Raw genomic sequence first — 57,671 nt, 5'->3', positions numbered from 1 at the left:
CGGCTTCGTACCGGGACCCGCGGGCCCGCCGCCGGCCGGCTGGCAGCAGCCCGGCCCGCCGCCCATGCCCCCGGTCGGCGGCCCGCCCATGCCGCCGGTCGCCGGCCCGCCCATGCCGCCCGGCGCCCCGCAGCCCCCGCAGGGCGGTTTCGGCCCGCCGCAGTACTGACACCAGGAGCGGATACGGGAACGGCGGTCGCCGGCCAACGGGCCGACGGCCGCCGTTCCCGTATCCGCGCACCGGCGGCACCGCCTGACGGCGACTTCGAAGACCGCGACCGGCGACGGACGGCCGGGCCCGCGGCCCGTACCGCGGATGCGGTATGGCCCCGGCGGGGGCTACTGCGCGGGGAGGGCGCCCGGTTCCGCCCCCGGGACGGGCCGCCCGCCCGGACCGCTCCCTAGGATTCAGCCATGGATCTCCGACTGCGCGGGCGCCGGCTCTACGCCGCCGTGGGCGCGCTGGCCCTCCTCATAGGAGGCGGCTCCTGGGCGGCCGCCGCCTCGGACAACCCGCCCACCGTGCACCGCGAGGACCACGTCCTGACGATGCCCGAGACGCCCGGCGCCACCCGGACGGTGCGGATCGACACCTCCTTCTTCACCGCGAGCGGCGGCACCGGCGGCCGCCGGCCCGCGGTCCTCCTGGGCCACGGCTTCGGCGGCAGCAAGGCCGACGTCCGCACCGAGGCCGAGCAACTGGCCCAGGACGGCTACGCGGTGCTGACCTGGTCGGCGCGCGGCTTCGGCAGGTCCACCGGCAAGATCGGGCTGAACGACCCGGACGCCGAGGTCGCCGACGTCAGCCGGCTGATCGACTGGCTCGCCAAACGCCCCGAGGTGCGGCTCGACAAGCCCGGCGACCCGCGGGTGGGCATCGCCGGCACCTCGTACGGCGGCGCCCTGGCCCTGCTGGCCGCCGGCCACGATCCGCGGGTGGACGCCATCGCCCCGCAGATCACCTACTGGAACCTCGCCGACGCGCTCTTCCCCAACGGGGTGTTCAAGAAGCTGTGGGCCGGAATCTTCTTCACCACCGGCACGGCCGGTTCCCCCTCCGGCACCACCGGTTCCCCCACCGGAGCCTCGGGCACCGCCTCCGCCGCGCCCACCGCGTCCGCCCCCGCCACCCCTCCCGACTCGTCAGGCTCATCTGACTCTTCCGACCCGTCCGTCTCTGCCGGCGGCTGCGGACGGTTCCAGCCCGTGCTCTGCGCGATGTACGAGCGGATCGCGGTCAGCGGAAAACCGGACGCCGCGGCCCGCCGGCTCCTGGAGGCCCGCAGCCCCTCCGCCGTCGCCGACCGCATCAAGGTGCCCGCCCTCCTCATGCAGGGCCAGACCGACTCGCTGTTCTCCCTCGACCAGGCCGACGCCATGGCCCGGGCCCTCCGCCACAACGGCGCACCCGTCGCCGTCGACTGGATCGCCGGCGGACACGACGGCGGCGACCGGGAGACCTCCCGGCTCACCGCACGCACCACCGCCTGGTTCGACCGCTACCTCAAGGGCGACCGACACGCCGCCACCGGGCCCGCGTTCCGGGTCAGCCGCACCGGGGGAGTGGACTCCACCGCCGGCACCGTACGGCTCCGCGGCGCGAGCGCCGACCGCTACCCGGGCCTGGACCACGACCCGCGCCCCATCCCGCTGACCGGCCGGGAACAGCGCTTCGCCAACCCCGCCGGCGCCGCCCCGCCCGCGATCTCCGCCGTCCCCGGCGCGGGTGCCCTCGGCAACCTCTCCGCCCTCGGCGCCGGCGGCCTCTCCCTCGACTTCCCCGGCCAGTACGCGCACTTCGACTCCGCGCCGCTGAGCGCCCCCGTCCACCTCACCGGCAGCCCCACCACCACCGTGCGGATCCGGTCCAGCTCCGCGGACGCGGTGTTCTTCGCCAAGCTCTACGACGTCGCCCCGGACGGCCGCCGCCAACTGCTGCCGTCCCAACTGGTCACGCCGTACCGCGTCGAAGGGGCCGGGGACGGCCGCACCGTGCGGCTCCGACTGCCCACCGTCGACCACGACTTCGCCGCCGGCCACCGGCTGCGCCTGGTGCTCGCCGCCACCGACCTGGCCTACGCCACCCCGGCCGCGCCCGCCACCTACACCGTCTCCCTGGCCGGCGGCACGCCCGCGCACGCCCCGGCGACCACCGGCAACCTCGACGTGCCCACCGCGCCCGAGGTGCGCAGCGCGGCCGCCCCGCTGCCCGCCTGGACCTGGGCGCTGCCCGCGGCCGCCGCGGTGCTGGCCGCGCTGCTGCTGCTCACCGCCCGCCGCAGGACCGCGGCGCCCGCGCCCGACCCGGCCCTGGCCGGCGTCCCGCTCCAGATCACCGACCTGACCAAGCGCTACGCCAAGTCCACCGACCGGTACGCGGTCCGCGATCTGACCTTCCGCGTCGAACGCGGCCAGGTGCTGGGCCTGCTCGGTCCCAACGGTGCCGGCAAGACCACCACCCTGCGGATGCTGATGGGCCTGATCCGCCCGGACGGCGGGGAGGTCCGGGTGTTCGGCCAGGCCATCAGGCCGGGCGCGCCGGTGCTGTCGCGGGTCGGCGCGTTCGTCGAGGGCGCCGGCTTCCTGCCGCACCTGTCCGGCCGGGCCAACCTCGACCTGTACTGGCAGGCGACCGGCCGCCCCGCCGCCGACGCGCACGCCGAGGAGGCGCTGGAGATCGCCGGGCTGGGCGACGCCCTGGAGCGCGCGGTCCGCACCTACTCGCAGGGCATGCGGCAGCGCCTCGCCCTCGCCCAGGCCATGCTCGGCCTGCCGGACCTGCTGATCCTCGACGAGCCGACCAACGGCCTGGACCCGCCGCAGATCCGCGAGATGCGCGAGGTGATGATCCGCTACGCCGCGGCCGGACGCACCGTCATCGTCTCCAGCCACCTGCTGTCCGAGGTCGAGCAGAGCTGCACCCACCTGGTCGTCATGGACCGCGGCCGGCTCGTCCAGGCCGGCCCGGTCGGCGACATCGTGGGCTCCGGCGACACCGTGCTGATCGACGTCGGCGACGCCGCACCGCTCTCCGACGCGCTGGTGGACAAGGTCGGCGCGCTCCCCGGCGTGGCCTCCGCGGCCCGCGCCGACGAGGGCCTGCTGGTCCGGCTCGCCGCCCCCGACGGCACCCCGCGGCTGCTGGCCGAACTGCTCCGGCTGGAAGTCCCGGTGCACCGCGTCGGCCCGCACCGCCGCCTGGAGGACGCCTTCCTCACCCTGATCGGAGAAGACGGACGATGACCGCCACCACCCCGGCGGCGGCGCCCGGATACCGCGCCCGGCGCACCCTGCCGTTGCGCGTCGAGGCCCGCCGCCAACTCCGGCGCCGCCGCACCCTGGTGATCGCCGCGATCCTGACGCTGCTGCCGTTCGTCCTCGTCGCGGCGTTCGCGATCGGCGGCGACCCCGGCACCCGCAACACCGGCCGGATCAGCCTGATGGCCACCGCCACCGCCTCCGGCGGCAACTTCGCCGCCACCGCACTGTTCGTCTCCGCCGGCTTCCTGCTGGTCGTGCCGGTCGCGCTGTTCTGCGGGGACACCGTCGCCTCCGAGGCCAGCTGGTCCTCGCTGCGCTACCTGCTCGCCGCGCCGGTGCCCCGGGCCCGGCTGCTGCTGAGCAAACTCACCGTGGGACTGGTGTTCAGCGCCGCCGCGATGCTGCTGCTGCCGCTGGTCGCCCTGGCGGTGGGCACCGCCGCGTACGGCTGGGGTCCGCTCCAGCTGCCCACCGGCGGCGCGCTCGCCCCGGGCGACGCGGTGCTGCGGCTGGCCGTGGTGACCGGCTACGTCTTCGTCAGCCAGCTGGTCACCGCGGCGCTGGCGTTCTGGCTGTCCACGGTGACCGACGCGCCGCTGGGCGCGGTCGGCGGCGCCGTCGGGCTGACCATCGTCGGCAACGTCCTCGACCAGGTCACCGCGCTCGGCGACTGGCGCGCCGTGCTGCCCGCCCACTGGCAGTACGCGTGGGCGGACGCGCTCCAGCCCCAGATGGAGTGGTCCGGGATGCTCCAGGGCGCCTCGGTCTCGGTGTCCTACGCGCTGGTGCTCACCGCCCTGGCCTTCCGCGGCTTCGCCCGCAAGGACGTGGTGTCGTAACCGGGCCGGGCACGGGGGACGCACCGCCCGCCGCGAACAACTGTCCCCTTTGGGGACGGCGGCACCCGCCACGCCTTCACCGCCTACGTCGGCCTGGACTCCCACCCGATCACCCTCCAGGACGTCGACTGCGCACCGTGACCCCTCGGCACACGACGAGGGCGGCCGCCACGGACCGGTGTCCGTCGCGACCGCCCTCCGGTCCGCCCCGCGCTCAGCCGGTCGGACCCTGCATGTGGGCGCTGACCCACTGCATCGTGCCCATGCCCAGGCCCTGGACGTAGGTGGCGCCGCTGTGCGTGCCGTCCGGCACGACCTGCAGCCGCGTCTTCACCGGCCCGTGGCCGTACTGCGCGATGAACTTCCGCACCTTCGGGAGGACGGTGTTCTCCTTGGAGCCGTCCTGGAAGGCCAGGTAGACGTCCGGTCCGCCGCGGGCGATCAGCTGGTGCGCCAGCACCTCGGGGTTGTTCGCCCGCATCGCCGAGAGGTGGCCCCGCCACAGCGGCGAGTCCGGCACGATGTCCGGCCCGTTGGGGATCGCCACCTTGAAGTCCTTCGGGTTCTGCAGCACGTTCTTCAGTGCCGAGAAGCCGCCCGACGAGGAGCCCATGATGCACCACGCGTTGCGGGTCTTCAGGGTGCGGAAGTTCTCCCTGACCAGGTCGGGGACATCCTTGCTCAGCCACGTGCCGATCTTCGGCTGGCCGGGGATGTCACTGCCGTCGTAGTACTGCTTGTCGTTGGGGTTGAGCACCGGCATCACGACGATGAAGGGCAGGCTCTTGCCCTCCTTCGACCACGTGGCGAGGCTCTCCTCCAGCTTGAGGTCGGAACCGATCCAGTAGTTGACCGGGTAGCCGTAGGCGCCGGGCAGCGCCTCCATGACCGGGAAGCCCTTGTTCGCGTTCTTCTTCTCGTAGTACTCCGGCGGAGCCCACACCCACACCTTCCCGGTGAAGCCGGACTTCTTCCCGTGGTAGGTGGTCAGGGCTATGGGGGTGTCCCCGCCGGCCCCGCCGACCTTGCTGGTCTCCTGGAAGCTGATCGGGTGGGTGGGCATCTGCACCAGCGAGTTCTTGCCGGCCGGCGCGGTCTGCATGGCGGCACCCGTCCGGGGGCCACTGAACCGTACGGGGGTGGCCTCGGAGTCGCTCGTGCCGCAGCCTGCCGTGGCACCGAGGACAGTCAGGGCGATCAACGCGATCACCGGTTTGACAAGGGATTTGCGCACGGGACCTTCTCCTTGGCGAACGGGCCGGGAGTTGTCCCGACCGGCCAGCAAGAGGGGAGGGGGCGGGGACAGGTTTCCCTCCCGCGGTGTCTGCTTGCTCGCATCGCTCCGGGCCGAAAGTCCTTACCCCGCTCTGACCTGTGGTGTTTACGCTCAACGGAGGTCTGGTTTACCGTGATTTTCCAGGTGGGGGCGCGCCGCCGGCGCCAGATGGCACCCCGCGCGCCCCTCTTTCCGCCCCCGGCCGCCCGCTCTCCCGGACCCCGAGCGCGCCCCTTCCGCACCCCCGCGGAGGCATCCGGGTAGCCCTCCCGCACCCGCCGCCCGACACCCCGTCACCCCAGCTCCCGGCCCGTATCCTCTCGCTATGACCTGGTCGCGAGCGCTCAAGGAAGCCGCCCGCTCGGGGCTGACCATCGAACGGGCCAAACTCACCCCGCTGATCGCGATCCGCGGCACCGCCGGCGTGGCCGTCGTCATCGGCCTGTGCCTGTGGCAGGGCAGCCCCGCCCTCGCCGTCTCCTCCGCCTTCGGCGCCTTCTCCTCCGGCATCGCCACCTTCCAGCGCAGCATGCGGCCCCGCCCGGTCCTGGCCCTGGCCGTCGCCGGTGCCCTGGCGGTCTCCACCTTCCTCGGCTACCTGGCCGCCGCCCACGTCGTCGCCTTCGTCCTGCTGCTCACCGGCTGGACCTTCCTGGCGGGCCTGGCCTGGGCGATCGGCCCGGTCTCCGGCCTCATCGGCACCCAGACCGTGGCGATCATGCTGATCACCGTCACGCTCCCGACGTCCGTCCTGGGCGCCCTGCAGCACGCCGCACTGATCGCCTTCGGCGGCCTCGTCCAGGCCACCCTCATCGTCCTGTTCCCGGTACGCCCCTGGGGCATCCAGCGCGACACCCTGGCCGACGCCCTGGCCGCCGAGGCCGACTACGCCCGACGCCTACGGCACGACCCGGTCGCCCCCTTCGACCCCGCGCCCCTGATGGACGCCCGGCTCGCCTCCGCCGTCACCCCCCGCCAGGCCAAGCGCCGCCCCGTACAGCTGCACGGCCCCCGCGGCCTCGCCGAACGCGTCCGCCCGGTCCTCGCCTCACTCGCCGACCCGGTCGTCGGCGCCTCCCTGGAAGGGCCCGAACGCGACCGCGCCCGCGAACTGCTGGGCGCCGCCGCCACCGTCCTGGACGCCGTCGCGCACGCCGTACGGCACGGCAAACCGGTCCGGCTGCCACCGGAGGCGATGGCCGCCCTCGAAGTCCCGGCCACCGGCCCGATGCTCAGCGGCCCCGCCCGCCGCGCCGCCTACCGCCTGATCTCCCTCCTCGCCGACGCCGTCGAACTCACCGACGAACCCGTCGAGGCCACCCGCCCCACCACCACGGCCGAACGCGGCCACCTGCTGCGCCCCAGCGTCCCCAGGCTCGTCCCGGTCGCCCTCCGCGCCCTGCGCCGCGAGGCCCGCTGGTCCTCCCACATCTTCCGGCACGCCCTCCGCGTCGCCGCGGTCGCCGCCGCCGGCTACCTGCTCGCCACCACCCTCCACTTCGGCCACGGCTACTGGGCGCCGCTCGCCTCCGTGATGGTGATGCGCCCCGACTTCGCCCAGACCTACTCCCGCGGCGTCGCCCGCTTCGCCGGCACCCTCGTCGGCGTCACCATCGCCGGCGCCCTGATGGCCCTGGCCCATCCCGGCGTGTACATCAGCGCCGTCCTCGCCCTGGTCTGCGTCTTCCTGATGTACCTGCTGATGCGCACCGGCTTCTCGGTCACCTCGGCCTGCATCGCCGGCTACGTCGTCTTCCTGCTCGGCATCGTCGGCGCAGGCTGGGAGCAGACCGTCCAGGAACGCGTCGTGCTCACCCTCGTCGGCGGCATCCTGGCGATGCTGTCCTACGCGCTGTTCCCCGCCTGGGAGACGCCCCGCCTCCGCGACCGCCTCGCCGACTGGCTCACCGCCAACGGCCGCTACGCACTCGCCGTCCTCGACGGCCACGCCCGGCCCGCCGAACGCCGCCCCCGGCAGGTCCGCGAGGCCCTGCTGGACGCCCGCGCGGCCCGCGCCGCCTGGGAGGTGAGCGAGGCCCGCGCCGAGAAGGAGCCGGTCCGCCACCGCGGCCTCTCGCTGCACGCGGCCCGCACCGCCAGCGCCACGCTCGCCACGATGAGCCGGGTCACGATGATCCTGGAGGCCCACCTGCCCGACAAGGACGCCGAACCCTCGCCCGGCGCCGCCGTGTTCGCCACCGCCCTCCACCCCGCCCTGGACCGCGCCGCCCGGGCCGTCCGCGACGGCACCCCCCTGGACTGGAGCGGACCGCACGCCGTCTGGGAACGGTGGAACGCCGAGGGCGAGCACACGGGAGTCGCCGTCCGCGCCTCCGAACTCCTCCTGGACGCCCTCGACGACCTCGCCGAGGCGCTGCCCCCCGACCCCTGACCTTGCCGCCTCTTTACCCCGCGAACCACCCCCGCAGGAACCATTCCGCACCCCCAGTAGTCTAGATAATTGCCCGCAATTACCGTCATTGGTCGGCCAATGACGCTCTCTGCGGCGCAATGTCCTCCCGAGAGAGAGCAAACGAACTCCCCATGGCGTCCAGCACTTCGTCCGGTACGTACGACATAGGCATCGACCTCGGCACGGCCAACACCCTCGTCTACGCCCGCGGCAAAGGCGTGGTGCTGAACGAGCCGTCCGTGGTCGCCGTCAACGCCGCCGGCGACGTCGTCGCCGTCGGCTCGGAGGCCAAACGCACCATCGGCCGCACGCCCTCCGGGATCACCGCGATGCGCCCCCTCCGGGAAGGCGTCATCGCCGACTTCGACGCCGCCGAGCAAATGCTGCGGGCCCTGATGAAGAAGGCCCTGCCCAGCCGCCGCTTCTCCCGCCCCCGGGTCGTCATCTGCGTCCCCTCCGGCATCACCGGGGTCGAACGACGCGCCGTCATCGACTCCGCGCGGGGCGCCGGCGCCCGCGAAGTGCACCTGATCGAAGAGCCGATGGCCGCCGCGATCGGCGCGGGCCTCCCGGTGGCCGAACCGGTCGGCTGCATGGTCGTCGACATCGGCGGCGGCACCACCGAGGTCGCCGTCGTCTCCATGGGCGGCCTGGTCACCGCCCACTCCGTACGGGTCGCCGGGGACGCGATGGACGCCGCCATCTCCACGTACATCAAGAAGGAACACGGCCTGGCCATCGGCGAACGCACCGCGGAAGAAATCAAGATAGCCATCGGCTCCGCCGGCTGGACCCCCGAGGACACCACCGCCCTCACCGCGGCAACCGCCGCAACCGGAGCCGACGTCGACGCCGACTCCGAGGCCCTCCCGTCCCCCGAGCCGTCGCCCTCCCCCTACTCCTTCACCGTCCGCGGACGCGACCACCTCAGCGGCCTCCCCCGCCTCCAGGAGATCACCGCCGAAGAAATCCGCACCGCCCTCGCCGAACCGGTCGAGGCCATCGTCCGCGCCGTCCACCGCACCCTCGACGAATGCCCCCCGGAGCTCTCCGGCGACATCATCGAACGCGGCATCGCCCTCACCGGCGGCGGCGCGCTGCTCCGCGGCCTGGACCGCCGCCTCCGTCAGGAGATGGGCGTCCCCGTCACGGTCGCCGACGCCCCCCTGGACTGCGTCGTCAACGGCACCGCCAAATGCGTCGACGAATTCGCCACCCTGCACGGCCTCCTGACGGGCGCGAAGGAGCAGCCCCGCAGGGCGGTCCGACTGGGCCTGTAGCGGCGGCACCCGTAGGACCTCCCCTGCCTCGCGGCCCGTCCGCCCCGAGGCAGGGGACCGGGGCGGTCACGGCCGTCCGCCCGGCGGGGGACACCCACCCGCCACCGGGGCCCGGGGGAAGACGAACACCACCAGGGCCCGAGGGAAGACGAACACCACCGGGACGCGACCACCTCACCGCCGTGCGACGTACGCCTCCAGCCCGTCCAGGATCCGCTCCAGCCCGAACTCCCAAGCCTGATCCCGGGACGCGCCCGCCGCGGTGTCCGCCACCGCCGCCGCGACCGCCGGAAACCGCTCGGACCGCCCCACGAGCAGCTCGTTGAGCGCGGCGCTCATCGCCGCCTCCGGCTCCTTCGCCCGGGCGCTGCCCACGCCCATGGACACCGACACCTGCGCGATGGCCCGGATGTGCCCGCTCACCACCATCACGGCGTCCAGCTGCTCGCCGCCCGTCAGCCCGGTGTCCGCGAGCGCCGCCAGCGCCCGCTCCGTCCAGCCGAGTTCATGGGGGCCCATCACCCGCGGCCCGACGATGGCGCTCAACAGCCACGGGTGCCGGTCGAAGACCGCCGCGAGCTCCTCCGCCCACCCCCGCAACGCGCCACGCCAGTCGCCGGCCGTGGCGCCCGCCGGCTCCGGCGGCTCCCCCATCGCCATGTCGATCATCAGCGCGACCAGCTCCGACTTGCCGGGCACGTACCGGTACAGGGACATCTTCGTGAAGTCCAGCTCGGCCGCGACCCGCTGCATGGAGACCGCGCCCAGCCCACCGATGTCGGCCAGCCCGATGGCCGTCTGCGTGATCCGTTCCAGGCTCAGCGCCGGCTTGGGGCCGCGGCTCGGCCGCCCGCGCCCGCCCCACAGCAGCTCGACACTGCCCGCCTGATCCCCGAACACACTGATTTTCTCGTCTCCAGCCACCCCCGCATCCTAAAACTGCGTCCACCGGTATACATATCTGCGTCCACTGGATACAGTTACTCCATCACCACGCCGTACCGCACCACACCAGACCGACACAGGGGGAGCGTCCAATGGCGCACGATGCAAAGACGACGACGCCGGCCGCGCCGACGACCACCGCAACGACCGCCACGACCGGCGTGACCGCCACGACCGGCGTGACCGCCACGACCGGCGTGACCGGCGCGACTGCCGCGCCGCCCAGGCCCACCCGGCCCCGCACGGTCCTGATCTCCGGCGCCAGCATCGCCGGCCCGGCCCTCGCCTACTGGCTCGCGCGCTACGGCTTCCACCCCACCGTCGTCGAGGTGGCGCCGACCCTCCGCGGCGGCGGCTTCGCGGTCGACTTCCGCGGTGCGGCGCACCTGACGGTGCTCCAGCGGATGGACGTCCTCGGCAGGATCAGACAGCGCCGCACCGCCGGCAGCCCGATGGCCTTCATCGACGCCCGAGGGGAGCAAGTAGCCTCCATGCCCCCCGAGTTCGCAGGCGGCGACATCGAGATCCTCCGCTCGGAACTCTCCCGAGTCCTCTACAACCACACCCACCCCACCTCCCAAGCCCCTTCCTCCCCTCCCCCCTCCTCTTCCTCCCCTCCCTCCACCGAATACCTCTTCGGCGACTCCCTCACCTCCCTCACCGAATCCGCCGACGGAGTCCACGTCACCTTCGAGCGCGCCGCACCCCGCACCTTCGACCTGGTCATCGGCGCCGACGGCCTGCACTCCACCGTGCGCCGCCTCGCCTTCGGCCCCGAAGAGCAGTTCGTCAGCCACCTCGGCTACTACGTCGCCGGCTGGGACCTCCCGCCAACGGCCGCCCCGGACCTCGCGGCCCGCGCCGTCGGCTACAACGAGCCAGGCAGGTTGGCGACGGTCGGCCGCGTCCCCCGCCGGGCCGACGCCCCCAGCTACAGAGGCGAGACCTTCTGCGTCTTCGCGTCCGAGCGACTGGGCCACGACCGCCGTGACCCGCAGGCCCAGCGAAAGGCCCTCACCCAGGCGTACGAGGGCGCCGGCTGGCGCACCACGGAACTGATCGGGACTGTCTGGGACGCCGACGACCTCTACTTCGACTCCATCAGCCGCGTCGACGTACCGACATGGTCGACGGGCCGGATAGCCCTCCTCGGCGACGCCGCCTACGGCGCCACCGTCGGCGGCATGGGCACGGGCTCTGCGGTCGTCGGCGCCTACGTCCTCGCCGGTGAACTGGCCACCGCGGCCGGCGACCACCGCCAGGCCTTCGCCCGCTACGAAGAGAAACTGCGCCCGTACGTCACCCGCTGCCAGGAAGGCGGCCGCGCCGCCGGAGAATTCCTGGCCCCCCTCACCCAAGAGGCGATAACCGCCCGCAACGCCGCCCTCAACGACCCGGCCACCCTCACCGCCATGCTCCAAGAAGGCCACGAAATCTCGGCCGACATATCCCTCGACGACTACCCGTCCCTGATCGCCACCACCACCCCGGAACAGCCCCACCACTAACCGAACCGCTCCGGACGCCGGGAAGCTTCACCACGCGGCCCGTCCCCGCGCTCCGACCAGCAAAAAGACCCTCCCAAGGGGAGGGTCTGGTCTGGCGCCCCCGGCAGGACTCGAACCTGCGGCCAAGTGCTTAGAAGGCACCTGCTCTATCCACTGAGCTACGGGGGCCGGGTGGTGGGCGTGGATCACGAACCGCGGACCAGGATAGAGGTCCGGGTGGCTCGTCCCGGTTGCTTCACCTCCGTGGCACGTTGTGGAGGTTCGGTGAAGCGATCCCGATAATCGCAGGCAGGTACGAATCCTGCACGGCTTTTGCCGTCTCGCGCGGCGGGTGTTGTGCACTCGTTATGCCTGCGTCTGAAGTGTTAAGAAAATCCCATATGCCACCTATCGCGTTCCGTGGAGATTCTTGCGGCGCACACAAGGGGTTATACGCTTCAAAAACCTAACAAAATTGGGCATTCTGCACATGTGGCGACCTTGGACGTAGGACCCCGGCTGATCGACGCACTGTCCGTTCTGCGTGACCGTGTCGACGCCGCACGATTTCCCCTGCCGCTCGGGGGCGCCGCCCGCGCCCGGCTCAACCGGGCCGAGCTGCTCTCCCAGCTGGACGACTATGTGATGCCCCGCCTGCGCGCCCCTAAGGCACCCCTGCTCGCGGTCGTCGGAGGTTCCACGGGGGCGGGCAAGTCCACTCTCGTCAATTCGCTGGTGGGGCGGCGCGTCTCGGAGGCCGGGGTGCTGCGGCCCACGACGCGTACGCCGGTGCTGGTCTGCCACCCCGACGACCACCGCTGGTTCGCCGGACAGCGGGTGCTGCCGGGGCTCACCCGGGTGTGGGTGCCGGAGCAGGACGGCGGCGAGGGAGGCGAACGCAACGAGGGAGAGGAGAAAGGGCACGGCCGGGCGGCCGGTGAGCCGGAGGCGCCGACGGTGCGGATCGAGACGGACGCCGCGCTGCCCAGCGGGCTGGCGCTGCTGGACGCCCCGGACATCGACTCGCTGGTGGCCGGCAACCGCGAACTGGCCGCCGAGTTGATCTGCGCGGCCGACGTCTGGGTGCTGGTCACCACGGCGGCCCGGTACGCCGACGCGGTGCCCTGGCATCTGCTGCGCACCGCCAAGGAGTACGACGTCACGCTGGTCACCGTGCTGGACCGGGTGCCGCACCAGATCGCCGCCGAGATCTCCGCGCGGTACGCGGAGCTCCTGCTGCGGGCCGGGCTCGGACACGTTCCCCGGTTCACCATTCCCGAGCTGCCCGAGTCCGCGGGCGGGGGCCGCGGACTGCTGCCCGCGACGGCGGTCGCCGGTCTGCGGGAGTGGCTGGAACGGCACGCCCAGGACCCCGTCGCCCGTAGTGCCGCTGCGGACCGGACCGCTTCGGGGGTGATCGCCTCGCTGCGCAGCCGGCTGCCCGCGCTGGCCGGGGCCGCCGCCGCACAGCACGCCGCGGCGCTACGGCTGGCCGGCCGGGTCGAGGAGGCGTACGAGGCGGCCGCCGAGCGGGTACGGCGCGAGGTCGCGGCAGGTGAGGTGCTGGCCGGCGACGCCCGCGCCCACTGGCACGCGCACGGGCTCGGCGGTCGCGCCGACGAACTGCTGGACGCGCTGGCCCAAGGGCTCACCGCACTGCTGGTCTGCGCCGTCGAGGAGGCCGACGAGCGGGCCGCGGGCGCCTGGCGGCGGGACCCCGCGGCGGCCGAGGCGGCGCTGACCGCCATGGACGGGGCCGCGGGAGCCGCCGGGCGGATCGGCGTGATCGTCCGGCGATGGCGGCGCTGCCTGGAGGAACTGGCCGAGGAGGAGACCCGGGAGGCACGCGGCGGCCAGGCCGCTGAACGGGGCGACCCGGTCGACGCCGAGGAACCGGCGGCCTTGCTGGCGACCGCGCTGCTGGGCGGCCGCCGGGCCCGTACGGCGGGGGAGAACCTCGCCGACCTGCTGGGCGCACAGAGCGCGCTGCGGCTGTGTGACCAGGGCGCCCGACTGCTGACCACGTACCTGGCGCGCGCCCTCGACGGTGAACGGGAGCGCCGCCTGGCCCCCCTGGACCGTCTGACGGTGCCGCCCGACCAGCAGGCCGCACTGATCGCGGCGGTGTCCGTGGTGCAGCGCGAGCGGCACCGGACGCGCTCGGTGGCGGAGCGGGAGGCGGAGCGGGAACGCGGACGCCCGGTGGCGGACCGGTACGGGAGAGAGACGGTGACGCGGTGACGGAGTCCGGGGAGCGTCCGGCGGAGACCGGTGCCGGCCAGGACGGCGGTCCGGTGGCGTGGAGTGACGGGACGGGGGACGGCGGGGCGTGGGACGACGGGGTGATCGCTCGGCGGGCGAGGGAGCGGGAGTCGAGGCATGGCGGGCGGCCCGAGGGATCTGGCGCCGGGTCGGATGGTCCGCCGGCGTCCGAGGTGGACGGGGTTGCTGGGATGAATCAGGCAGATGGGGCTTGCGGTGTGGGTGAGGCGTCCCGTGGGCGGCGCCAGAGCGGGGGGCGGGGCACGGGAGCGGGTGCGGTTGCCGGGGAGGGGCCGGGCGGTGGGCGCGGGCACGCGGCCGGGGCCGGCGTCGGGGGCGGTGAGGAGGTCGGGGACTGCGGGCCCGGCTACAAGTGGGTGCCCGGCGGCGCGCGGCGGGCCGCCGAGCAGGGCCTGCGGCCCCGGCTGGAGGCGCTGCGGGAGCTGATCGCGCTGTCCCGGAGCCGGCTGGACGGGAAGGTGCTGGAGGAGGCCGGACGGGTGCTGGAGGCGGCCGACGAGCGTTACCGGCTGTCCGGCGAGCACACCGTCGTCGCCCTCGCGGGAGCCACCGGGAGCGGGAAGTCCTCGCTTTTCAACGCCTTGGCAGGGGCGCCGCGTTCGGAGGTAGCGGCGCGCCGGCCGACGACCGGCGAGCCGGTGGCCTGCGTCTGGTCGGGCGGCCGGCCGGGCGCGGAGGGGCTGCTGCGCCGGCTCGGCGTGCCGGTGCACCGCCGGTACACCCCTGCGCAGGGCAGTCCCGAACTGGCGGGGCTGGTCCTGCTCGACCTTCCCGACCACGACTCCTCGGCCACCGCCAACCGCGAACAGGTCGACCGGATGCTGCAGTTGGTGGACGCGGTGGTCTGGGTGGTGGACCCGGAGAAGTACGCGGACGCGGTGCTCCACGAGCGGTATCTGCGGCCGCTGGCGGGCTACGCCGAGGTCACCTTCGTGGTGCTCAACCAGGTGGACCGGCTGCCCGGCGACGCCGCCGACCAGGTGGTGGACGATCTGCGCCGGCTGCTGGACGAGGACGGGCTGGCGCTGGGCGAGCACGGGGAACCGGGCGCGGCGGTCCTGGCGCTCTCCGCCGCGACCGGCGAGGGCGTGGCGGAACTGCGGGAGGCGCTGGGCCAGTTCGTCGCGGAACGGGGCGCGGCGGACCGCAGGCTGACGGCGGATGTGGACACCGCGGCGGAACGACTGCGGACGGCGTACGTCGCGGAGAGCCGGGTGGGGCTGACCGAGGGGGCCCGGGAGGAGTTCGACGACCGGCTCGCCGAGGCGGTGGGGGCGGTGGCCACCGGGCGGGCGGCGGAACGGGACTGGCTGCGGTATGCGGAACGGGCGTGTGGTTCGCCGTGGTCGCGGCTGCGGGCCCGCCGGAAGGACCGGAGAACGCGACGGCGGGGCATGGCGGCGGCCGGCGGTGGCGGCAAGGGCGCGGGTGCGGTCCGGATCGGCGCACCGCGTACCGGGACGGGACCCACGGGGACGGGGCCCACGGGGATGGAACGCACCGGTGCGGGCGGGCTCGGTTCCGGGGGCGAGGAGGCCGGGCGGGTTGCCTCCGCGGCCGCTGGGGCCGGCGCCGCGCGGGGCGAGGACGGGCGGGCGGCGGCGCGGCCGGTGGTGGAGCAGGCGGTCCGGGCCGTGGCGGGCGAGGCCGCGCTGGGGCTGCCGGTGCCCTGGGCGCAGGCGGTACGGGAGGCCGCGGCGCGGGGGGCCGCGGGCTTGCCGGAGGCGCTGGACGCGGTGGCGGCCGAGGCCGAGGAGGAGTTGCGGCAGGGGCCGGACGTGAAGCCGCGGTGGTGGACGGTGGCGGCCTCGTTGCAGGGGATGCTGTTCGTGCTGCAAGTGGTCGGTGTGCTGTGGCTGTTGGGTGCCGGGACGGGTGTGGTGGCGGCGTCGGAGTGGCTGTCCGGGCTGCTGCCCGCGGTCGTGGGGTCGGTGGGCGGACCGTCACTGACCTGGCTGTGCGGGGTGGCGGCCCGTGGACCGGCCCGACGGTACGGGCAGGAGGCCGAGCGGCGGCTGCGGGGCGCGGCGGCCGGGTGCGGCCGGGCGCGGGTGCTGGAGCCGGTGGCCGCCGAACTGCTGCGGTACCGCGAGGTGCGGGAGCGGTACGCGGTGGCGTCGGGCGTATGAGGTGACCGGCGCCCTGCGGAGGGGCGGCAGGCGGGGCGCCGCCGCCGTCCCCGCCGGGTGACGGAGTTGTCCACAGGCCCCTTTGTCCACAGGCCGCCACGGCCCGTGCCGAATCCGTGCAGCATGGATTCGGCGCAGCGCACGCGGGACGTCACACCACGGAAGAAGAGAAGAAGAGACGCACTGAACGGCAGGCGCGTACGGCAGGCGCGTACGGAAGGCGCGTACGGAAGAGGCGTACTGAAGAGGCGTACTGAAGAGGCGTCATAGAGAGGGGACGGGGGGTCTTTCATGAACGACACGATGGTGACGCTGGTGGGGAACGTGGCCACGGCGGTGGAGTATCGGGAGACCGCGGCGGGGGTGCCGGTGGCGCGGTTCCGGATGGCGGCGACTTCGCGGCGGTGGGACAAGGCCCGGGAATGTTGGGCCGACGGGGAGACGAGTTTCTATACCGTCCGGTCCTGGCGGGCGCTGGCCGACAATGTCGCCGCGTCGGTGGCGGTTGGTGAACCGGTCGTCGTGCAGGGGCGGTTGAGGGTCCGAGAGGGCGAACAGCCGCCGGAGAAAGGGGGGCAGCGCTGGTTCGCGGCAGAGGTCGACGCCCTGGCGATCGGGCACGATCTCGCACGCGGGACGTCCGCATTCCGTCGGGTGGCAAGAGCGCGGAAAGCGGCGGACGGAACGCAACGGGACGTGGAGAGCGTCCCGTTGGAGAAAGTTGAATCGAGTACGACTGTGGTAATGGAAGGGCCGGTGAACCGCCGGACGGTTGCCCCGGTGGGGCGTGCGGGCCCGCCCGGCAATTCACCCCAGAAGGCATCTGTACCCTGAAAAGGTACGGAGATTTGTCGATAATGTCAGCCCAGGGTGCGTGTATTCGGTAACGATTGCGATTCGGATCGCTTATAGGACGCTATTACCGGGGACCCTGATGCGCCCGCTCCATAAGATCCGACGAGTACTCACGGGGGCTGACCAGGCTGACCAGTTCGGCCGCTGAGTTCTTGGGATCTTTCCGGTGAGGCGACCTCTCCAGCCGACCGCCTTGCCCAGAGGGGAAATCATGCTTTCGATGAAGGGGCGGGGCGCAGCCCGCCTTGCCGCCGCGGTCGTGGCCTCCGGCCTGATCGCGGCGGGCACGATAGCCACCGCGGGGACCGCCGTGGCGGACGACCCGGCCACGTCGCACGGGGGCGCCACCGCGACGCTCGGCGGCCTGAAGACCTTCGATCAGGCCGTGGTGCACGGAGACGGAGGGGACCAGCGCGTCGGCGCCGGCCTCTTCGAGATGTCGGTCGACAACGGCGGCACGCTGCAGACGTACTGCATCGACATCCACAACCCGACGCAGCAGCAGGCCCGTTACCAGGAAGTGCCCTGGAGCGCCTCGTCGCTGCACAACAACGCGGACGCCGGCAAGATCCGCTGGATCCTGCAGAACTCCTACCCGCAGGTGAACGACCTGGCGGCGCTCTCTGCCAAGGCCGGCGCCGGGCAGCTGTCCGAGAAGACCGCCGCGGCCGGCACCCAGGTCGCGATCTGGCGCTTCTCCGACCACGTCAAGGTGGACGCGGTCGACCCGGCCGCCGAGAAGCTCGCCGACTTCCTGGAGAAGAACGCGCAGAGCGTTTCCGAGCCCAAGGCGTCGCTGACCCTGGACCCGCCGGCGGTCTCGGGCAAGTCCGGCAGCAAGATCGGCCCGGTCACCGTGCACACCAACGCCGACAGCGTCACCATCTCCCCGGCGGCGGGCGTGCCCGCCGGCGTGAAGATCGTGGGCAAGGACGGCAAGCCGGTCACCAGCGCCGCCGACGGCACCCAGCTGTTCTTCGACGTCCCCAAGGGGACCGCCGACGGCAACACCTCGCTGACCGCGCAGGCCGCGACCAAGGTCCCGGTCGGCCGGGCCTTCACCGGCATCGGTGAGCACGCCAAGAGCCAGACCCAGATCCTGGCCGGCTCCAGCGAGTCCACGGTCTCCGCGGCCGCCACGGTCTCCTGGAAGAAGCAGGGCGCGATCCCCGCGATCACCGCCGAGAAGAACTGCTCCAAGGGCGGCGTGGACGTCACCGCGACCAACAAGGGCGACGAGGCGTTCCGCTTCCAGCTGTCCGGCAAGGACTACGAGGTCGCGCCGGGCACGGCCAAGACCGTGACCGTTCCGGTCGGCGAGGACCAGCCGTACCAGATCACGATCACCGGCGCGGGCGGCTTCAAGAAGACCTTCTCCGGCGTCCTGGACTGCAAGACCGCCGGTCAGCCCTCCTCGCACCCCAGCCCGGCCTCGGCCGGCGGCACCACGGGCGGCAGCACCACCGGCGGTCACGGCACCGACCTGGCCGAGACCGGTTCCAGCAGCGCCACCCCGGTGATCGCGGGCGTCGCGGTCGCCCTCGTCGTGGTCGGCGGTGGCGCGGTGTTCTTCCTGCGTAAGAAGAAGACCGGACAGTCCGCGTAAGCGAGACGGACGGTCGTCACCGTCGCAGTAGACCTCGTGACCATCGGTGAGCGAGCCGTCGGCGCACCGTGAACCGGTGGTCACCGGGCGCGTACCACGAAGGCCCCGGAGCGGAGTGTCCGCTCCGGGGCCTTTGTCGTCCATCCCTCGGCACCCGTTTCCGTCCGGGGATGGACGTACGGCAAGATGGGGTGTATCTGCCCTCGCGCGGCCACGCCGCACCACGGCCCACGCGGCGGAGCCACCCAGACCACCTGATAGATCCAAACTGCCGGACGGTTTCTCTTGGCTGAGTACATCTACACGATGCGCAAGGCGCGCAAGGCGCACGGCGACAAGGTCATCCTCGATGACGTGACGCAGTCCTTCCTGCCGGGCGCGAAGATCGGTGTCGTGGGGCCCAACGGCGCCGGTAAGTCCACGTTGCTGAAGATCATGGCCGGTCTTGAGCAGCCGTCGAACGGCGACGCCTTCCTCTCGCCTGGCTACACCGTCGGCATGCTCATGCAGGAGCCGCCGCTCGACGAGTCCAAGACGGTCCTGGAGAACGTCCAGGACGGCGCCCGCGAGACCATGGACAAGCTCAAGCGCTTCAACGAGGTCGCCGAGCTGATGGCGACCGACTACTCCGACGCGCTGATGGAGGAGATGGGCAAGCTCCAGGAGGACCTGGACCACGCGAACGCCTGGGACCTCGACACCCAGCTGGAGCAGGCCATGGACGCGCTGGGCTGCCCGCCCGGCGACTGGCCGGTCATCAACCTCTCCGGTGGTGAGCGCCGCCGCGTCGCGCTGTGCAAGCTGCTGCTGGAAGCCCCCGACCTGCTGCTCCTCGACGAGCCCACCAACCACCTCGACGCCGAGTCGGTGCAGTGGCTGGAGCAGCACCTGGCGAAGTACCCCGGCACCATCGTCGCCGTCACCCACGACCGGTACTTCCTCGACAACGTCGCCGGCTGGATCTGCGAGGTCGACCGCGGCCGCCTCCACGGCTACGAGGGCAACTACTCCAAGTACCTGGAGACCAAGCAGACCCGTCTGAAGGTCGAGGGTCAGAAGGACGCCAAGCGCGCCAAGCGCCTGAAGGAAGAGCTGGAGTGGGTCCGCTCCAACGCCAAGGGGCGGCAGGCCAAGTCCAAGGCCCGTCTGGCGCGTTACGAGGAGATGGCCGCCGAGGCCGACCGGATGCGGAAGCTGGACTTCGAGGAGATCCAGATCCCGCCGGGCCCGCGTCTGGGCAGCGTCGTCGTCGAGGTCGACAAGCTCAACAAGGCGTTCGGTGAGAAGGTCCTCATCGACGACCTCAGCTTCACCCTGCCGCGCAACGGCATCGTCGGCATCATCGGCCCGAACGGCGCCGGCAAGACCACGCTGTTCAAGATGATCCAGGGCCTGGAGACCCCGGACTCCGGCGACATCAAGGTCGGCGAGACCGTCAAGATCTCCTACGTCGACCAGAGCCGCGAGAACATCGACCCCAAGAAGACCCTGTGGGCCGTGGTCTCCGACGAGCTCGACTACATCAACGTCGGCCACGTCGAGATGCCCTCGCGGGCCTACGTCTCCGCGTTCGGCTTCAAGGGCCCGGACCAGCAGAAGCCGGCCGGGGTGCTCTCCGGCGGTGAGCGCAACCGCCTCAACCTGGCGCTCACCCTCAAGCAGGGCGGCAACCTGCTGCTCCTCGACGAGCCGACCAACGACCTCGACGTCGAGACGCTGTCCTCCCTGGAGAACGCGCTGCTGGAGTTCCCCGGCTGCGCCGTGGTCGTCTCCCACGACCGCTGGTTCCTGGACCGCGTCGCCACGCACATCCTGGCGTACGAGGGCAACTCCAAGTGGTTCTGGTTCGAGGGCAACTTCGAGTCGTACGAGAAGAACAAGATCGAGCGGCTCGGCGCCGACGCGGCTCGTCCGCACCGTGCGACGTACAAGAAGCTGACTCGGGGCTGACCGCCGTGCGACACCTCTACTCCTGCCCCCTGCGCTGGTCGGACATGGACGCGTTCGGCCACGTCAACAACGCGGTGTTCGTCCGCTACCTCGAAGAGGCGCGGATCGACTTCATGCGCCGGCTGGCGCCGGGGGACGGCAGTCCGTCGTTCACGGGCGGTTCGGTCGTCGCCCGGCACGAGATCGACTACCTGCGGCAGCTGGTGCACCGGCCCGAGCCGGTGACCGTCGAACTGTGGGTGCAGAAGATCAGTGCCGCGTCGATGACGGTGGGGTACGAGGTCAAGGACGAGGACACGGTCTACCTGCGGGCCGCGACCGTGGTCGTGCCGTTCGACTTCGCCGCGGGGCGGCCGCGCCGCCTCACGGCGGAGGAGAAGGCGATCCTCAAGGAGTACCTGGACGACGCCGCGCATCAGGAAGGGGCCGTCGCCCTATGACGGTGCTGCGGTTGGCCGACGCCGGGGAGGCGGCGGATCTCGCCGCCTTCCTCGCCCGGCTGATCCACTACGACCGCGGTGCGGCGGTGCGGCTCCAGGCCGGGAGCGGTGTGCTGGCCGTCTTCGGCCGCCCGCCGTCCTTCGAGGTGCTGGCGATCCGTACGGCGCGGCTGGCGGCCGACGGCGATGCCCATGGTCCCGGCCTGGACGCGACCGTTTCCGCCGGGGAACTCCTCGAAGGCATTTCGGAGGCGGCGGGCAGCGTCACCGTGCCCGCCCCGGTCACCGGCCCGCCGTGGGCCGGGGTGCTGCCGCCGCGGGGCGGCTGGACGCGGGTGCCCGGGCTGCCGTCCCCGGAGGCGCTGCTGCGCGCGGTGTCCGCCGCGGTCGCCGAATTCCGCGCCCGGGACGAGGCGCTGCCGCCGCAGCGGCGCAACCGGGACGAGCGGGACCGGATCGGACGGGAGATCTGGTCGCGGACGCTGGGCGATACGGAGCTGCCGTTGCGGGCGGTGCATGCCGCGCAGGCGCTCGGGTTCCTGCGCGGGGCGCGGGCCGGGGCGATGGCGGCCTCCGGGAGCGCGGGTGCGCCCTCCCGGGCGGGCGTCGCCTCCCGGGCGGGCGGCGCGGTGTCCGGTACGGCCGGCACCGCCGGTGCGGCGGGTGCGGAGACTTCGGTGCGGGCGCCGGCACCGGCGCTGTTGGCTGCCGGGGGGTGGCTGCGGCTGAGCACGCCGTACGGGTCGATTGCCGTGCGGGCGGGTGGGCCGGCGGGGTTGGCCGGGCTGTCGGGGCTCACGGTTACGCCCGTTTGACGGGTTCCTGGCGGGCCCGGGTTTTCGAGGGCTGCTCAGGGGGTGGTGGCTGGGGCCCCGTCTGCCTGGGGGCCTCGCCTGGCGGGCTCGTTGTCGTTCTGCGGGTTCGTCCTCAAACGCCGGACAGGTGGAGACCTCAGGTGCCGGACCGGCCGGCGGTCCGTTCTCAGGCGTCGGTCGGGCCGGAGGTCTGTTCTCGAACGCCGGGTGGGCCGGAGGCGGGTGGGGGCGGTGGGGCGTCCGGCCAGATGCCGATGTGGTCGGGTTCCCGTTGGAGGAGGACGCGGTCCCGCATGCCCAGGGGCGTGGTGTAGTCGGCGGGGAGTTGGAGGCGGCCGGCGCGGTCGAGGGTGGCGTACTCGCGGGCCACGACGGATTCCTGGCCGGTCGTGGCGTCGACTTCCGTGCGGCGGAGGACTTCTGAGGAGGTGCGGCCGTCGCGGATGGCGACCGTGCGGCGGACTTCGTCGGCCACCTTCTGGTCGTGGGTGACGATCACGATCGTGGTGCCCAGCTCCTCGTTGGCGGTGCGGAACGCGGCGAAGACCTGCTCGGCGGTGTGCGAGTCCAGTTCGCCGGTCGGCTCGTCGGCGAGCAGGACGGCCGGGGTGTTGGCCAACGCCACGGCGATGGCGGTGCGTTGGGCCTCGCCGCCGGAGAGCTGGTGGGGGCGCCGGTCGCGGCAGTGGGTGAGGGAGAGCAGGGACAGCAGTTCCTGGGCCGCCTTGGTGCGTTCGGCGCGGCGGCGGCCGCCGCGCAGCTGCATGGGCAGGGCGACGTTCTGCAGGGCGGTGAGGTAGGGGAGCAGGTTGCGGGTGGTCTGTTGCCAGACGAAGCCGACGACGTTGCGGCGGTAGTCCAGGCGGGTGCGGGCGTCCATCGTGAGGAGGTCGCGGCCGGCGACGCGGGCCGCGCCGGCGGTCGGGATGTCGAGCCCGGCCAGGATGTTCATCAAGGTGGACTTGCCGCTTCCGGACGCGCCCACCAGAGCCAGCAACTCGCCCTCGGTGACGAGGAGATCGAGTCCCTGGAGGGCCTGCACCTCCACGCCGTCGGTGGTGAAGACGCGGACCAGGCGGTCGCAGGCGATCAGCGCGTCGTGCCCGTAGGCGGGGCGGGCGCGGCGGGCGGCGGCGCGGCGCTCCAGGTCGGTGAGGGAGGGCGGCGGGGGCGGTGACGGCGGTGGTGACGGCGGCGGGGTGTCGTCGGGGTGGGTCGTCATGGGGGTGGCTCCGGTGGTCGTGGGGTCGCCCGTTGCCGTAATGGCTGAACGGTTGTGGCAGCTGCGGCAGTTGGGGTGGGTGGGGGATGGCGGGCGTCGTGGCCTGTCGGTGTCAGTTCGGGGCTTCCTTTCGTGTCGGGGCTTCCTTTCGTCGTTCGGTGTGCTGCGTTCGGCGTTGGCCGATGAGGGACTGGAGGAGGGCCGTGGCGAGGGAGAGGAGGAGGACGGCGGTGGCGGGGAGGAGGAGGGACGCGGGGTCGGGGTGGAGGGGGACGGGCGCGGTTCCCGTGGGGCCGGAGGTGGTGGGGAGGGCGAGCGGGGTGAGGTCGGTGCCGGGGCCGAGCAGGCGGAGGGTGGCGGCGCCGGTGAGGGTGCCGCCGAGGGCGGCGAGCAGGGCCTGGGGCAGGGCTTCGAGGACGAGGAGGCGGCGGCCCTGGGCCGCCGGCAGGCCGATGGCGCGGAGGCCGGTGAGGAGCCGGGCGCGTTCCGGGGCGGTCTGGAGGAGGGAGAGGAGCAGGGCCAGCAGGGCGAAGCCGGCACCGGCGGCGACCGCGGCGGTGTAGAGGCGTTCGGCGCCTTGCTGGAGGGGGGAGTCGGCGTACTGCGCGCGGGTGGTGGAGCGCAGGGCGAGGCGGGTGGGGAGGGCGGCGGGGGTGTGGGTCCGGATGGTGCCGCGGAGCGCGGTGGGGTCGAGAGAGCGGCCGGCCAGGAGGACGACGGAGGGGCCGGTGGCGGGGTCGGCGTAGGTGTCGGGGTGGAGCCGGGCCACGCCGCGGGCGTCGACCACGACGAAGTCGCCGCCGGGCTGGGCGGGGGTGTCGCGGCGTACCAGGGCGGGGCGGACGACGAGCTGGCCGAACTCCGGTTGCAGCACCATCGGTGCGTCCCCGAAACGGGTGCGGACCCCGGCGGAGACCAGGGCGGGCAGGGGGTGGTCGCCGCCGGGGTCGGCCAGCTCGGTGGCGTCGAAGGCGCCCAGGCCGGTGGCGCGGGCGAGCCGGGCGTAGGCGTCGGCGTCGGCGATGACGAGGTAGAGGGGCGGGCCGTTGTCGTCGGCGGGCTGGGTGCTCAGGCGCAGCGGGACCGCGTCCTGGACGCCGGGGACGGCGGTGAGGGACGACAGCAGGGCCCGGGGGAGCGGTTTGTCGGCGGTGAGGCGGGCGTCCGCGCCGACCGCGGCCAGCGCGGCCCGGTCGCGTGCGTCGGCGACCCCGGCGAGCACCGAGCCGCCGAACGATGCGGTGGTCAGCGCCACGAGGAGGGCGAGCAGCGGCAGTCCGGCGGCCGGGGCGCGGCCGGCCCGGGCCAGGGCCAGGAAGCCGGACAGTCCCCGGGTGCGGGCGGCGGGCCGGGCCGCGAGCCGCAGCGGCAGCGGGTACAGCCGCATCAGGAGCAGCGCGGCGATCACCGCGACCAGTACGGGGGCCGCGCTGACCAGGACGTCCACGCCCCCGGAGCCGGTACCGCGGCGGCGCAGGGCCAGCACCGCGGCCACCGCCAGGACCAGCACGGTGAGTTCGACGACCGTGCGGCGCCGGGAGGGGCGGCCGCCCACCAGGTCCGCGCGGACGTCGGGGCGCGTCCTTCGGTGTGCGGCGGCGGCCCGCAGGGGCAGCGCGAGGGTGCCGAGCAGTCCGACCGCGGCCGCGGCGAGCAGCGGGGTCAGCAGCCGTTCGCCGGGGACGAGGACGACGGCCAGGGCGTAGCCGGCGCCGGCCGCGGGCAGCGCCACCGTCGCGGTCTCCGCCGCCAACCGCCCGACCAGCCCGGGCAGTGACGCGCCCCGGGCCCGCAGCAGCGCCAGTTCCCGGTGGCGGCGGGCGGCCGCCAGCCCCCCGGTCATGAGGACGACGACGCCGGCGACGGTGCCGATGCCGCACGCCGCCACCGCGACGACTGGTGCGACCGCGTCCCGGGTCCGCGCGAAGCCGTCCAGCAGGCCGTCCACCGCGCTGTCCGCCAGCCCGCCGGGGCCCACCACCCCGCGCAGCCGCGCCAGGCCCGGGCCGCGCTGGAGGGACCGCACCCGGTCCTGGAGCAGCGGGGCGTCCCCGGCGGTCAGCGCGCCGGTGTCCAGCGGGTAGCGCCAGAACCGCTCCGGCTGCCCCTTGGTGGACAGCAGCGCCGGCCCGTCCTCGGGGGCGAGCAGCAGTCCGGCCTGCCACAGTTTCTGCGGCGGGGTGCCCTCGGCTACCAGGGCGGGGGTCGTCACCAACGGGTCCACCGCCCAGTACGGGCCCTCCGGGGCGTGCGGGGTGAGCAGCCCGGAGATCCGCAGGGCCAGCCCGCCGACATGGAGCGGGCTGCCGGGGCGCAGGTGGAGGGCGCGGGCGGTGGCGACGGTGATCGCGGCTTCCCGGGTGGGCGACCCGGGCGCGGCGGGGCGCGGGAGGCGGCCCTGGGCGACGGCGGTGTGCCGGGCCAGGCCGGAGACCGCGTACAGCGAGAAACGGGGATCGACGCCGTCGGGGCGGGCCAGCCCGGGGTCGTGGGAGGGCAGTGGGGCGGTGGTGCGCACGCCGTGCGCGGCGTCGGCGGGGGAGATCCGCAGCGGGGCGGTGAACTGGCTCCGCAGCGCCGCGTCCTGGCGGTCCAGTACGGCGGGGGTGTGGCTGTGCGGGGTGGTGTCGGTGCGGCCCGCGGTGATCTGCACCGTCCGCTGGTCGGGCGGGACGTCGCTCAGCGCGGCCCGGACGCCGCGGGTCTCGTAGGCGTCCACCCCGCGCGGGAACGCCGCCGCGAGGAACGCGGTGATCAGCATCAGCGCGCCCAGGGCCAGCGCGGCCGTCGGGGCCTCCCCCGCCCGGACGATGTGCAGCGCGGCGGGGAGAGCGGCGCGCAGCCGGACCAGCGGGCCGCCGGAGAGCGTGGTTCCCTTCGGCATCGTCATCCCACCTTGGTCGGCTCGGTCATCTCAGCGCTCCCCTTGGGCGCGCAGGGCCCGTACCGGGTCGCCGCGGCGCAGCCCGACGGCCGCCACGACCAGCAGCGGGACCGCCGCCACCGCCGCGAGCAGCCCGCCGACCTGGCCGGTCGGCAGCTCCACCAGCACCGGCGGCACCGGGCGGCCCGCCTCCTGCGTCAGGACCACCAGCGGGACGACCGCCCGGGTCAGCACCGCCCCCAGGGCCGTGCCGACGGCCAGCGCCAGCGCGATCAGGACGCCCTGTTCGGCGGCGATCATCCGGGCCAGCTGGGGGCGGGGCGCGCCGAGGGCCCGCAGTACGGCGAACTCCCGGGCCCGTCCGCGGACCGAACCGGCCGCGCCGACCGCGAAACCGGTCGCCGCCAGGGCCACCGCGACCGCCGCGGCGGCGGCCAGCGCGGTCTGCGGGCCGCGGCCCAACGGGTCGTCGTGCAGCTCCCGGGCGATCTCGTCGCGGACCAGCACCTGGCCGGGGTCGAGGTCGGGGCGGGCCCGCAGCGCGGATGCCACCGCCGCGGTGGTGCCGGGTCGGGTGCGCAGCCACCACTCGGCGGCTTCCAGCGGGGTGGCGCCGAGGTCGGACAGGGCCTCGTTGACCGCGCCGAAGTCGACCAGCAGCCCGCCGGAGCCGGTCGGTTCGTCCGCCGGGCCGGGCAGCGCGCGGACCGCCTTCGCGATCCTGGCCTTCAGCGCCTGCCCGTTGACGGTGAGGTCGACGACCGCGCCGATCCGGGAGCCGCTGGCTCGCAGGAACGCGTCGGTGGCGACGGCCGCCAGCGGTGGGCGGGCGGGGTGTGCGGCGGTGATCCGCACGGTGGTGACCGCGGCGGTCCACTCGTCCTGCCGGGCGCCGGTGTCGTAGGTCTGCGTCAGCAGCCCGCCGCCGGGGATCGCGGTCGGGAACGCCCGGGGGCCGCCGGGGCGGCCGGTGGAACTGCTCTGGTCGGCGATCCGCCCGGTCCAGGCCGCGCCGCGCGGGGCGGTGAGGCGGTGGGCGGCGCCGTCGCCGGTGACCGCCCGCGCGGCGTCCAGGGTCAGCCGTTGGCGGTGCGGGACCGGCGGCTGGTCCAGGTCGAGGACGAGGCCGGACAGCCGCAGCGGACCGGCCGGCCGGCCGACCGGGGCGCCGGCCGCGGCGGCGAGGTCGACGGTGCCGGTGTGCGGCCGGCCGTCGGCCGGGAACTCGTCGAGCGGCAGGCTGTGCGGGCTGCCGTGGGCGTCGGTGACGACGACGGAGACGGTCGCGGGCACCGGGCCGGTGTCGGGCCGGGCGGGGCCGAGGGCGCCGCCGTCGGCCGGGCGGTCGGTGGGCGTCGGCAGGGTCCGGAGCGACGCCAGGGTCGCGGTGAACGTCAACCGCACGGTGTCCGGCGGGAGTTCGATGCCGGCGGGGGCGCCGGCCGGGGGTGCCGCCGCCCGCAGCATCGCGTCGGTGGCGCGGGCGCCCGCCGGACCGTCGGCGGCGCCGCCCGCCAGGTCGCCGCGGAGCAGCAGGGAACCCGCCGCCCGCCGGGTGTCCAGGGCCAGCAGGGACGCGGCGTGGCCGTCCGGCAGGTTCAGGGCGGCGTGCCCGACGGGCACCGCCGCGGCCACCCCGGGGACGGCCGCGTAACCGCCGCCCTGCCCCAACTGCGGTGTCCGGCCGCTCAGTACGCGCACCGCGGCGGCCGCGCGGAAGTCCGCCTGGTCGTCCTGCGAGCGGTCCCACGAGGCGCGCTGACCGATCGCCAGCATGCCCAGCGCGGTGGCCAGCACCAGCAGCAGCACCGGGTCGGTGACGCGGTGGGCGACCCCGCCGCCCGAACGCGGCGGAGAGCCCGCCGAGGAGCGGCGGCTGATCTGCCAGCCGGCCAGCGCCACGGCCAGTCCCCGGCCGCGGGCCGCGGCCCGTTCGGCGAGCCGGGCGGTGGGCGGCAGCAGCCGCAGCGTCAGTACCGTGCCGGCGAGCAGCGCCAGCGCCGGGGCGGCCACCAGCACCGGGTCGATGCCCAACCGGCCGGCGCCGTCCTGGGTGAGCACCCCGCCGCCGTCACCGCCGGTCCGCCGCCACAGCTGCCAGTACGCCACCCCGGCGACCACCAGGAGCGCCAGGTCGGCGCCGGCCCGGACCGCGCCGGGCAGTGCCCGCCCCCGTCCTGACGGGCCGTCCGCTCCGGACCGCAGCACAGCGGGCGCGGCGACCGTGACGGCGCAGCCCAGCGCCACCACCGCGCCGGTCAGCCAGGTGCCGCCGGTGAGGGCGGCGTCCGGCGGCGGTCCGGTCCGGCCCGCCGCGCCGCCGCTCGCCAGCAGCCGCAGCAGCGGCCCGGCCGGCAGGGGGGCGAGGACCGCGGCCGGCAGCGCCAGCAGCAGCAGCGCCTCGGCGAGGGCCAGGCCGGCGAGCCGCCGGCGGGAGGCGCCGCGGGCCCGCAGCACGGTCCGTTCGCCGGTCCGCTCGGCGCTCAGCATCCGGGCGACCAGCAGCAGTGCGTACCCGGCCAGCAGCAGGAGCTGGAGCGCGACGATCAGCACGGTGGACCGGTTGACCAGCAGCGACCGCTGCAACTTCGCCGTGACGTCGGGGAGTTCGGTGGTGGCGGTGACCTGGCCGTGGAACGCCGGGTCGGCCATCAGCGCCCGCGCCGCCGGGCGGGCGGCGGCGGCCAGCGCGGGCAGCCGGTCCGCGGTCAGGGTGCGGAAGTCGGCGGTGGCCAGCCAGGCCACCGAGTCCTGCACCAGCGGCCCGCCGGCCCGGAACGCCCCCGGCCCGGCCAGCAGCGGCCCGTAGGTGGTGAAGCCGACGGTGCGCACCCCGCGTCCGCCGAGTTCGTCGAGCTTCCAGTACGGGTCGGTGCGGTCCTTGGGGCGGTAGACGCCGGTGACCTCGATGGCGAGGCGGGCAGCGCCGGGCAGCCGGTTGTCGAGGGTGAGCCGCCGGCCGGGGCGGAGGCCGAGCCGGGCGGCGGCGGCCTCGGGCAGCGCCACCGGGAGCCGGCCGTGCGCGGCCTCTCCGGGCCAGTGGCCGGCGGTGAGGGTGATCCGGCTGCGGTCGAGGACCGCGAGGTGGGTGAGGTCGGGCTCCGCGTCGCCCGTCGCGCCCGTCGTCCGCCCGGCCCCGGCCCCGGCCGGCGGCCGGAAGGCGCGCGGCAGCGCGTACGGCCCGGAGCGGGTCAGCGTGCGGACGGTGAACGGGAGGCCGTCGAAGGCCCGCCGGGCGCCCCGTTCCACCGCCTGGTCGGCGGACTGCCGTCCGGAGGAAGGGAGTTGGGCCTTGATCTGGAGGGCGGCGCCGGCCGCGGCCGAGGTGTCCGCCGTCCGTACGGAGTGGGGATCTTGCGGACCGGACCGCAGGGCCTGCCGCAGTCCGGCGTCGCCGACCGCGTCGGAGAAGGCGGCGAGGGTGGCCAGGACGGTGGCGGTCAGCAGCACCGTGAGCAGGGCGGCGGCCAGCAGTACGCGGTGCGCGCGCACCCGCAGCACGATGAAGCCGGACACGGATCCCCCCGGTGCGGCTCAGGCCCCGGCCGGGGTGCGCCGGTGGCTCTCAGCACCCGAAAACGTGGCATATCCGAAAGGGTGATCGGATGCCGTGGATGTTTTCAGAGGGCGGCGGCGCCGGGTGAGGGGTTGCGGGGGGTCTTGACCGGATCGTGACGGGGAAGCGCGGCTTCCGGTCGGTGTGACCGTTCTCTCAGCCCGCGGTGTTGACCATGGACGCGGCCGCGTACGTGAGGTAGTCCCACAGCTGCGCCCGGTGTTCCTCGGCGAGCCCGACGGAGTCCACGGCGTCCCGCATGTGCCGCAGCCAGGCGTCGTGCGCGGCCCGGTCGACGGTGAACGGGGCGTGCCGCATCCGCAGCCGGGGGTGGCCGCGGTTCTCGCTGTAGGTGCGGGGGCCGCCCCAGTACTGCATGAGGAAGAGGACGAGGCGCTCCTCGGCCGGTCCCAGGTCCTCTTCGGGGTACATCGGCCGCAGCAGCGGGTCCTCGGCGACCCCCTCGTAGAAGCGGCGCACCAGACGGCGGAAGGTGTCCTCGCCACCGACCTGCTCGTAGAAGGTCTGCTCCTGAAGCGTGCCGTGCGGAATGTTGTTCACCGGTCCATGGTGGCAGACGTCCCGACCGAGGACTCCGGACTTAGGACGATCGCCGCCGGGCACGACTCCGGGGCGCGATCGGTCGATCACGCCCCGGAGTTGAGGTGTTCGCGCGTGCCGCCGCGGTCAGCCGCGGCGGACGGTCAGCGTCGTCCAGGCGCCGACGTGCACCCGGTCGCCCTCGTGCAGCGGCACCGGGACGTACGGCTGGATCGGCTCCTCGGCGAGGTTGACCGTGGTGCCGTTGGTGGAGTTCTGGTCCACCACGGCCCAGCTGCCGTCCTGCTGCTGGACGAGCAGCGCGTGCTGGTGCGAGACGCCCGGGTCCTCCGGGGTCCGGCCCAGGTCGACGTCCGGGGACTCTCCGGTGCTGTTGCGGCGCCGGCCCACCGAGATCTGGCCGTTGGCGAGCGGCAGCACCTGCTCGGGGGAGTACGAGGGCAGGTTGAGCCCCGCCGCCTCCGGGCCGCTGCGGCCCATCATCGCCATGAAGTACTCGCGGTCCGGTGCGATGGCCACCACCCAGCCGTCGCCGACCACCGGCGGCGGACCCTGCGGCGGCGCGGCCGGAGCCTGGCCGGGCCCACCGGGCCACTGGCCGTCGGGTCCCGGCTGCGGCCGCTCGAAGCCATGCTGCGGCTGCTCGTACGGGGCCGGCTGCTCGAAGCCCTGCTGCTGCGGCGGGAACGGGGCCGGCGGCTGCTGCTCGAACGGGGCCTGCGGGCCGGGTCCGGGCTGCGGCGGTGCCATCGGCGGGGCGGGGTTCCCCGGGTGCTGCTGGTGCGGCGGGCTCAGCGGCCAGTCGTCACCGCCCTGTTGCGGGGGCGGCGGCGGGCCGGGCTGGCCGGCCGGACCGGGGCCGGGCATGCCGGGAGGCGGGCCGGGCTGACCCGGGAAGCCGCCGGGGCCGGGCATACCGGGCGGCGGGCCCGGCTGCTGCGGCTGCTGCTCGAACGGGGCCGGCTGCTCGTACGGGGCGGGCTGCTCGAACGGTGCCTGCGGCGGCGGGAAGCCGTAACCGCCCTGGCCGCCCTGCGGCGGTTGGCCGCCGGGCATCGGGGCGCCGGGACCGCCCGGACCGCCGGGGCCGGGAGCCGGGGGCGGGAAGCCGTAGCCGCCCTGCGGCGGTTGGCCGCCGGGCATCGGGGCACCGGGCGGCGGCGCGAACGACGCCGGCGAGTTGGTCAGGAAGTTGTAATGGCACTCGGAGCAGAACGGCGCCATGCCCTCACGCGGCGTACGGCACTGCGGGCAGAACTCCGTGGACTGCTCGGGGCCGGGCACGGGGGCCGGGGCGCCGTGCGGCGGGGTGCCGGGACCGCCCGGGCCGGGGGCCGGGGGCGGGAAGCCGTAGCCGCCCTGCGGCGGTTGGCCGCCGGGGCCGGGCATACCGGGCGGCGGGCCCGGCTGCTGCGGCTGCTGCTCGAACGGGGCCGGCTGCTCGAACGGGGCCTGCGGCGGCGGGAAGCCGTAGCCGCCCTGGGGGGCGGGGCCGGGTGCGGGCGCGCCGGGGCCGCCCATGCCGGGCGGCGGTCCGGGCTGGCCCATCGAGCCGGGGCCGGGCTGGCCGGGCGGCGGCGGGCCGGGCTGACCCGGCGGCGGGCCGGCGTGGCCGGTCGGCTCGGCGGGCGGCGCCGTGTTCAGGAATCCAGCGGGCAGAGAGGGTGGCGGGGGGACGGCGCCCGCCATGCGCTGGCCGCACACCTCGCACCAGTCTTCGGCCACCGACTGGTGGCCGCTCGGGCAGGTCGGCATGTCGGTTCTTCCCCCTCCGTACCGTTTCTTCCGGGTGGTACCGGTCAGAGCTGATCGTGCTCGTTCATTGCTGTTTCTTCGGACGGAGAGCGGGGGCCGGGAGCCGTCCGGGAGCTCTCCCGTTCGGCCTCGGCCGCCTTCGCCGCCTGTCGCACAGTACCGGTCGCGGGATCGACGTCGCCCACCACCTTCGCAAGGAGTTTCGCAGTGTCCCCGTTCCCCGGGGCCCCGGCCAGCGACGTCGCACGGCGCAGCTCCGCCACGGCACGGCCGGCATCTCCCCACTTGGCCGCATCCAGTCCCCGCTGGATGACTTGCGCCAGTTCGGACCGTCCCGTGTGGTGTGCGACCTGTGCGTCGATTCGTAACGCCGCGACCGGATCGTCCGTCCATGCGGCCCGGACCAGGGCCTGCGCCACGACGCGGGGCGCGGCGCCGTCCGGTGCGGGCAGCAGCACCGTGATCCGGGCGGCGAGCATCTCCCGGCCGAGTCCGGGGTCCGGGACGCGGAGGAGGAGGTGGTAGTCGCGGGACTCGTCGCCCCAGGGGCCGGTCGGGTAGTCGCCCGAGCGCGGCCCCGACGCTCTTCGCCGGTCGGTCAGGTCTTCGGCGGTGGGCGCCACTTGCCGCAGGAAACCGACCTCGGCGCCCAGCGGGGTCCGCACCCGCAGCACCACCCCGGCGTCCGGGCCGAGGGCCCCGGCGGCCCCGGGCGCGCCCTCGGCCGCCGCCGGGACCGCCGGGTCCGGCCGCGGCCCGGGCACCGGCCGTCCGCCGGTCGAGCCGCCCCCGGTCGCGGTGACCGCGACCACGGCGTGCAGGGTCCGCCCGCCCTGGGGGAGGAAGGGGTTGTGGTGCACCTCGACGGTGAAGCGCGGCACCCGCGACTTGGCGAAGTTGGCCATGGGTTACGTCCGCTCCTTGCGGCCGCCGCCGGCCGGCCGGTCCACCGGCGGGCGGACGGCCCGGTGGGTGGGGGCCGGGTCCGGCGCGTGCGGTTCCGAGGTGCTCAGGCCGCTCCTGCCCCTTCCGCGGGCGCCGGGAACGGCACCACCGCGACCGTTACGTTGTCGTGCCCCCCGCCGTCCAGGGCGTGGTCGACCAGCACCCGCGCCGCGTTCAGCGGCCGGCGCGGCGCGTCCAGGGGCAGCACGGCGGCCAGCGCCTGGGCCGACTCGGCGTAGTTCCACAGCCCGTCCGTGCACACCACCACGGTCCCCGGCCCGTCCGGCCGGAACGCCGCGATGTGCGGCTCGACCTCGTACGCGTCCGCGCCCAGCCAGCCGGTGATGGCGTGCGCCCGCTCGTCGGCGTTGGCCTCGGCCTCCGTCATCAGGTTGTTGGCGACCATCTGGGCGGCCCAGGAGTCGTCCTCGGTGAGCCGGACCGGCGGCGCGGTGCGGTCGTCGGGGATCCAGTACGCCCGGCTGTCGCCGACCCAGCCGATGGTCAGCAGGCCGCCGCCGACCACCGCGCCGACGAAGGTGCAGGCCGGGGCGTTCTGCTGGCGGTACTCGTCGTGCGCTATCGACGGGTCGGCGGCCAGCGCGTCGACCGCCCCCGAGGCCGCCATCACCGCGTCGTGCACGGCCTGCTGAGGGTGCGTACCGCGCGGCAGCGCCATCCGCAGCGCCACGGCGGCCCGCTCGGCGGCGGCCTTGGACGCGTCGTCCGGCCGGGTCGCCGAGGAGACCCCGTCGCAGACCACCGCGATCACCGCGGGCGAGCCGTCCGGCAGCGCGGTGTCGGCGAGCGCGAAGAAGTCCTCGTTGCGGTGGTGCCGGTGGCCGCGGTCACTGACCGCCGCGCCGCCCGCCAGCTCCTGCTCCAGGTGGTCGCGGGCCGGCCGGGCCGGGGCCTTCGGCGCGGTTCCGGTTCCCGCCGCCGCGGGCCCGGCGCCGGGCCCGGCAACCGGGCCGTCGGCCACTCCGCTTGACGCCCCCTCGGCGGCTTCGGGCCCCGACGCGACGGCCGCCCCGACCTCCGCCCCGGTCTCCGCCGCGCGCTCCGCTTCGGCCCCGGCACCGACCTTGTCCGGGACCGCCGCCGCAACGTCCGCTTCGGCTCGCGCCCCGGCTCCGGCGGCGGCGTCGGCCACCGCCTCGTAGCCGACCACCCGCGGGTCGGCCGGCCGCCCGGCGGCAGCGGTCGGCGCCGCCGCGGCATCCCCGTGCTCCGCGTACGGGAGGCGGGTCGTGGGGTCGGGCGGCGGCGGACCCGCCTGCGCCACCGGCCCCGCCGCCTGCGCCGCGGTCGGCGGTGCCCCGTCTCCCGCGGGCACGTCGTACCCGCCCGACGCCAGGGGATCGGCGCCGCACCGCCCGCAGTAGTTGTCCCCCGCGTCGAGCGGCTCGCCGCAGCTCCGGCACCGGGACGGCCCAGTCACACCCATGTCACACCCATGTCCTGGGGCGGAAGCGGTTGGCCCGTTCCACCAGTTCGATCCTTTCCTCGCCACGCTGCGCGAGCCGCGCCAGCAGGCGGTACGAACGCTCCAGCCCGAACCGCAGACCGCGTTCGTCCAACGGACTGCCGAGCAGTGCCGGCCGCTGGCGTGCAGCCGCCGGCCCGGCCGTGCCGTCCGATCCCCCGTCATCCGGGGTGCCGGCCGCGGGCCCGTCGCCGTGGCTCCCGGAGAGTACCCAGTCCAGGGCACTGCCCAGTACTTCGGTGGCGAGGAGTTCCCGGCGCCGGTCGTCCAGACCGAAGTCGGCCAGCGCCTCGACCTGTTGGGCGGCGGCCCGCAGGTCCGGCAGCAGCGGCTCCCGGGGCGAGCGCTGCCGCAACCGGGCCCGGACCGCCGCGATCCGGGCCGCCGTGTAGTGGATGGACGCCTCCGGCACGGACTCCAGCGCCGCCACCGCACCCGCCCGGTCACCGGCCGCCAGCCGCACCCGGGCCAGCCCGAACGCGGCACTGACGTAGCCGCGGTCGGTCGCCCATACGAGGCGGTAGTACTCCGCGGCGTTGTCCAACTGCCCCAGCAGTTCGGCGCTGATGCCCAGGGCCAGCTTGGGCGCCGGTTCACCCGGAAAGGCGTCGTAGACCGCGTCGAAGGCCAGCGCGGCGCCCCCCCGGTCGCCGGTCGCCAGCGCCGCAAGACCGCGGTGCCACACCGCCCGCCAGTCCCCGGACCCGGTCCCGTCCGGGGCGGGCGTCCCGGTGGCGCCCCACGGGCCGTCGGCCGGCGGGTCCGCCGCGCCCTCGCCCAGCTCCAGTTGGGCGCGCAGGGACCGCAGCCGGACCTCCGGCGAGTCCGTCGGCGCCGCCCGCAGGGCAGCCAGCAGCTCCGCCGGGGTCGCGGCGTGCAGACCGGCCAGGAACCCGGCGTTGGGGTCGTCCGGATCGGCCCGCGGCACCGGCAGCGCCAGCGCCGCCCGGGCCACGTCGAGGGGCCGCAGCCGCGGCGCCCGCCCCGGATCCTCCGCCGCCGCCCGCACGGCGCGCCGCCGACCGGTCCGGCGGGCCCTCAGCAGCGAACCGTCCCCGGCCGGCGGCGGCAGCAGCTCCGTGCCCACCACCCGCAGTTCGGGGCCGAACAGGGTCGACAACGCCGGCCGCGGCTCACCCGTCCGGAGCGCCACCACCTCCCGCAGTACGCCCGTCAACTGCTCGGCCATCTCCTCCGCCGACCCGAAACGGCGCCCCGGATCCGGGTCGGTGGCCCGCACCAGCAGCCGGTAGAACGACTCGTAGGCGCGGAACACCTCGATGTGGTCCGGGTCCGGCAGGGAGTCCGCGAAGACGTTGGTGTAGCCCTGGAAGTCGAAGGTGAGGACGGCGAGGGTACGGCCGACGGTGTACAGGTCGGAGGCGACCGAGGGGCCCACCTCGCCGACCTCCGGCGCCTGGTAGCCGATCGTGCCGTAGAGGGGGCTCTCGTGGTCGTCCGTCCGCCGCACCGCACCCAGGTCGATCAGCTTCAGCCGGTCGTGCTGCTGAATGGCGTTGTCGACCTTGAAGTCGCAGTACAGCAACTGCCGGCTGTGCAGGTGCCCGAGGGCCTCCAGCGCCTCGATGCCGTACGCGCACGCCTGCTCCACCGGCATCGGATCGCGCCGCCCCCGGGGCGTGCGCCGCTCGTTGGCGAGGTCCTTCAAGGACGTGCCGCCGACGTACTCCATGACGATGTAGCCGTCCCGGCTGCCCGTCGAACGGTCCAGGTGCTCCACGAAGTTGTAGATCCGCACGATGTTGGGGTGCTCGATCGCCGCCAGGAACCGCCGCTCGGACACCGCCGCCGCCAGCGCCTCCTCGTCACCGGTGTCCAGCAGGCCCTTGAGCACCACCCACCGGTCGTCGACCGCCCGGTCCCGCGCCAGATAGATCCAGCCCAGCCCGCCGTGCGCCAGGCACCCCGCGACCTCGTACTGGTCGTGCACCAGGTCCCCGGACCGCAACTTGGGTACGAAACTGTACGGATGGCCGCACTTGGTGCAGAAGCCCTCCGCCGTGCCCGGCCGGCCGTCCCGGCCCCGCCCCACCGGCGACCCGCACTCCCCGCGGCTGCAGAACCGCTTCCGCTCCGGCACCTCCGGATCCGCCAGCACTGCCGCCAGCGGATCGCGCCGCGGCACCTGCGGCACCGTCACCAGCCCCGCGCCCAGCCGCCCGCGCGAGGCCCCGGAACCGCCCCCCGACCCCGAATCCGGGTGTCCGCTCCCGGCGCCGCGCACCACCGGCGGCGTCCGGTCGCCCGACCCGCTCCCGGCCCCCGCCGACCGCACCGGCACATGCGTTCCGGCCGTCCGCCGCGCCCGGCCCCCGGACGGCGGCGGCGCGGCGACCGTCGCACCCCCGGCGTCCACCCGCTGCGTCAGCACCGTCGGGGTCGCCGACAGCAGCCCCTCGGCGGACACCACCGGCGCCAGCCCGCAGACCTCGCAGTACAGTTCACCGCCGCCGACGTCCTCGTAGTGCCCCGCGCACTCCCGCCGCTGGCACCGTCCCCCGTCCCGTTCCGTCACGGCTCCCCCCTGCCGTCCCGCGGCTCCGGAACGATGGCCTCCGCCGCCGCGTCCTGATAGCGCCACACCGCCTGCTCGGCCGCCCGCAGATCGCACGGCGCGCTCCACAGCATCCGGCGCGCCAGGTCGTACCGCTCCACCAGCAGCGGATCCGCCGACAGGCCGTGCCGCGTCACCCGCGCCCGGTACGCGTCCAGCCGGCCCCGCAACTCGGCCCGCACCGCCAGCGGCGCGGTCACCGCCGTCAACGACTCCCGGGCCCGCTGCAGTTCGTCCTCGGCCCGCTCCTCCAGGCTGTCCAGCAGCGGCGACAACCGGTGCCACTGTGCCCGGCGGCGGTACTCCGCGGCCGCCGCCAACTGCTCGTGCAGCACCGTCGACGGGCCGCTGACCGCCGGCACCTCCGACGCGGCGATCTTCGCCAGCACCTCACCGCGCGCCTGCCGCGCCTCGGTCAACGTCCGGTCCGCCCGCGACAACACGTCGCGCAGCAGCATCAGCCGCCGCTCCGCGTCCTGCCGCACGTCCAGCACCGCCGCCACCTCACGCCGGATGTCCTCCAGCGCCCGCGCCGCCCGGTCGTACCGGACGGTGTCCGGACGGCCGCCGCCCGGCGCCGTACTCCCCGCCCCCGACGACACCCAGAACGCCAGCGGATCCGCGATCACCTGGGCCCGCAGCCGCGCCAGCTCGTCCGTGATCCGCTCCAGATCGTCGCCCGCCGGATGCTCCCCGGGACGCACCCCCACCGAATGCGCCAACGACCGCGTCCGCCGCAGCTCTTCGGCCAGCAGGTCTATCCGGGCCGGCAGCGCCGACCACACCGCGTCCGCCGCCACGATGACGTCCAGCGACCGCGCGTACAGCCCGGTCAACCGGCCGACCAGCTCCTCCAGCCCGATCCGCCCGCCGTCACCCGCCCCGGCCGCCACCGGCGCCGCACCGCCCCGCAGCACCTCCGACAGCTCCGCCAGATCCTCCGCGGACGGCCAGCGCCGCCGCGCCCGCACCTCCCGGGCCGCCGTCAGCACCTCCGTATACGCGTCGAACAGCGACCACAGCACCGCGAGGGACCGCTCCGTCTCGCCCCAGCGCTCCTTGGTGACGCCCGACAGTTCGGCGCCCTCCAGGAGCCGGCGGCCGGCGTGGTCCTGCAACGCGAGCAGCGAACCCTCGATCGCCTCGTACTCGGCGCCTAGGCGCGCCAGCGCACGGTCCGCCTCCTCCCGGTCCAGGACCGGGGCATCGGGCCTCCCCGCCGAGCCGGGGAAGGGTCCAGGGACCCCCATCGATCACCTCTCCAATACGCGTACCGTGCACGGCGGTTGGTGCGCCCGGCTCGCTCGCCGGCCTTTCGGCTCCTCTTCCCCCGCTCCAGCCCCTCCATAGTGACCCCATCGGACGCTCCGTGGGGCACCCGACCACGCCCGGGCCGCCCTCAGTCGGCGTACTCGGGCGCCGGCGGCCCCGATATGCCCGGCAGATCGGCCTTCAGCCACTTCCGGTACGCCCGCATCCACGGGCTGTCGTCGCCGCCGCTGCGGTAGTCGTCCAGGACCTTGTTGACCCGGCGCACCAGATCCGGGTCGTCCTTGTTCATCGCCACGCCGTACGACTCGTCCGTGAACGGCTTGCCCTTCAACTCCACCGTCGGGTCCTGCGCCGCCTGCGCCGCCGCCAGCGCACTGTCGGTGACCACCGCGTCCGCCTCGCCCAACTGGAGCCGCACCAGGCAGTCCAGCTGGCTGGGCGCGGTCAGCACCCGCGCGCCGTGACTGCTCCGGGTCAGCTCCGCCTGCCCCGTCGAACCGTCCGCGGTGCACACCCGCCTGCCACGCAGCGAGTCGTCGAACGCCGTGATCGGCGACGTCTTCGGCGCCAGCACCTGCTGGCCCGCCTGGAAGTACGCCGTCGAGAACGCCACCTTCTCCTTGCGCTCACAGTTGATCGTCATCGTCCGCACCACCATGTCCACCGTGCGCTGCTGCACCGCCGGGATCCGCTGGTTGGTGGGCACCGCCTGGAACACGACCTTGGCGTCCGGCCCCAGGATGTCCTTGGCGATCGCCCGCGCCAGATCGATGTCGAAGCCCTCCAACGCGCCCGTGTCCCGGTCCCGGTACCCCCACCGGTACGTGTTCTGGTCCACCCCGACGACCAGTTGGCCCTTCTGCTTGATCCGTTCCACCGCCGGCCCGTCGGCCGGCGACGGCCGCAGGCTCTCCGCCGCGGTGCCCGGCGTGCAGTGCGCCCCCGCCGCCGTCGCGGGCGCCGTGCCCGGCCCGTACGCCCGGTGCACCGCCACCGGCCCGGACACCTCCGGGTGCGCACCGCGCCCCAGCGCGGGCACCAGCACCGTCGCGGCCGCCGCCATCACGGCCATGCCCGCCGCGACCGGCGCCAGCACGGCCCGCAGATCCCGCAGCCCCCGCCCGCGCACCACCCGCACCCCAGACCCCCTCACCGGTACTCCGACAGCCTGCGCCCGACACCCAGCACCGCGGCCGTCGCCGCCAGGAACGCCAGCACCCCGGCGCCCACCGCCAGCAGGCGGAACCCCGCGCGCCCACCGTCCGCCGTCGTCCGGAACCGCGCCTGCTCGTGCACCAACGCCCGGCCCAGCCCGGTGTCCACCCGGTCGAACGACGCTCCCGTGGAGCCGCCGCCACCGATCACCTGCGCCAACGCCCGGTCGTAGTCACCCTTGTCGTCCGCCGCCCGCGCCGCGGCGTGCCGCGTCCGCCACTCGCCGACCGCCGCCACCGCGTCCCGCACCGGCCGCCGCCCCGCCTCGTCCTCCACCAGCGCCAGCGCCTTCCCCAGCTCACCGGAGGCGGCTCCCGCCCCCGTGCCGGCCGCGCCCGCCAGATGCCCCATCTTCGCCTGGAAGTCGACCTCGTAGAAATCCTTCTGATCCGGCGTCAGCACCGCTCCGCGCGCCACCAGCGTCAGATTCTCGTCGGCCCGCGCCCGCAGGGCGTCGATCCGCGCGGTGTTCAGCGCCTGCAACGACCGGGTGCCGTGCTCGTAGGCGTCGATCAGCCCGGCCCGCGCCACCGTGTGCCCGGCCACCAGCCACAGCAGCACCGCCACCGAGGCCACCGTCGCCGCCAGCAGACCGCGGTTGAACACCCGGTTGGTGCGCAGGTAGTGCCGGCGCTGCGCCCACACCAGCGCCCCCAGGGCACCCACCCCCGCGACCAGCGCCAACCACGGCCACGCCGTGGCCCGGGCCTGGTCGGCGGCCAGCCGCTGCGTCTCCGCCTCGTACAACGCCTGGGCCGCCGGGAGGAGTTCCGTCCGCATCTGCGCGTTCGCGTACCGCAGATAGGCGCCGCCCAGCGGCAGTCCCTGCCGGTTGTTGGTCCGGGCCGTCTCGATCAGCCCGGTGTACCGCGGCAGCAGCTGGTTCAGCCGGGCGATCTGCTCCCCGGCCCGATCCGCCGCCCCGCCCTCCGCGCCCGGCACCCGCGCGTTCGCCGCCGCCCTGACCAGCAGCTGCGACGCCATCGCGAGGTCCGCCTCGTACCGCTTCCGGGTCGCCGCGGACTCCGTGCCGCCCGCCAGGAACCCGCCGGCCGCCGTGGTGTCGGCGTCCGCCAGCGACCGGAAGATGCTCGCCGCGTCCGCGGTCAGCGGCTGGCTGCGCAGTACGACGTCGTCGGCGGCCGCGGACCGGTTCGTCACCTGCCAGGCGGTGGCCGCCCCGAACACCAGGACCAGCAGCGCCAGCACCGCGCCGAGCGCGCGCAGCCGCCCCGGCTCGGTCGTGGCCGCCGCCCGCAGCTGGTCCAGGCCCTCGGCCCAGGCGGTGCGCCGGCGCGCGCCGGGGCGGGCCCCCGGCGCGGGGCGGTCGGCCGGCGCCGGTTCCACGGACGGCACCGGGGAAACCGGCGTCAAGGACGATGTGGACGACACCGACGAACCACCCCCTGGGTCGCTGACTGCGGGCCGGCCCCGCGCCCGGCGCCCCCGAGCACGGGCGCACGGCCGTCAGTATGTCCGGGCCGCCCGACCCACACACCGGACTTGACCCGATCTTGTTCGGAACACCAAACGCCGAATGCCGCACACCCCACGACGGCGCCCCCTGAGCCCCTTGCCGCGCCCCACACCTCCGACTCCCCCTCTCCCCCTTCCGTTCCTCCCCCTCCTCCCCCCTTCTCCCTCTCCTCCTCTCCTCATCACGTCCGCCCGCCGCACCCCGGTTCCCCGCGCGCCCGCACCGCACCTCCGGGCCGGAGTGGGCCGCGGCCCCGCATTACCCTTACGAGGAGTCGTCGGACATCAGGCGACCGGGATCGGACGCTCCGCCGCCGGCCGCCGCCCCGGGTGACACGCGTCCGGAGTCCCGCACCACGGGACCCGCGCCGCACACCCCCCGCGCCGCCCGTGCCGGACCCGTCCGCCTCCTGCGCCGCCCGACGATGTCCGTCCTGCCGAGAAGGGGAGTGATCGAGTGCAGACCGTCCGCAAGGGCCGGGTGTCGCTCGTGGAGTCCGCGACCGACGAGATCCGCGGTCAGATCGTCAACGGAACCTGGCCCGTGGGCAGCCGCATCCCACCCGAGAGCGCCCTCTCCGAGGCCCTCGGCGTCAGCCGCGCCTCGGTCCGCGAGGCGGTCCGCTCACTCGTCCACTCCGGTCTCCTCGAACCCCGGCAGGGCGACGGCACCTTCGTGATCTCCGACGACGACAGCGCGGTCGCCCTCCGCCGCCGCCTGGAACGCGCCGAGCTCAGCCACGTCACCCAGGTACGCCAGGGGCTCGACGTGGTCGCCGCCCGCCAGGCCGCCAAGCACCGCACCGACGAACAGCTCGCCGGCATCGAGGCGGCCCTGGACCGCCGCAAGGCCGCCCTCGCGCGCCACGACAGCGAGGCGTTCACCGCCGCCGACGCCGAGTTCCACGTCCTGGTCGCCGAGGCCAGCGCCAACCCCGTGCTCGCCGACATCTACCGCTCCCTCAGCGCCGCCCTGCGCGAGGAACTCCGCCGGGCCGCCTGCCTCGACACCGCCGACGCCGCTCCCGCCGACCCGCACTCCCGCCTCACCGACGCCATCCGCGCCCAGGACCCCCAGGCCGCCGTCGACGCCGCCGTCCTCCTCCTCGCCGGCCACGTACGCGATCTGGCACTGCCGCTCGACGACTGATCGGGGGCGGGTGGGGGCGCGTGGGCGGGCAGGCGGGCGGGCGGCGCTGGCTGCCCGGTGGCGACCGGACGCCGATTGCGGACCGGTGAGGAGCGCCGAGGAGCGCTGACTCGCTGCGGACTGCTGCGGACGGGGGAGGAACGCTCAGGACGGGGCCGCGGCCGACTGCTCAGGCCCGGACCGCTGCCGTCCGCTGAGGAGCCGCGCCGCACAGTCGTCGAGCGGCGCGCACTGTGCCCCGCACGCCCCCCACTTCACTCCCGCGCGCCGCTGACGAACACATCCCCTCCAACTACGCTGAGTGACGAAAGGTTGGTCATCCCGCCAACCCCCGAAGCGCCGGAGGATCGCCATGCGCCACATCAACCGACTCCTGACCCCGCTCGCCAAAGCCACCGCCAGGACCACGTCCAGGACCCCGGCCGCCCCGGCCCACCCCTCCCCGGCCAGCGGATTCCTCACCATCGGCAGCACGACATACATCAACCCGACCGGCACCTACCCCCTCTTCCACGCTGCCGACGGCACCCTCACCCTCGTCATCAACGACACCGACCACCCCATCACCATCATCACGGAAAGCGACCACTCCCCGCCGCCCGCCGACCTGATCCTCGCCCCGGGCGAACGCACCGAGACCCGCAGAGGCGACTGCGTTCAGGTGGGCTGAGAGCACGCGCGGCGAGGAGGGGCGGGCGAGACCACGGGGGTGCCGCATCCTCCACTGCCGACGGCGAGCTCACCGCCCGCGGCTCGACACCATCAGGGAGCGCATCCAGGCCGCCAGCTCCCGCACGAGGGAGTGCGTGTGGGTGCCGCGCGCCCGGAGGAACGGGAGGACGAGCAGTGCCGGCACGGAGGCCAGCGTCACGATCAGGACGGGCAACAGGGCCAGCGCGAAGAGGATGACGCGCTGCGTCCGGCGCGCGCCGGCCAGCAGGCCGGACAACAGGGTGAGCACGGCGAAGGCGTTCCTTCCGGGTTCCGGGGACGGTCGAACGACGCCGTCACCCTCCGTGCCCTCGGGTACGTTGCGAAAGCCGCAACGCGTTGCCAACGCGGAGTCAACACAGCAGGGGGAGCACCATGGCCGAGATCGCCCGCACTTCCGGGGCGTCGTCGCGGATCGAGCGGGGGGAGCTGGCGGAAGTTGCAGAGCTGGGCAACGTGTTGAAGAAGCTGTTCATCACGTTGGACATCAACCAGTCCCAGTACGCCCGGCGGATCCACATCGACAAGTCCACGGTCTCCCGCTATCTCAGCGGCACCCGGCTGCCCACCAAGGAGTTCGTCCAGCGGCTGGTATCCGAGGTCGAGGAGGACCGCGGCGTTCCCCTCCAACGGGAGGCGAAGGAGGCCATCCACGGCCAGTGGCTGGCCGCGCTCCAGGTCTGCGACCCGGCGGAGCACACGTTGGAGACGCTGCGCGCGGAGCTGGCCAGGTCGAAGCGGAACGCCGAGCGCGCCCACCGCAACGTCGAAGCCCTGCACCGCCTCCTGGAGCAGAAGGAGTCGGAGGCCCACGCCGCGGCCGACGATCTGACGCGGCTCCGCCTGGACTGGAGCGCCGAACGGACCGCCGCCTCCCGTGAACAGCTCCAACTGCGTCAGGAGTGCGACTCCCTCTCGTCCTCCAGGGAGGCGCTGCTGCGCGAGATCGAGCAGCTGAAGGAGGACCTCCGCGAGGCCGAACGGCAGCGCGCCGAGGCCGAGGTCCACCGTCACGAATTACGCGATCGGGTGCTGCGATTGGAGGAGGAGCTGGCGGAGCGGGAGCCGACGGGCACTGCGGGCACGGCGGCCCGGATTCCGCTCGACGTCTTCCAGGCGCAGTTGCTCCGGATGTGGAAGGAGGAGGAATTCCCCGAGGCCGCCCGCGATTTGACGGAGGCGGCTTGGGTGCGTCCGCTCGACGAGGTGGCGGCGCTCGTCGACTGGTTGGCGATCCATGGGGACGAGGAGAAGATCAACGCGTTCGTGGCCGATGTCGGCCGACTGCGATCCATTGAGGATGTCATTCAGTTCTGCCGGCGCCTGATGTTGTGGCGCGGGGACGGCTCGCGAGGCATCCTTGATTCCTTGGTGGCGGCCATCGCTTCGCGTACGACCGAGCGCAATGTCGTACGCGTATACCGGGAGTTGAGAAGGGTCGGGTTCGGAAACCGCGGCTACGTGATCGGGGACAGGGTGCTGTCCGCGTTGGTGCGCAGAGCGAATGAGCCGCTGGCGGTCGTCGCCCTTCTCCGCAAGGTGGGGGCGGAGGAGTGCTCCCCGCACGAGGTCAGGGCGACGGCGTATGCGGTGGCCAGTGGTTCCAGGCACTCGAATGCGCTGTTTCCTCTCTTGGTCGTCATCGGGCTGATCAATGAGGGAATGCCGAAATTGGCCAGGGCCGGCTTGTCCGAGTTGTGTCCGCGGGGCGTATACCCCGTGATGAGCGGCCAACGGGCGGCCCGGTTCCACGCACTTGTGGAGGGACTCGACGAGGGTTCCCGTGACGTCCTTTTCGGATTTGTCGCGGGGGCGGACAGCGGGCACATAGCGGGGCGGATCGCCGAGGCGCTGTTTCAGCATCGGGAAGGAGAGGGGAAACTCCTTGATCGGTTGCTGGACGAGCTTCGGGACCGCGACGCGCTTGAGTTGTTGTTCCCGGAAATATCCGTGGGAAGGCCGGTCGCCAGCCCGGAACTCCGCACCTATGTGACGAACCGCTACCGCTGAATCCCCGGCCGGGGCCCTACGTCCACTCCGACCGCAGCTGCTCGTAGGCCTGTGGGGGCGGTGCCGGGGTCGCCTGGTCCAGGGCGTCCAGGGCGGCACCGAGGACCGGGGGTGCGGTGATGACGTGCGGGATCGCCTTGGGGGCGTGGTCGGCGAGGAGGCGGGTGAGGTGGTCGTGGAGGAGGGGGTGCCGGGCGGCGAGGACGCTGCCGCCGAGGATGACCGGGGTCGGTTCGGAGAGGAGGTCGAGGCGGCTCAGGGCGACGGTGGCCATCAGGGCGATCTCTTCCGCCTGGTGGGCCACGACGGAGCGGGCGACGGCGTCGCCGCCCGCGGCGACGGCGAAGAGGAGCGGGGTCAGTTCGTGCCGGCGGGTGTCGGGGATCCGGTGCAGATGCAGGGCTTCGATCAGTTCCAGCATGGTGGCCAGGCCGAAGTGGGCCGGTAGCGCACGGGCGAGTTCGCTCGGGGCGCCGCGGCCGTCCTCGGCGCGTGCCGCGTGCCACAGGGCCTCGTCGGCGAGGAAGGCCCCGCCGCCCCAGTCGCCGGAGAGGCGGCCGATGGACGGGAAGCGGGCGGTGGCTCCGTCGCGGCCGAGGCCGACGCAGTTGATGCCGGCGCCGCAGACCACGGCGACGCCCAACGGTTCGCCGCGGTCGGGGAGTCCGGCGCGGAGCAGCGCGAAGGTGTCGTTGCGGACGGTGACGGTGTCCGCCCAGCCGCGGGCGGCGATCTCGGCGGTCAGGCGGGTCACTTCGATGGGGAGGTCGGCGTTGGCGAGGAAAGCGGAGAGATGGGCGACCGGGCCGTCGCCGATCGGCCCGGCCTGGGCCCGGGCCGCGGCGATCAGGGGGGTCAGGACGTCCACGGCGCGGGCGGTGCCCACCACCGGGGGCTGGAAGCCGCCGCCGCGGGCCCGGCCGAGGATCCTGCCGTCCGTGGCCAGCAGGGCCACGTCGGTCTTGCTGTTGCCCGCGTCGATGGCGAGCGCTGTGCCGGTCAGGCCCACGTGAGGTGCTCCAGGTTGTGTGCGATCAGCTCGTCGGTGAGCCGGTTCGCGTAGTCGATCTGTCCGATGAGGGGGTGTGCGAGGAGTGCGGAGAAGACCCGGTCGCGGCCGCCCTTGAGGGCCGCCTCCAGGGCCAGGTGCTCGTAGGCCGTGACATTGGCGACCAGTCCGGCGAAGAGGGGGGCGAGGGGGCGGAGGGGGAGGGGGGAGGCCCCCCGAGGACCCACCGCCGCCGGCACCTCGATCACCGCGTCGTCCGGCAGGAACGGCAGCGTGCCGTTGTTGAGGGTGTTGACGATCTGGACGTCGCCGGCCGGTCGGGCGGTGGCGTCCCCGGCCGCGCCGGCCGCACCCCGCCCGGGTCCGTCTCCGCGACCTCCGCCGTGTCCGTCACCGCCTCCGCCACCCCCGCCCAGCAGTGACGACGTCAGTGCCACCGCCGCTTCGGAGTAGAAGGCGCCGCCGCGGCTGGCCAGGAGTTCGGGCTTCTCGGCGAGTGTCGGGTCGGCGTAGAGGTCGAGGAGCTGGCGCTCGATGGCGGCGACCTCGGCGGCGCGGGAGGGCTTGGTGCGCAGTTCCTCCACGACCGCGTCGTGCTGGTAGTAGTAGCGCAGGTAGTAGGAGGGGACGACGCCCAGGTGGTCCAGGAGCGGGCGCGGCATGCGGAGGTCGGCGGCGACGGCGTCGCCGTGCTCGGCGAGGAGCTTGGGCAGGACGTCCTCGCCGTCGACGCGGACGGCGCGTTCCCAGGTGAGGTGGTTGAGGCCGACGTGCTCCAACTCGACCCGTTCGGGGGCCACGTTGAGCAGTTTCGCGAACTTCCGCTGGAAGCCGATGGCCACGTTGCACAGCCCGACGGCCTTGTGGCCGTGGTTGAGCAGGGCCCGGGTGACGATGCCCACCGGGTTGGTGAAGTCGACGATCCAGGCGTCCGGGCAGCGGCGGCGGACCCGTTCGGCGATGTCCAGGACGACCGGGACGGTGCGCAGCGCCTTGGCGAGACCGCCCGCGCCGGTGGTCTCCTGGCCGACGCAGCCGCACTCCAGCGGCCAGGTCTCGTCCTGGTTGCGGGCGGCCTGTCCGCCGACCCGCAGCTGGAGGAGGACGGCGTCGGCGCCGTCGAGGCCGGCGTCGAGGTCGTCGGTCCAGGTGATCCTGCCCGGGTGGTCCTGCCGGGCGAAGATCCGGCGGGCCAGTGCGCCGATCAGCTCCAGCCGTTCGGTGGCCGGGTCGATCAGTACGAGTTCGGTGACCGGCAGGGCGTCGCGCAACCGCGCGAAGCCGTCGATGAGTTCGGGGGTGTAGGTCGAGCCGCCGCCGACCACTGCGAGCTTCATATCCGTTTCAGCCCTTCACTCCGGTGAGTGTGACGCCTTCGACGAAGGCTTTCTGTGCGAAGAAGAAAACGAGGATGACGGGGGCCATGACCAGCACCGTGGCGGCCATGGTGAGGTTCCAGTTGACGGAATGCGCGCTCTTGAAGGACTCCAGGCCGTAGGAGAGCGTCCAGGCCGCCGGGTTCTGCGCGGTGTAGATCTGCGGGCCGAAGTAGTCGTTCCAGCAGTAGAAGAACTGGAAGAGGGCGATGGCGGCGATGCCGGGGCGGGCCATCGGGATGATGATCCGCAGCAGGGTGCGGAGTTCGCCGCAGCCGTCGACCTTCGCGGACTCCACGTACTCCTGGGGGATCGTCAGGAGGAACTGGCGGAGCAGGAAGATGGAGTAGGCGTCGCCGAACGCCATCGGGACGATCAGCGGCCAGATCGAGCCGGTCAGGTGCAGTTGCTGCGCCCACACCAGGTACATCGGGATGACGACGACCTGCGGCGGCAGCATCATCGTGGAGATGACGAGGATCATCGCGGTGCGGCGGCCGCGGAAGCGGAAGCGGGCGAGCGCGTAGGCGGCGGGGATCGCCGAGCAGACCGTGAAGAGGGTGCCCAGGCCCGCGTAGAGCAGGGAGTTCTTCCACCAGTCGAGGAAGCCCGGGGTGGTGAACACGGTGGCGTAGTTGGACCAGTTCCACTCGTGCGGCCACAGTTCGCCGCTCATCGCCTGGTCGTCGCTCATGACGGAGGTCAGGAAGACGAAGACGAACGGCAGGACGAAGAAGAGGGCGGCGGCGATCGCCACCGCGTGCACGGCGATCCAGTGCAGCAGCCGTTTGCGGCGGGCGCGGGCGGCGGGGGCGCCGGTGGTGCCGGGCGTACGGGCCCGGGCCGGGCGCCGGGTGAGCGTCGTGGTGGTCACGTCGGGTCACTCCTTGGTCATGGCGGTCAGTCGTCCGCCGGGAGCAGGCCGGCGCGCTTGCGCATCAGCAGGGTGGTGACGGCCATCGCGATGGCGAACAGCACCAGGGAGAGGGCGCAGGCCGCACCGGTGTTGAAGTTCTGGAAGCCCAGCGAGTAGATGAGCTGCGGCACCGTCAGGGTGGAGTGGTCCGGGTAGCCGGGCTGGATGACGCTGCCGGGGCCGATGGAGACGCCGGAGGCGAGCTTTCCGGCGACCAGTGCCTGGGTGTAGTACTGCATGGTCTGCACGACGCCGGTGACCACCGCGAACAGCACGATCGGGGTGATCGACGGCCAGGTCACGTAGCGGAACTTCCCCCAGGCGCCGGCGCCGTCCAGTTCGGCGGCCTCGTACTGCTCCTTCGGGACGTCCAGCAGCGCCGCCATGAAGATCACCATCAGGTCGCCGATGCCCCACAGGGACAGCAGGACCAGGGACGGTTTGGCCCAGGCCGGGTCGTTGAACCACTCCGGGCCCCGGATGCCGACCGCTCCGAGGATCTCGTTGACCGGGCCGCTCGCCGGGTTGAGCAGGAAGACGAAGGCGACGGTGGCGGCCACCGGTGGTGCCAGGTACGGCAGGTAGAACGCGGTGCGGAAGAACCCGGCACCCGATTTGATCTTGGTGATGAGCAGGCCGACGCCCAGGCCGAAGACCACCCGGAGCGCCACCATCACCACCACCAGCCAGAGGGTGTTCCACAGGGCGGGCCCGAACAGCGGCATCTGGGTCAGCACGTATTTCCAGTTCCGCAGGCCCACGAAGGCGGGCTGCTCGATCTGGTTGTAGTGCATGAAGGAGAAATAGACGGTGGCGATCAGTGGGTAGCCGAAGAAGACCGAGAATCCGACGAGCCAGGGGGAGAGGAATCCCAGGATGCGGAGGCGTTCGCGGCGGTGTTTGCGCCGTAGTTCCGGGGCGGGGGAGAGCGTGGCTGCCATGGAAGGCTCCGTCAGTTCTCGGACTGGAGGTTGTCGGCGTCGATCCCCGCGTCGAGTCCGCGCAGTCCCGCGTCGAGGTCGGGGACCTTTCCGGCTTCCTCGGCGTAGGCGAAGTCCTGGAGCGAGAGGACGTACATGTCGCCGTTGTTGGAGGGCGGCAGCGCGGTGCTGTGCCGATTGCGGGCGATGTCGAGGAAGGTGCGGAAGTCCGGGTCGGCGTCGAGTTTCGGGGAGGTGAGTGCGGCGTTCGTGGACGGGACGTTGTGGATGGCGTTGGCGAAGGCGACGACCTGGTCGGTGTCCACGGTCAGGAATTTCACCAGTTCCCAGGCGGCGTTCTGGTGCCGGCTGCTGTGGGCGATGCCGGCGATGGTGCCGGTGAGATAGCCCCGGCCGTAGGTGTCGGCCTGGTCGTCGGGTACCGGCATCGGCGCGACGCCCCACTTGAACGGCGCCTTGGCCTCCTTGAGCATCAGCCCGCGCCATTCGCCGTCCATGTGCATGGCCACCTTCTGCCGCAGGAAGGCGTTCTGTGCGGACATCTCGTCGCCGAAGGTGGTGCGGAACTTCTCCGTCGCGCGGTATCCGCCCTGTGCGTTGATGAGGTCCCGCTGGGTGGTGAAGAATTCACGGGTCGACGGGTCCTTGGCGAGTTGCGCCTTGCCGTTCCGGTCGAAGTACCGGGGACCCCATTGTGCGAAGAGCCGGTCCGGACTGTTCTGGTAGAACCGGAAGTTGGGCATGAAGCCGACCTGTTGGTAATCGCCGTCCTTGGTGCGCCGGGTGAGTTTCGCGGCGTCCCGTTTCAGTTCCGACATGGTGTGCGGCGGTCTGGTGATGCCGGCCTTTTTGAACGCGTCCTCGTTGTAGTAGAGGCCGTAGGCGTCGGCGAGCAGCGGAAGCGCGCACTGCCGGCCGCGGTACCGGGTGTAGTCGAGCAGGGTTTTCGGGAAGACCTTTTCCTTCACCACGCCGGTCTTCTTCATGAAGGGGTCGAGGTCCGCCCACATTCCGGACGAGCAGTACTGCCCGACGTTGTTGGTGGTGAACGACGACACCACGTCGGGGGCGTCGCTGCCGCCGGCCCGCAGCGCCTGGTTCATGGTGTCGTCGGAGACGTTGCCGACCGCCTTCACCGTGATGTTGGGGTGGATCTTCTCGAAGCGCGCGATGCTGTCGTCGATGGCCTTCACCTCGCCGGCGTTGGACCAGCCGTGCCAGAAGGTGAGGGTGACCGGTTCGGTGGGGTCGTCCCGGTCGCTGCCGACGCTGGGGTTGGCGCAGCCCGCGGCGAGCAGCCCGGCGGTGGCCAGGGCCACCGGGAGGCGAAGGCGCGCCCGGGATCGCGGGCGCGGGTGCGGACGGAGTGGTGGGTACGGTCGGCCACCCGGGCGCGGGAGCGGCATGCGGACTTCCTTACGTCAGGGGTTCCTTGGGGCCTGGCGGGGCGGATCGGCCGGTGCGGCGGAGGGGTTCACGCGGTGTCGAAGACCGCGTCGCGGGCCTCGGCGAGCGCTGTGCGCAGCGCGCCGGTGAGGATGGGGTTTCCGGCGATGTCGCTGATCCGGATCTCGGGGCGGGGCAGCGCGAGCCCGGTGAACTCGTCCTCGACCAGGGTCCGCAGGGCCTCTCCGCCGGCCTGCGGCACCTCGCCGGAGAGCACCACCAGGCGGGGGTCGACCACCGCGACCACGGCGGCCAGGCCGGTCGCCAGGCGCCGTGCCACCTCGGCCCGTACGTCGTCCCGGGCCAGCGCCTCGGCGGCGGTGCGGACCTCCGGGGCGCCGTACTCGTGGGCGAGTCCGATGACGCTCGGGGTGCCGACCAGGCGCTGGAACCCGCCGCCGGCGTCCGGCCGGGCGGCGCTGCGGTCGCCGTCCCGGGCCAGTGGCGCGCCGGGCAGCGGCATGTAGCCGATCTCGCCGGCGCCGCCGGTGGCCCCGCGCAGCGGCCGGCCGTCGAGGACGATGGCGGCGCCCACGCCCTCGTCGACCCACACCAGGACGAAGTCGTCGAAGTCCTGGGCGGCGCCGTCGTGTTGCTCGGCGACCGCGGCCAGGTTCACGTCGTTCTCGATGACGAGCGGGACGCCGAGGACGTCGGCGAGTTCTTCCCGCAGCGCCCGCGACTGCCAGCCGGGCAGGTGGGGCGCGTACCGCAGCAGGCCGGTCTGCGGGTCGAGCGCGCCGGGCGTGCCGATCACCGCGCGGTGCAGCTGTCCGCGGTCCAGTCCGGCCTTGGCCAGCGCCCCGTCCACGGCCCGTGCGACGAGCCGGGCGGTCAGGTCGGTGGCGTCCGCGGGGACCTCGGTGGTGTCGATCCGCTCCTCGCCGAGCACCTGTCCGGTGATGTCGGCGACGGCCGCGGTGAGGCCCAGTTGGTCCACGGCGAGTGCGGCGACGTGGGCGGCGGCCGGGTTGATCTCGTAGAGCTGGGCGCTGGGGCCGGGGCGGCCGGTGACGTTGCCGGTGGTCCGGACCAGTCCGGCCGCGGCCAGCCGGGCGAGCAGTTGGGAGGCGGTCGGCTTCGACAGTCCGGTCAGTTCGCCGATCTGGGTGCGGGTCAGGGGGCCTTGGGACACCAGGAGGTCCAGTGCGGCCCGGTCGTTCATCGCCCGCAGCACCCTCGGTGTGCCCGGCGTTCCCTGTCCTGCTGCGGCCATGACTGCTGCCCACCCCGTGTTCCGTGCGGAATCTGACCGGAAGGTGTCTGTTAGGAAACCTTCCAATTACTGGGAAGGAAGGTAGGCCGCCCTTCAGGTGCGCGTCAATGGTGCGGGCGAGGGTTGTCGTTCCGACCGGGCGGGGGAGCGCACGGAGAGAGGGGCGCCCGGTGGTCGGCCGGTACGCCCCTCGGTGATCCCCCGTGCCCCCCCTCGCCCCCCGGTATCCCCCGCGTCCCCCGTGCTCGTGCCCCCGTTGTCGCGCCCCGTCGCGGCGGCGGTCCCTCGGTCAGGGGGGTGGGCCGGCCGGCCCCTTGCCTGTCACCGGCCGGCCCGTCCTGGTCAGGAAATCAGCGGCCCCGGTCCGCCTCAGCCCTCTTCCCAGCCGACGCTGCCGACGCCGGTGCCGCCGTCGCAGGTGGCCTCGGAGTGGTCGCGGGCGCCCGGGTTGAGGGTCCGCCAGGGGCCGGTCTGGTCGGGCCACCAGCCGCAGACCACGGTCACCCGGAAACCGATGGTGCGGTTGGTGTTGTTGGTGCAGTCCGCGGTGCCCCGTCGGCCGTCGCTGTTGGTGGTGCAGGTGAGGTCGTTCTTGATCTGCGGTCGCGTCGCGGCGGACGCGGACGCGGGGGCGGCGGCGGTCAGGGCCGCCGCGCTGCCGAGCATCAGAACCGAAGCGACGGCCCCCGTGGCCACGCGATTGCGGATCTTCATGGTGAAGTCTCCTTCTCCGTCGTTGGTGTCGTTGGTGCCGACACCCCGGATACGAAGCGGGACCGCGGTACGTATGACAGAGGGGCATGTGACGTCAGTCACATGCCCCTCGGTGCCCGTGCGGTGCGGGAGTTACTTCCCCAGCTGCGGCGGTGCGATCGGCGTCGTCGCCTGGGACTGCGGCGACGACGGGTTGTTGAGCGCCGAGGGGGCGGCGACGACGGCGGACGGGTCGGCCGGCGCCTCCTCTTCCTCCTCGGGCACCGGGCGCGGCGCGAGGTGTATGCCGGCCGCGTCCAGCGCCTGCTTGATGCGCCAGCGCAGCTCCCGCTCGATGCCGCCGGCCTTGCCCGGCATGGTCTTGGCCGAGACGCCCAGCGTGACGGTGTCCAGCGACACCTCGCTCAGGCCCAGCACCTCCACCGGCTCCCACAACTGCTCGTTCCACGGCTCGGCCTTGGACATCGCCTCGCCGGCGTCGGTGATCGCCGCGCGGGCCCGCTCCAGGTCCTGGTCCGCGGCTATCAGCACGTCGACGGAGGCGGTGGACCAGCCCTGGCTGAGGTTGCCGATCCGCTTGACCTCGCCGTTGCGGATGTACCAGATCGCGCCGTTGGCGCCGCGCAGCTTGGTGACCCGCAGGCCGACCTCGATGACCGTACCGGTGGCCACGCCCGCGTCGATCTCGTCGCCGACGCCGTACTGGTCCTCCAGGATCATGAAGACGCCGGAGAGGAAGTCGGTGACGAGGTTGCGGGCGCCGAAACCGATCGCGACACCGGCCACCCCCGCGCTGGCCAGCAGCGGCGCCAGGTTGATCTGGAGCACGGACAGCACGGTCAGCGCGGCCGTGCCCATGATCACGAACGACGCGACGCTGCGCAGCACCGAGCCGATCGCCTCCGAGCGCTGCCGCCGCCGTTCGGCGAAGGGGGCACCTCCCTCGGGAGCGAAGTCGAGCGTGGGGGACAGCAGCCCGCCCAGCGCGGTGCCCTGGGCGGCGGCCGCGGTGCGGTTCATCCGCTCGATGAGCCTGGTGATGGTGCGGCGTATCACGTGCCGCAGGACCACCGCGATCACGAGGATCAGGATGATCTGCAGGGCGGACGTGAGCCACGTCCCCCAGTTCGCCTGTATCCAGCCGGCGGCGTTGGTGGCCTTCTGGGTGGCCTCGTCGAGGGAGGTCGGGCCGGTTGAGCCGGACGCGGCGGTGCGCAGCGGCGCGACGGCGGCCGGCGGGGCGGACCAGTACACAGCGGAACCTTCCGTGAGGGACAGCACGCCCGGCCCGCTCAGGGGCCCGAGAAGCCGGGCAGATCTACCACACTAACGGGGCAACGCGGGCGGACCGCGCCTGTGTTCGATCAAGGAGGTCCGGGGAAGGCCGGAATGAGCCGGATCTGGAGGGATCTGCGGCGCTGTGGTGGAAAACACCTCCGGCCCGTTACCCGGTCATGGTGGCGCTCCGACCAGGCACCGGGGGACACTGTGGGGAGATCGTCCCGGCGCGAGCCACGCGCCGCCGGCGTACAAGGAGGCACCCGTGCCGCACGTCCTGGTCCTCAACGCGTCGTACGAGCCGCTCGGCGTCGTACCGCTCCGCCGCGCGCTCATCCTCGTCCTCAATGAGAAGGCCGTCAGCCTTGAGGAATCCGGCGCCCTGATGCACAGTGCGACCCATGTCATACCGGCTCCGAGCGTGGTTCGCTTGAAGCGCTTTGTGAGAGTGCCCTTTCGGGGGCCCGTCCCGCTGACCCGCCGGGCGCTGTTCGCCCGGGACGGCGGGCGTTGCATGTACTGCGGTGGCGTCGCAACCAGCGTCGACCACGTCATCCCGCGCAGCCGCGGCGGCCAGCACACCTGGGAGAACGTCGTCGCCGCCTGCCGGCGCTGCAACCACGTCAAGGCCGACCGGCATGTCGCCGAGATCGGTTGGCGGCTGCGCCATCAGCCCGCCCCACCGTCAGGATTGGCCTGGCGGATCATTGGCACGGGGCATAGGGACCCGCGCTGGCTGCCTTATTTGCAGCCGTACGGCGCGGATGACGCCTTGGCCCGGATCGATGCCGTATCGGCGTAGATCCGGGTTTTTGCGTCGGTGAGACGGCGGATGCGGTGTGGCGGGGGCTCCTCGGAGCCCCCGCCACGGCGTCTCACCCGCCGGTCACCGCGTACGCCTCGACGCCCCACAGCGAGTACCCGAACCGCGTCGCCCGCTTGTCGCCCTGGACGCGGACGTAGCGGGCGTCCTTGGCGTCCATCCGGATCGCCTCCCGACCGCCCTTGCCGTCGCGGACGGTGGCGGCGGTGCGCCAGGTGCGGCCGTCGGCCGAGACCTGGATGCGGTAGGCGGCGGCGTAGGCGTCCTGCCAGTGCAGGACGACCAGTCCCAGCCGGGTCGGTTCGGGCAGCGTGAACTGCAACCAGGAGTTGTCCTCGGCGGGGGAGGACCAGCGGGTCCTGGGGTCGCCGTCGGTGGCCGCGGACGCCGGGAATTCGTCCGTCTCGTCGCCGGAGGAGGTGGCGTCCGCGCCGCGCGCCAGGTCGGGGCCGCCGGTGGGCGGGAAGACCCGGAGGGTCAGCTGCTGCTCCTGGCCGGCGAAGGCGACGGTGACCCGGTACGTCCCGGAGGGCGTGTCCTTGGGGATGTCCACGCCCAGCGGGACCAGCGCGGTGCCGCCGCGCGGGGCGGTCGCGTCCCGGGGCGCGTGGACGGTGAAGCCCTTGGGCGCGGTGACCGTCAGCGGGCCTTGCACGTCGTCGGGGCGGCGGGAGGAGAGCAGGGCCTGCACCGTGGTCCGGCCGCCGGTCTGGGCGTCGGTCGCGGTGCGGGACAGTGAAAGGCCGGCCCGCGGGCCGTCGTCGTACCACGGGGTGAGTGCCTGCACGGACGGTGCCGGGGTGTCGTCGTCCCAGATCAGGCGGAGCGCGTCGGCGCGCAGCCCGGGTGTGCGGACCTCCGTCCAGCCGGTCGCGGACAGCGGTCCCAGGCGCTGCCAGCCGGCCCCCGGCACATGCGCCTCCAGGGAGACCGCGCCGGCCGTCGGACCCGGCCCGGTGAGCGCGGTGACCGCGGCCAGCGGCCGTACCCGGGGGAACGGCACGGTCAGCGACGTCCGGCCGTCGCCGCGGTCCGGGGCCGGGGCGCCGCCGCGGGTCCCCGTCCAGGCGTTCGCCTCGGTCATCGCCCGGTCCAGGAACGGCCCCAGGACGCCCTTGCCGACCGTCACCGGGCTCTGGCCGATCTCGGTCCGCAACCGCAGCACGGTGCGCTGCGCCGCCCAGGCCGCGTCGCCGTCGTCCCGGGCCTGCGCCAGGAGGGTGTCCACGGCCTGCGCCCCGGCGTTCCCGTAGCGGGCCAACTGCTCGGCCCACGGCCCGACTTCGGCCCGCAGGTCGGAGGTCAGGTCCCGGGGCGCGCGGCTCATGGTGCCGAACGCGGAGCGCAGGGCCTGGGCGGCCTTGGCGTACTCCGGGTCGGCGCCGGGCCGGCCGCTGTCGACGGCGGCCGCGCGGGCCTTCCAGAAGCGGTCGACGAGCGGCTGGAGGTACCTCGACTCCTCGCGGTCGAGCAGGGACGACGCGGCGTTCCCGGCCAGTGTGCGGAGCGCCGTGCGGGCCTTGGGGTCGCCGCCGGCGAGGTCGTCGATGGCGGCCTCCCAGGACTGCGCGGGGCGGTAGTCGCGCGGGTTCCAGGCGTAGTCGGCGGCGGTGAACAGCGGGATCCGGGAGGCCAGCGGCTGCTCCATGGCGTTGGCGAGCAGCGCCGCCGAGCCGGTGGCGACGGCCGGCTCGCGGCCCGTGTAGGGGCCGAGGAAGATCCGGTCCTGGGCGTAGTCGTTGACCGGGTAGTTGTCCATGGTGACCAGCGGATGGCCGAACGCCTCGCGGGCGGCGGACAGTTCGCCGCCGGTGATGGTCCGCGGGACCACGCCGACGCCCGTCCAGGCCACCTCCACGCGGTCGTTGAGCGCCGCCGCCAGTGCGCTGCGGTAGGCGGTCGCGCCGTCCTGGTAGAACTCGGTCGGCATCAAGGACAGCGGCGCGGCACCGGGGTGCCGCTCGGCGAGGTGCCGGGCCAGCGCGTTGGCGACCCCCGCCTGGGCCTTGGCGGCGGCCTGCGGCCCGGTCCCGAAGATCTCCTCGTCGGCGCCGCAGTGCCATTCGCTGTAGCTGACGTCCTGGAACTGGAGCTGGAAGGACCGCACCCCCAGCGCCCACATCGCGTCCACCTTGCGGCGCAGCGCCCGCAGGTCGTCCTCCGAGGACAGGCACATGGCCTGGCCGGGGGCCACCGCCCAGCCGAGCGTGACGTGGTTGGCGCGGGCCCGCTCGGCCAGCGCCCGGAAGTCGGCGCGCTGCGCGGCCGGGTACGGGTCGCGCCACCGCGCCTGCCGGTAGGGGTCGTCGCCGGGGGCGTAGAGGTACTGGTTCTGCTTGGTGCGGCCCATGAAGTCCAGTTGGGCCAGCCGCTGCGGCCGGCTCCACGGCTGTCCGTAGAAGCCCTCGGTGGTGCCGCGGACGCCGGTGGCGGGCCAGTCCCGGACGGTCACCGAGGCCACCTGCCGCCCGCCGTCCGGGCCGTCGGTGACCAGCTGGCGCAGGGTCTGCGCGGCGTGGAAGAGGCCGTCCGGGCCGACGCCGTCCAGTGCGACGGTGTCCCGGCCGGCGACCTGGCCCACGGCCAGCCGGTAGCCGCCGGACGGCAGGTCGCCGCGGGGCGGCACCCGCAGCGCCCGCAGGGCGTCGTCCGCGGGCGCGCCGCCGGCCAGCAGCACGGGCCCGCCCGCGGGCAGCCGGTCGCCGGGCGCGGCCTGCCGGACGGTGCGCACCCCGGCGTCCCGCAGCAGCCCGCGCAGCACGTCGAGGGCGTACGGGTCGGTGTCCGGCGCGGCCACCAGCACCGCCGTCGGGCCGAGCGGGACCGCCGCGCCGAGCTGCCGCATCGACTGCGGGCGCGGCCAGACCGCGGGCGGTACGCCGGCGTCGGTGGGGCGGCCGGGCTGGTCGGGGGTGCCGGCGGCGGGGCCGGCCGGGGCCGCCTGGGCGGCCGGTACGCCGCCGAGCAGACCTCCTATGACGGCGGCGGCCAGCGCGGTGGTCCCCGCCACCCGCGCACGGCTGCCGCCCCTGCCCGTATCGGTTCTTCCGCCCCATCCGCCCCGGACCCGCACGAATCGCTCCTCGTCCCCGTATCTCGTGCTCACCGGCTCCCGCCGGTTCCCCCTGTGTCCCGCCGCCCGGTCGCCGCGTCCCCGTCGCGCGCCCAGCGGCCTGCCCGGTGGGCGGGGCCGCGGTGCAGGCGTGTGGTCGTGGTGCGCGCGGCGCGGAACCGGGGGTTTCGGCACCCTCGGCACCCGATCGGACAGACCTTCGGCTGTGAGCCCACCATTGTCGCGGCGAGGGTGTCAACCGGGCCTCGGGGGCGCTCCCGGGTACCTGGCGGATCGCCCCCTTCGTCCCCTGTCGTGATCGGGTCATGACACCGACCGCTCCGCAGGAATTGCGTTCCGGAGCGCCATCGTCCGGCGTTCTGTGCGCCGCACGGCGTTCCCCGCCGCGAAATCACCGGTCCGGGCCATACTGTGATGTGAGTCACGTTTGCTGGGTGGAGACGTCTGCCCTCGTGTCGACTGGGTAGGGCAGACGTGTCCCA

General features: G+C 74.0%; 40 protein-coding genes and 1 tRNA gene (1 of these 41 only partly in view). 17 read left to right on the top strand and 24 right to left on the bottom strand.

What is annotated here, in order from left to right:
- The 3 genes from CG747_RS20530 to CG747_RS20520 all read left to right on the top strand — a co-directional run.
- Nucleotides 1-169, top strand: the 3' portion of a protein-coding gene (locus CG747_RS20530; protein ID WP_100603359.1) for a hypothetical protein. Its footprint begins 974 nt before the window's first position; only the last 169 of its 1,143 coding nucleotides appear in the window; its start codon lies off the left edge, out of view; its stop codon occupies nt 167-169.
- 245 nt (nt 170-414) lie between these two features.
- Nucleotides 415-3,243 carry a CocE/NonD family hydrolase gene (locus CG747_RS20525; RefSeq protein WP_100603236.1) on the top strand — a complete coding sequence of 943 codons (2,829 nt, stop codon included), beginning with the start codon at nt 415-417 and terminating at the stop codon, nt 3,241-3,243.
- On the top strand, nt 3,240-4,100 hold the full coding sequence (locus tag CG747_RS20520) for an ABC transporter permease (protein WP_100603235.1): 861 nt from the start codon (nt 3,240-3,242) through the stop codon (nt 4,098-4,100). Before CG747_RS20525 ends, CG747_RS20520 begins: the two co-directional genes overlap by 4 nt.
- 214 nt (nt 4,101-4,314) lie before the next feature.
- Here the strand turns inward: CG747_RS20520 and CG747_RS20515 are convergent, their stop codons facing one another.
- A complete protein-coding gene (locus CG747_RS20515; protein ID WP_100603234.1) occupies nt 4,315-5,334 on the bottom strand; it encodes an esterase family protein in 1,020 nt (339 codons plus the stop codon).
- 367 nt (nt 5,335-5,701) lie between these two features.
- Here CG747_RS20515 and CG747_RS20510 point away from each other — a divergent pair, with 367 nt between their 5' ends.
- Together CG747_RS20510 and CG747_RS20505 are read left to right on the top strand one after the other, a co-directional pair.
- On the top strand, nt 5,702-7,768 hold the full coding sequence (locus tag CG747_RS20510) for an FUSC family protein (RefSeq protein ID WP_100603233.1): 2,067 nt from the start codon (nt 5,702-5,704) through the stop codon (nt 7,766-7,768).
- A gap of 152 nt (nt 7,769-7,920) precedes the next feature.
- Nucleotides 7,921-9,069, top strand: a complete 1,149-nt coding sequence (locus CG747_RS20505) for a rod shape-determining protein (RefSeq protein ID WP_100603232.1) — start codon at nt 7,921-7,923, stop codon at nt 9,067-9,069.
- A gap of 174 nt (nt 9,070-9,243) precedes the next feature.
- On the opposite strand, the gene CG747_RS20500 is transcribed toward CG747_RS20505, so the two are convergent.
- Nucleotides 9,244-9,993, bottom strand: coding sequence for a TetR/AcrR family transcriptional regulator (locus CG747_RS20500; protein ID WP_257980565.1), 750 nt, complete (start codon nt 9,991-9,993; stop codon nt 9,244-9,246).
- Nucleotides 9,994-10,106: 113 nt separating this feature from the next.
- Here CG747_RS20500 and CG747_RS20490 point away from each other — a divergent pair, with 113 nt between their 5' ends.
- Nucleotides 10,107-11,522, top strand: coding sequence for an FAD-dependent monooxygenase (locus CG747_RS20490; RefSeq protein WP_180985620.1), 1,416 nt, complete (start codon nt 10,107-10,109; stop codon nt 11,520-11,522).
- A 92-nt stretch (nt 11,523-11,614) separates the two neighbouring features.
- Here the strand turns inward: CG747_RS20490 and CG747_RS20485 are convergent.
- Nucleotides 11,615-11,690: transfer RNA gene (locus CG747_RS20485), tRNA-Arg, on the bottom strand.
- Nucleotides 11,691-12,002: 312 nt separating this feature from the next.
- On the opposite strand from CG747_RS20485, the gene CG747_RS20480 reads away from it, so the two are divergent.
- The 7 genes from CG747_RS20480 (at nt 12,003) to CG747_RS20450 (ending at nt 21,579) form a co-directional block, all read left to right on the top strand.
- Nucleotides 12,003-13,742 carry a dynamin family protein gene (locus tag CG747_RS20480; RefSeq protein ID WP_100603229.1) on the top strand — a complete coding sequence of 580 codons (1,740 nt, stop codon included), beginning with the start codon at nt 12,003-12,005 and terminating at the stop codon, nt 13,740-13,742.
- Nucleotides 13,743-13,981: 239 nt separating this feature from the next.
- Complete coding sequence (locus CG747_RS20475; RefSeq protein ID WP_308303792.1) at nt 13,982-15,913, top strand: YfjP family GTPase; 1,932 nt, start codon at nt 13,982-13,984, stop codon at nt 15,911-15,913.
- A 291-nt stretch (nt 15,914-16,204) separates the two neighbouring features.
- On the top strand, nt 16,205-16,747 hold the full coding sequence (locus tag CG747_RS20470; protein ID WP_100603227.1) for a single-stranded DNA-binding protein: 543 nt from the start codon (nt 16,205-16,207) through the stop codon (nt 16,745-16,747).
- Nucleotides 16,748-16,988: 241 nt separating this feature from the next.
- Nucleotides 16,989-18,374 (top strand): LAETG motif-containing sortase-dependent surface protein, encoded by a 1,386-nt coding sequence (locus CG747_RS20465; RefSeq protein WP_180985631.1) that lies wholly within the window; start codon nt 16,989-16,991, stop codon nt 18,372-18,374.
- A gap of 285 nt (nt 18,375-18,659) precedes the next feature.
- Nucleotides 18,660-20,324, top strand: coding sequence for an energy-dependent translational throttle protein EttA (gene ettA, locus CG747_RS20460; protein ID WP_100603225.1), 1,665 nt, complete (start codon nt 18,660-18,662; stop codon nt 20,322-20,324).
- A gap of 5 nt (nt 20,325-20,329) precedes the next feature.
- Nucleotides 20,330-20,764 (top strand): thioesterase family protein, encoded by a 435-nt coding sequence (locus tag CG747_RS20455; RefSeq protein WP_100603224.1) that lies wholly within the window; start codon nt 20,330-20,332, stop codon nt 20,762-20,764.
- Nucleotides 20,761-21,579, top strand: a complete 819-nt coding sequence (locus CG747_RS20450) for a hypothetical protein (RefSeq protein WP_100603223.1) — start codon at nt 20,761-20,763, stop codon at nt 21,577-21,579. The genes CG747_RS20455 and CG747_RS20450 overlap by 4 nt, the downstream gene beginning before the upstream one ends.
- A 166-nt stretch (nt 21,580-21,745) precedes the next feature.
- Here CG747_RS20450 and CG747_RS20445 read toward each other — a convergent pair whose 3' ends face one another.
- The 11 genes from CG747_RS20445 to CG747_RS20395 all read right to left on the bottom strand — a co-directional run bounded on the left by CG747_RS20445 (nt 21,746) and on the right by CG747_RS20395 (nt 40,397).
- Nucleotides 21,746-22,801, bottom strand: coding sequence for an ABC transporter ATP-binding protein (locus CG747_RS20445; protein ID WP_180985619.1), 1,056 nt, complete (start codon nt 22,799-22,801; stop codon nt 21,746-21,748).
- 112 nt (nt 22,802-22,913) lie between these two features.
- On the bottom strand, nt 22,914-25,685 hold the full coding sequence (locus tag CG747_RS20440) for an FtsX-like permease family protein (RefSeq protein WP_257980564.1): 2,772 nt from the start codon (nt 25,683-25,685) through the stop codon (nt 22,914-22,916).
- 30 nt (nt 25,686-25,715) lie between these two features.
- On the bottom strand, nt 25,716-29,201 hold the full coding sequence (locus CG747_RS20435; RefSeq protein ID WP_100603222.1) for an ABC transporter permease: 3,486 nt from the start codon (nt 29,199-29,201) through the stop codon (nt 25,716-25,718).
- 196 nt (nt 29,202-29,397) lie between these two features.
- Nucleotides 29,398-29,802, bottom strand: a complete 405-nt coding sequence (locus tag CG747_RS20430) for a globin (protein WP_100603221.1) — start codon at nt 29,800-29,802, stop codon at nt 29,398-29,400.
- Between the two features lie 126 nt (nt 29,803-29,928).
- A complete protein-coding gene (locus CG747_RS20425; RefSeq protein ID WP_100603220.1) occupies nt 29,929-31,557 on the bottom strand; it encodes an FHA domain-containing protein in 1,629 nt (542 codons plus the stop codon).
- 44 nt (nt 31,558-31,601) lie between these two features.
- Nucleotides 31,602-32,462, bottom strand: a complete 861-nt coding sequence (locus tag CG747_RS20420) for a hypothetical protein (protein WP_100603219.1) — start codon at nt 32,460-32,462, stop codon at nt 31,602-31,604.
- Between the two features lie 104 nt (nt 32,463-32,566).
- Nucleotides 32,567-33,949, bottom strand: coding sequence for a PP2C family serine/threonine-protein phosphatase (locus tag CG747_RS20415; RefSeq protein WP_100603218.1), 1,383 nt, complete (start codon nt 33,947-33,949; stop codon nt 32,567-32,569).
- Nucleotide 33,950: 1 nt separating this feature from the next.
- Nucleotides 33,951-36,524, bottom strand: coding sequence for a serine/threonine-protein kinase (locus CG747_RS20410; protein ID WP_100603217.1), 2,574 nt, complete (start codon nt 36,522-36,524; stop codon nt 33,951-33,953).
- On the bottom strand, nt 36,521-37,813 hold the full coding sequence (locus CG747_RS20405; protein ID WP_100603216.1) for a hypothetical protein: 1,293 nt from the start codon (nt 37,811-37,813) through the stop codon (nt 36,521-36,523). Before CG747_RS20405 ends, CG747_RS20410 begins: the two co-directional genes overlap by 4 nt.
- Nucleotides 37,814-37,962: 149 nt before the next feature.
- Complete coding sequence (locus CG747_RS20400) at nt 37,963-38,907, bottom strand: glutamate ABC transporter substrate-binding protein (RefSeq protein WP_257980574.1); 945 nt, start codon at nt 38,905-38,907, stop codon at nt 37,963-37,965.
- A gap of 77 nt (nt 38,908-38,984) precedes the next feature.
- Entirely contained in the window at nt 38,985-40,397 is a 1,413-nt protein-coding gene (locus tag CG747_RS20395; RefSeq protein WP_100603355.1) for a hypothetical protein, read from the bottom strand.
- 586 nt (nt 40,398-40,983) lie between these two features.
- On the opposite strand from CG747_RS20395, the gene CG747_RS20390 reads away from it, so the two are divergent.
- The gene (locus CG747_RS20390) at nt 40,984-41,676 is read left to right on the top strand and encodes a FadR/GntR family transcriptional regulator (RefSeq protein ID WP_100603215.1); all 693 of its coding nucleotides are present in this window, start codon (nt 40,984-40,986) and stop codon (nt 41,674-41,676) included.
- 352 nt (nt 41,677-42,028) lie between these two features.
- Nucleotides 42,029-42,346 (top strand): hypothetical protein, encoded by a 318-nt coding sequence (locus CG747_RS20385; RefSeq protein WP_100603214.1) that lies wholly within the window; start codon nt 42,029-42,031, stop codon nt 42,344-42,346.
- A 69-nt stretch (nt 42,347-42,415) separates the two neighbouring features.
- Here the strand turns inward: CG747_RS20385 and CG747_RS20380 are convergent, their stop codons facing one another.
- Entirely contained in the window at nt 42,416-42,637 is a 222-nt protein-coding gene (locus tag CG747_RS20380) for a hypothetical protein (protein ID WP_100603213.1), read from the bottom strand.
- A 125-nt stretch (nt 42,638-42,762) separates the two neighbouring features.
- On the opposite strand from CG747_RS20380, the gene CG747_RS20375 reads away from it, so the two are divergent.
- The gene (locus tag CG747_RS20375) at nt 42,763-44,397 is read left to right on the top strand and encodes a helix-turn-helix transcriptional regulator (protein ID WP_100603212.1); all 1,635 of its coding nucleotides are present in this window, start codon (nt 42,763-42,765) and stop codon (nt 44,395-44,397) included.
- A gap of 16 nt (nt 44,398-44,413) precedes the next feature.
- Here CG747_RS20375 and CG747_RS20370 read toward each other — a convergent pair whose 3' ends face one another.
- The 8 genes from CG747_RS20370 to CG747_RS20335 all read right to left on the bottom strand — a co-directional run bounded on the left by CG747_RS20370 (nt 44,414) and on the right by CG747_RS20335 (nt 53,269).
- Nucleotides 44,414-45,406: an N-acetylglucosamine kinase gene (locus tag CG747_RS20370; RefSeq protein WP_100603211.1), complete on the bottom strand. Its 993-nt coding sequence runs from the start codon at nt 45,404-45,406 to the stop codon at nt 44,414-44,416.
- On the bottom strand, nt 45,397-46,743 hold the full coding sequence (locus CG747_RS20365) for a 6-phospho-beta-glucosidase (RefSeq protein WP_100603210.1): 1,347 nt from the start codon (nt 46,741-46,743) through the stop codon (nt 45,397-45,399). Before CG747_RS20365 ends, CG747_RS20370 begins: the two co-directional genes overlap by 10 nt.
- 7 nt (nt 46,744-46,750) lie before the next feature.
- On the bottom strand, nt 46,751-47,656 hold the full coding sequence (locus CG747_RS20360; protein WP_100603209.1) for a carbohydrate ABC transporter permease: 906 nt from the start codon (nt 47,654-47,656) through the stop codon (nt 46,751-46,753).
- Nucleotides 47,657-47,682: 26 nt separating this feature from the next.
- Nucleotides 47,683-48,639, bottom strand: a complete 957-nt coding sequence (locus tag CG747_RS20355; RefSeq protein ID WP_100603208.1) for a carbohydrate ABC transporter permease — start codon at nt 48,637-48,639, stop codon at nt 47,683-47,685.
- Between the two features lie 11 nt (nt 48,640-48,650).
- Nucleotides 48,651-50,045, bottom strand: a complete 1,395-nt coding sequence (locus CG747_RS20350) for an ABC transporter substrate-binding protein (protein ID WP_100603207.1) — start codon at nt 50,043-50,045, stop codon at nt 48,651-48,653.
- A gap of 68 nt (nt 50,046-50,113) precedes the next feature.
- Nucleotides 50,114-51,250 (bottom strand): ROK family protein, encoded by a 1,137-nt coding sequence (locus CG747_RS20345; protein WP_100603206.1) that lies wholly within the window; start codon nt 51,248-51,250, stop codon nt 50,114-50,116.
- A gap of 420 nt (nt 51,251-51,670) precedes the next feature.
- Nucleotides 51,671-52,015, bottom strand: a complete 345-nt coding sequence (locus CG747_RS20340) for a hypothetical protein (protein WP_100603205.1) — start codon at nt 52,013-52,015, stop codon at nt 51,671-51,673.
- A gap of 132 nt (nt 52,016-52,147) precedes the next feature.
- Nucleotides 52,148-53,269, bottom strand: coding sequence for a mechanosensitive ion channel family protein (locus CG747_RS20335; RefSeq protein ID WP_100603204.1), 1,122 nt, complete (start codon nt 53,267-53,269; stop codon nt 52,148-52,150).
- A gap of 289 nt (nt 53,270-53,558) precedes the next feature.
- Between CG747_RS20335 and CG747_RS20330 the strand changes: the two genes are divergently transcribed.
- Entirely contained in the window at nt 53,559-54,095 is a 537-nt protein-coding gene (locus tag CG747_RS20330; protein WP_006605595.1) for an HNH endonuclease, read from the top strand.
- 73 nt (nt 54,096-54,168) lie between these two features.
- Here CG747_RS20330 and CG747_RS20325 read toward each other — a convergent pair whose 3' ends face one another.
- A complete protein-coding gene (locus CG747_RS20325; protein ID WP_100603203.1) occupies nt 54,169-57,126 on the bottom strand; it encodes a beta-N-acetylglucosaminidase domain-containing protein in 2,958 nt (985 codons plus the stop codon).
- Nucleotides 57,127-57,671: the final 545 nt, after the last annotated feature.

The organism is Streptomyces sp. CB02959, from assembly GCF_002803155.1.
GTDB lineage: Bacteria > Actinomycetota > Actinomycetes > Streptomycetales > Streptomycetaceae > Streptomyces.
This window is presented reverse-complemented; position numbering and strand designations above follow the sequence as displayed.

Excerpts from the sequence above, each read along its gene's own strand:
- CG747_RS20525 (WP_100603236.1), top strand. The coding sequence starts at position 415 with ATGGATCTCCGACTGCGCGGGCGCCGGCTCTACGCCGCCGTGGGCGCG.
- CG747_RS20520 (WP_100603235.1), top strand. The coding sequence starts at position 3,240 with ATGACCGCCACCACCCCGGCGGCGGCGCCCGGATACCGCGCCCGGCGC.
- CG747_RS20510 (WP_100603233.1), top strand. The coding sequence starts at position 5,702 with ATGACCTGGTCGCGAGCGCTCAAGGAAGCCGCCCGCTCGGGGCTGACC.
- CG747_RS20505 (WP_100603232.1), top strand. The coding sequence starts at position 7,921 with ATGGCGTCCAGCACTTCGTCCGGTACGTACGACATAGGCATCGACCTC.
- CG747_RS20490 (WP_180985620.1), top strand. The coding sequence starts at position 10,107 with ATGGCGCACGATGCAAAGACGACGACGCCGGCCGCGCCGACGACCACC.
- CG747_RS20470 (WP_100603227.1), top strand. The coding sequence starts at position 16,205 with ATGAACGACACGATGGTGACGCTGGTGGGGAACGTGGCCACGGCGGTG.
- CG747_RS20465 (WP_180985631.1), top strand. The coding sequence starts at position 16,989 with ATGAAGGGGCGGGGCGCAGCCCGCCTTGCCGCCGCGGTCGTGGCCTCC.
- CG747_RS20450 (WP_100603223.1), top strand. The coding sequence starts at position 20,761 with ATGACGGTGCTGCGGTTGGCCGACGCCGGGGAGGCGGCGGATCTCGCC.
- CG747_RS20445 (WP_180985619.1), bottom strand. The coding sequence starts at position 22,801 with ATGACGACCCACCCCGACGACACCCCGCCGCCGTCACCACCGCCGTCA.
- CG747_RS20440 (WP_257980564.1), bottom strand. The coding sequence starts at position 25,685 with ATGCCGAAGGGAACCACGCTCTCCGGCGGCCCGCTGGTCCGGCTGCGC.
- CG747_RS20425 (WP_100603220.1), bottom strand. The coding sequence starts at position 31,557 with ATGCCGACCTGCCCGAGCGGCCACCAGTCGGTGGCCGAAGACTGGTGC.
- CG747_RS20420 (WP_100603219.1), bottom strand. The coding sequence starts at position 32,462 with ATGGCCAACTTCGCCAAGTCGCGGGTGCCGCGCTTCACCGTCGAGGTG.
- CG747_RS20415 (WP_100603218.1), bottom strand. The coding sequence starts at position 33,949 with ATGGGTGTGACTGGGCCGTCCCGGTGCCGGAGCTGCGGCGAGCCGCTC.
- CG747_RS20405 (WP_100603216.1), bottom strand. The coding sequence starts at position 37,813 with ATGGGGGTCCCTGGACCCTTCCCCGGCTCGGCGGGGAGGCCCGATGCC.
- CG747_RS20400 (WP_257980574.1), bottom strand. The coding sequence starts at position 38,907 with ATGGCCGTGATGGCGGCGGCCGCGACGGTGCTGGTGCCCGCGCTGGGG.
- CG747_RS20385 (WP_100603214.1), top strand. The coding sequence starts at position 42,029 with ATGCGCCACATCAACCGACTCCTGACCCCGCTCGCCAAAGCCACCGCC.
- CG747_RS20375 (WP_100603212.1), top strand. The coding sequence starts at position 42,763 with ATGGCCGAGATCGCCCGCACTTCCGGGGCGTCGTCGCGGATCGAGCGG.
- CG747_RS20365 (WP_100603210.1), bottom strand. The coding sequence starts at position 46,743 with ATGAAGCTCGCAGTGGTCGGCGGCGGCTCGACCTACACCCCCGAACTC.
- CG747_RS20355 (WP_100603208.1), bottom strand. The coding sequence starts at position 48,639 with ATGGCAGCCACGCTCTCCCCCGCCCCGGAACTACGGCGCAAACACCGC.
- CG747_RS20350 (WP_100603207.1), bottom strand. The coding sequence starts at position 50,045 with ATGCCGCTCCCGCGCCCGGGTGGCCGACCGTACCCACCACTCCGTCCG.
- CG747_RS20345 (WP_100603206.1), bottom strand. The coding sequence starts at position 51,250 with ATGAACGACCGGGCCGCACTGGACCTCCTGGTGTCCCAAGGCCCCCTG.
- CG747_RS20340 (WP_100603205.1), bottom strand. The coding sequence starts at position 52,015 with ATGAAGATCCGCAATCGCGTGGCCACGGGGGCCGTCGCTTCGGTTCTG.